Consider the following 57,450-nt stretch of genomic DNA (forward strand, 5'->3'; position numbering starts at 1 on the left):
GCCGCCGCTGACCGGCGGTACCGCGGGCATCCCGCCGTGGCGCGTGACCCCGCCCGACATCTCGGACACCGGCGAGATCGCCGTCGCCCCGACCACCGGCGGACCGTTCCTCACCCCGCGCCTGCTCGTGGAGGAGGTCCGGCTGCCGGTGTACCTCGACGGCGACCCGACCCGCGACGCGGTCGGTCTCGCGCAGTGGGTCCCGCGGGAGCCCTGGGGGACGGTGTCGCCGCAGGTCACCGACGAGACGGTGTCCGGGTGGGCCCGGCAGGGACGCGCGAGCGTCCCCGTCCTGGACACCCCCTAGACTCGCCCGGGATGTCCCGCTCCCAGAAGACGCTCGCCGGGTGGGCCCGCACGGCCCCCAGCCGGGCCACCGTGGTCTCCGGCGACGAGGTCGCCTCCACCGAGGCGCTGGCCGCGGCGATCGCCGGGGCCGGGGAGCGGGGTGTGGTCGCCCGGGGCCTCGGGCGGTCCTACGGCGACACGGCCCAGAACGCCGGCGGGCTCGTCGTCGACATGACCGCGCGGGACCGCATCCACGCCGTGGACGCGGAGACCGCGCTGGTCGACCTCGACGCCGGCGTCTCGCTCGACCGCCTCATGCGGGTCGCCCTGCCTTTCGGGCTGTGGGTGCCGGTGCTGCCGGGCACGCGCCAGGTGACCATCGGCGGGGCGATCGCCAACGACATCCACGGCAAGAACCACCACTCGGCGGGCAGCTTCGGCGACCACGTCGTGTCGATGGACCTGCTGCTCGCCACCGGCGAGGTCCGCCGCCTCGAGCCGGACGGGCCCGAGGCCGAGCTGTTCTGGGCGACGGTCGGCGGCGTCGGGCTGACCGGGATCATCCTGCGCGCGACGATCCGGATGACGAAGACCGAGACCGCGTACTTCGTCGCCGACACCGAGCGCACCGCGGACCTCGACGAGACCATCGAGCGCTTCTCCGACGGGTCCGACGAGGCCTACGACTACTCGTCGGCATGGTTCGACTCGATCTCCACCGGGTCGAAGCTCGGCCGGGCCGCGCTGGGCCGCGGTTCGCTGGCCCGCCTCGACGAGCTGCCCGCGAAGCTCCGCCAGGACCCGCTGAAGTTCGACGCACCGACCCTGGCGAACCTGCCCGACGTCTTCCCGAACGGTCTGGCCAACAAGCTGACGTTCACGGCGATCGGCGAGCTGTACTACCGCAAGACCAAGAACAAGCGGGGTCAGATCCAGAACCTGACCGCCTTCTACCACCCGCTCGACCTGTTCGGGGACTGGAACCGGGCCTACGGCTCGAAGGGCTTCCTGCAGTACCAGTTCATCGTCCCGCTCGACGCCGAGGCCGAGTTCCGGGCGATCATCCGGGACATCGCCGAGTCCGGGCACGTCTCGTTCCTCAACGTCTTCAAGAAGTTCGGCGAGGGCAACCGCGCGCCGCTGTCCTTCCCGATGCCGGGCTGGAACATCTGCGTCGACTTCCCGATCGTCGACGGGCTCGGGGCGTTCTGCCGCTCGCTCGACGAGCGCGTGCTGGCCATGGGCGGGCGTCTCTACACCGCCAAGGACTCGCGCACCGACCCCGAGACGTTCGCCGCCATGTACCCGCGGCTGGACGAGTGGCGCAAGGTCCGCGACGCCGCCGACCCCGACGGGGTGTTCGCGTCCGACATGTCGCGCCGCCTCCGGCTCACCCCCTGAGGAGTTCCATGATCGACGCCGTCGGCCACCCGTCGTCCCTGCTGCTGTTGGGCGGCACCTCGGAGATCGGTCTCGCGACCGCCGAGCGCTACCTCGAGGGCGGCCCGGTCCGGGTCGTCCTGGCCGGTCGGCAGTCGCCGCGTCTCGCCGACGCCGCGGCCCGGCTCACCCGGGCCGGCGCCACGGTCGAGACCGTCGAGTTCGACGCCCGCGACGCCGCCGTGCACACCGAGGCCGTCCGCAAGGCGTTCGCCGGCGGCGACATCGACATCGCGGTCGTCGCCTTCGGCCTGCTCGGCGACCAGGAGAAGGCCTGGCAGGACATCGACGTCGCCGTCGAGCTCGCCGAGGTCAACTACGTCGCCGCCGTCTCGGTCGGCGTCGCGCTGTCCGCCGAGTTCCGCCGGCAGGGCCACGGGCACCTCGTGGCGCTGTCGTCGGTGGCCGGCGAGCGCGCCCGTCGCTCCAACTTCGTGTACGGGTCGACCAAGGCCGGCCTCGACGCCTTCTACACCGGGCTCACCGAGGCGCTGCGTGGCGAGGGCATCCGAGTCACCGTCGTCCGCCCCGGGTTCGTGCACACGAAGATGACCGAGGGCATGTCCCCGGCGCCGTTGTCGACGACGCCCGAAGCGGTCGCCGACGTCATCGTGTCCGCGGTGTCGAGCGGCAAGGAGCAGGTCTGGGCGCCGGCGCCGCTGCGGGCCGTGATGTCGGTCCTGCGCCACATCCCGCGACCGATCTTCCGTCGCCTGCCGGTCTGACGAGGCGCGCCCGCGGTGCTGGGCGCGGGTCAGTGCGTCGTGTCGCCTGTCGGGGTGCGCGAAGCACGTTTCGTTCTCCGCGAGTCGGCGTGTCGCGCCGGCGAGCGTGTGGCGATCCTGACGCTGGATGTCCGCGGTGGCCCACCGCTGACACCCCTCAGGCGGCAGCCGCTGCCGGCCGGGCGGCGTGGCTGCCCCCACGCCGCCAGACCGCCCGGCGACCGGAGGGCGGGGTGACCTCCGGACGGCGGGTCTCCGCGGTGTCCCGGCGCGCACTGCCCCGGCGCCGCGACGGGTCCCGGTCCCGCATCCACGCCTGGCCGGGCACCTCGACATAGCGGTACGCGAGGTGCGCGAGCACCAGCGCGGCCACCGCGAGGTGCGGCACCAGCAGCGCGGCCGCCGCCGTGTCCGGGGCGAGCGCCGGGATGCGGGTCATGGCGACGAGCGCCATCTCGATCAGCGGGAAGTGCACGAGGTAGAGCGCGTAGGAGATGCGCCCGCCGTGACGCAGGCGCCGCGTCCCGAGGGCCCGCGCCACCGGCCCGTCGGTGAGCGCCAGGGCACCGACCAGCAGCGGGAGCAGCGGCACCGCGAGGTAGGTGCGGGCGTCCGGGGTGATCGTCGCGGTCGACGGCGCGGTGGCGGCCCAGTACACGACGACGCCGACCTCGGCGAGGACGACCAGCAGCACCCGGTGCGCCCAGCGCGAGACCGCGCGGGTGGCCGGCACGCGGCGCACGACCAGCCAGGTCAGCACGCCGGCGGTGAAGCCCGCGGCGAGGCGCACGGCCCAGAAGCCGCCCCAGTCACCGTCGAGCGCGTTGAGCACCGCGGCCGCCGCGGTGGGTGTCGCGGCGAGCACCGCGAGGGCGGCGAGCACCGGGCGCGGGCGGCCGCGCAGCAGCCAGGCCCCGCCGGCCAGGAGTGGGAAGGCGAGGTACGCCGCCCACTCGGCGCTGACCGACCACGCCGGCAGCACGAACGAGACGCCGTCGATGCCCGGCGAGTCCCACATCTGCGTCAGGGTGAGCTGCCGCAGCCAGCTCACGGGGTCCAGGCCGGGCTGGGCGCCCTGCCACGTGATCACGCCGTCGCTCCCCAGGACGGCGCGCACCGTGCACCACAGCCCGGCCAGGACCACTACGGCCGCGTAGAGCGGCCAGATGCGGGCGACACGCGCCCACACGAACCCGAACGCCTCCCGCGGCCGTGGCGTGCCCTGCCAGCGGTCGAGGTAGGAACGGGCGAGGAGGAAACCGGAGAGGACGAAGAAGAGGTCCACCCCGAGACCACCGGCGGCCAGCAGCGGCGCGACGGGCGCGAACCACTCGGCGTAGCCGGTGACGGGCAGGAAGCTCAGGTGGTGCGCGAGCACCCACACCGCCGCGACGGCCCGCAGGCCGGTCAGGGCGGGGATCTCGACGGTCGCCGACCGCGTCGCGGACGCGGGTCGCGCCTCGCCGCGACCGGTGCCGCCCCTGCCCGGGCCGACACCGGCGCGCGGCGCCGGGATGCGCCGGACACCCGGAACGCCGTCAGCGACGTTCCGCACGCCCGGGACGCCCTGCGTGCCGTGGTCCTGCCCCACCACCGTCCGCACTGCGCCTCCCCCGACGACCGGATCGGGTCGGAGTGTTCCAACCCTCGATCTGGGCAACGGCGCCGAGTGGCCGTGTCCTGATACTCCGATCGGTGGATTGGGGAGTGCGGCCATTCGACCAGGGAGTGACGAGCAGGGTCGCGATCGCTCTGCGTCACCGAACCACGAACGGCCTAGTCACGAGCGGGTAGCGGTGACACCGGGTCGAGGGTGTGTCGGCGAGAAGGTCGCCCCGGGCCTGCGTCACGCGGTCGTGGCGGCCACGCGCCGTGGTCCGGACCTCGCGGGGAGACGCGCGCGTGACGGCGTGTCGCGCGAGCGAGCATGTGGCGATCCGGGCGTCCGACGCCAGCAAAGCCGCATCGCTCGCACGGGGACGTGCCGATGCCGGGCGCGGGGGTTCAGGCACGCCACGGGGTGGGGCGCACGTCCGAGGAGCACGTCGGCGGGGCCGCCCACGAGGGCGCGGGTGGAGGGTTCGGGTCAGCGGTCCTGCTGGGGGATACGCCCGCCGGCGCCGCCCGCGGTGCCCCGACCGTCGTCGCCGCGGGTGCCGTCGGCGGTGGTGCGGGCGGCCTGCTCGCGCAGCAGGTCGCGGATCTCGGTCAGGAGCTCGACGTCGGTCGGGTCAGCGGGACCCTCCTCCTCGCCGCGCCGGCGCCGCTGCTCCACGTACTTCAGCGGCATGATGACGAGGAAATAGATGACCGCGGCCGTGATGATGAACGTGATGACCGCGTTGATGAAACTGGCGTAGTCGAAGACGACACCGTTCACGACGAACGATCCGGCGAACTCGCCGCCGCCGGAGAACAGCTGGATCAGCGGCTTGAGGAAAGCGCCGGTGAACGCCGTGACGACAGCGGTGAACGCCGCGCCGATGACGACCGCCACCGCGAGGTCGACGACGTTCCCGCGGAGCAGGAAGTCCTTGAAACCCTTGAGCACGCCGAATCCTCCGGCTCGAGCACCGATTTCCGGCGCAGAGGATAGGGCACGGGCCGGCGTGGGCCCGGTCACCCACACGCGGGCCCCGGCCCCCTCGGGGAGGGACCGGGGCCCGACGCGCCGACGCCGCTCAGGTGGCGGCGTCGGTCCCGGAGCCGCAGGACTGCGACTCGGGCTGCGCGGCGGTGCCGTCGCTGCCCTCGTCGTGGCCGAGCAGGCCCCCGACGTCGAGGACGCCCGACACGTCCTCGACCGGGACCTGGACCCCGCCGGCGTTCACCGGGACGTCGTTGTTGCAGGCGTTCAGCGGGGTGATGGTCTGCACGTCACCGACGTTGACCAGGCCCGACTGAGCGCCGTCGTCGGTGCTCTCGGGGGCTTCGGCGGCGAAGGCCGAGCCCGTGGTGGAGACCAGCGCGGTCCCGGCCAGGGCGCCGGCGAGCGCAGCGCGTCGCAGAAAGCTCATGTCATCTCCTCCTGGGAGGTTCGGGGAGCCGACCACCCACCGGCGTTTCGGGGTCCGGCGGACGGGCGGGAGGAGCGAGAGGTCAGTTGGCCTCGGCGTCGACCGGCGAGCCGCAGGACTGCGACTCCGGCTGAGCGGCGGCACCGGGCGACTCGCCGCCGAGGGCCGGGATGGCGCCCGAGACGTCCTCGACCGGGACCTGCACGCCGAGGGCGTTGGCCGGGACGTCGTTGTTGCACGCGTTCGCCGGGGTGATCGTCTGCACCGAGTCGACGTTCGCGTAACCGTCCTGGCCGTCGTTCTCGTGCGCGAACGCCGCACCGGTCGTGCTGGCGAGACCGGCACCGATCAGCGAGACCGCCAGGACGGACTTACGCAGAATCCCCACAGTGATGTCCTTTCGCATGGTCCTCCCCGGGCGGGTTCGCGACGGGGAGCCTTCACCGGCGGCAGGAATTGCCGCGGGGCGGACATTAGCGATGCCACACGGTCAGTTCGGACACGGAAGATCTCTGGATTTCGCAAAGTGGATCACCCGCCCGTGAGTCGTCCGGACCCCGACGAGGTGATCACCAGCCTGGCCCACGACCACCGGCACGAACCGGCTGTGAAGATCCGCGAGCACGGCCACCACGGAGTGGGACGAGCCCGCCACGGGCCGTCGCGCCTGCACGAAAAACGAAATGCATGGACGAACGTCGAACGGCCTTCGGGCAGCGCTGGGTGGTCGGTGCTCGCGGTGCGCACACCCACTCGGACCGGTCACCCGCCCATCTGGAGCAAGCGCGACCGCCGTCCGTGTCGCTACCGTGCGCGCGTGTCGTCCTCGACCACGCCGCCGGAGTCCACGGTCCGCATCGGACGCCCGCTCGCCGCCTGGGCCACGTGGGACTGGGGCTCGGCGGCCTTCAACCACATCGTCACGACGTTCGTCTTCACCGTGTACCTGACCGGCTCGGTCGCGGCGGACGAGGCATCCGGGTCGTCGGCGCTGGCCACCGCGATCAGCGTCTCCGGGGTCCTGGTCGCTCTCGTCGCGCCCGTGTACGGGCAGCGCAGCGACGCGGCCGGCGCCGAGACCGGCCGCCAGCGGCGGCTGGGCCTCCTCACCGCGGTGATCATCGCGTGCACGGCGCTCATGGCGTTCATCGCGCCGCAGCCGTCCTACCTGTGGTGGGGCCTGCTCCTGCTGGGCGTCGGCACGTTCGCCTACGAGCTCGCGCAGGTCGAGTACAACGCGATGATCTATCGCCTCGCACCGCCCGGGCGGACCGGCCGGGTCTCCGGCATCGGGTGGGCCGCCGGCTATGTCGGCGGCATCGTCCTGCTCCTCATCAGCTACGTCCTCTTCCTCGCCGACTCACCGGTGATCCGGTTCGAGGGCGAGGGCACAGCCGTGCGGGTCGTGGTGGTCGTCGCGGCGCTGTGGTTCGCCGTGTCGACGATCCCGGTGCTGCGGATGCGCTTCCCGTTCCCGCCGCCTCCCGGGGACACCGAGGCGGCCGTCGGGTGGGCCGCGTCCTACAAGCTCCTCGTCCGGCGGCTCGTCCGCCTGTACCACGACGACCGCCACCTGCTCGGCTTCCTGGTCTCGAGCGCGATCTACCGGGACGGGCTCACCGCGGTCTTCACCTTCGGCGGCGTGCTGGCCGCGGGGACCTTCGGGCTGAGCCCCGGGGACGTCATCATCTTCGCGATCGTCGCGAACGTCGTCTCCGCCCTCGGCGCCGTGGTCGGCGGCTGGCTCGACGACCGGATCGGCCCGAAGATCGTCATCCTCGTCTGCCTGGCAGCGCTGGTCGTGACCGCCGCGGTCATGCTGTTCTCGTCCGGTCCGACCGCCTTCTGGATCGGCGGGACGTTCCTGTCGCTGTTCGTCGGGCCGGCCCAGGCCTGCTCGCGCAGCTACCTCGCCCGCATCGTGCCGCCCGGCCGCGAGGGCGAGCTCTTCGGCCTCTACGCCACGACGGGCCGCGCGGTCAGCTTCCTGGCGCCGGCCATGTTCGCGCTGTTCATCGCCGTCTTCGGGGCCCAGCGCTGGGGCATCCTCGGTATCGGGCTCGTCCTGCTGCTCGGGCTGGCCACGCTGATCCCCGTCCGCGCCGTGCCGGGCGGGGCGGCGGCGGGCCAGGCGGCGGTGGCCGTGTGAGCGACCGCGTCAGGCCAGGCGGGCGCCGAGCCAGCGGATGAGCCGCGAGCCGAACTCGCCGACGAGCAGCCAGAACACCGCCGCGAGCCCGTAGTTCACCACGACGGCGAACGTCGGGTCGGCGAGCAGGAACAGGTCGCGGAACGCGAGGACGGCGGCGTCCGCGACCCCGCCGATCACCTGCGCGACGGCGTTCAGGGGGTTCACCCCGACGATCGTGAGCACGATGAACGCGATCAGCACGACCGCCAGGACGATGCAGACCACCCGCACGACCGACGCGAGGATCCGGGCGACCTTCCAGACCAGCTCGCCGACGTTCACCGGCGTGCGGTCCGACCGGCCCTGCGGCGCCGACTCCGACGACGGCCGCTGCTCGGGGCGCTCGATCGTCTGCGTCGCCTGGGTGCTCTGCGTCTGGGCGCTCTCGCTGCTGCTCTGAGAACTCTCGGCGTTCTGCGTCTGCTGGGTCTGCTGGGTCTGCTGGGTCTGCTGGGTCTGCTGGGTCTGCTCGGTCTGGCTCGAGTCGTCCGAGGCCGACGACTGCGCCGACGACGTGGTTGACCCGTCGGCGCCCGAGGACTCCGACGACCCCGACGACTCCGTCGCGGTCTCCTGGCCCGAGGTCTCACCGGCGTCCTGCCCCGTGGCCTCGTCCTTCTGGTCGCTGCCGCTCTCGGTGCGCTGCCCACCGGCCTGCTCCGTCACGCTCGGCATCTTGGCACTCACGTGCCGGAGCGGGTCCGGCGGGCGCACCTACATCGACGTGGCGCCGTCGATGTGCTCGCGCAGCATGTCGGCATGGCCGGCGTGCTGGGTGGTCTCGGCGATGATGTGGAGCATCACCCGGCGCACCGACCAGGACGTGCCGGGCTCGTGCCACGGGGCCTTCGGCAGCTCGTGACGGGCGTTGAGATCGGGGAGCGACGCGAGCGTCGCCTCGGTGCGGGCGGCGGTCTCGTGGTACGTCGCGATGACGCCGGCGAGCGTCTCGCCCGGCAGGAGCTTGAACTCGTTCTCGCGCTCGACCAGCCAGTCGGGCTTCTCGTCGAGGCTCGCGATGTACCCCTCGAAGTCGTCGAGGGTCATGCCCTCCGGCAGCTCGAAGCCCTCCTCGCCGTTGTCGCCCTCGACCGCGAAGCGCATCCACCCCTCCTCGACCTTGGTGACGTGCTTGATCAGCCCGCCGAGGGTCAGCTGTGACGCGGTGGGACGGGAGGCGGCCTGCTCGTCGGTGAGGTCGCGGGTCGGGAAGACCAGCCAGTGCCGGGCCTGGCCCAGCTCGGCGAGGAGGTCGGCGCGCTCGTCGGTGTCGATGCTGGTCATGGCGGTCTCCTGCGCGGCGGTCGTCGTCATCGGGGGCCCACTTTCCTCGTCGTCCCTGATGACACGAAAGCTACGGACGGAGGCGGACAGGTCCTGTCCGCCTTCCTGGGCCCACCCTGACGTCGAGCTGGTGGATTTCCTGACGCCCAACGTCAGCGTGGACGCCAGGCTGACAACACCCCGGGCCTCGCGCGCCCCGCCGGGCGAGCGCTCAGCGGAAGCGGTCGAAGACCTGCTCGCGCCAGGCCGTGCGGCTCACCAGCTCGCCCATCGACTCCTGGTACCGGTGGCGCAAGGACGGCCAGGCCTTGGCGATCTCGGTGTGCAGGCGCACCGACTCGCGCAGCATCGCCCAGAACATCTCGCGGTCGCGCTTGCGGAAGGTGACGCCCGAGCCGTCCGAGGTCGTGACCGCGGCGCCGTCGAGCCGCGAGAGCAGGAACCACTGCCCGTGCTCGGCGGGCACGTCGCGCTGCGGGCGCTCGTGGGCGTGCGGGTCCACGGGACGCAGCTGGTGCGCGAGACCGCGGGCGAGCGACGCGATCTGGGTGATCTTGTTCGTCGGCGGCTTCGGCCAGAGCTGGGCCTCGCGGGCGCCGATGTCCGGGTGGGGGAGGTCGGCCGCGTCGCGGTGCACGGTGCCGTCGGGGAACTCGGCGCGGGTGGCCCGCACGGCCCCGAGCGCGGTGGGCAGCGCCCCGAACAGCGCCTTCGGCCCGGACAGGAAGTCGCGCATGGCCATGTGGTGCAGCGCGATCGTCGAGTACTCGAGCAGGAACAGGTGGCGCAGCGTGCGCTTGAGGGAGTCGGCGAGCATCGCCCGCGGGTTGTCCGGGCCGTGCAGGGCGCCGACGACGAGCCGGTTGCGGACGTGGAAGTAGGCCTGCCAGTCCGAGCTGTCGTCCTTCTCGACGAACGACATGTGCCAGATCCCCACGCCGGGCACCGTGGCCGTCGGGACGCCGTGGCTGCCGGCGCGCAGGCCGTACTCGCAGTCGTCCCACTTGATGAACAGCGGCAGCGGCAGCCCGATCCGCTCGGCGACCGAGCGGGGGATCATGCACATCCACCAGGCGTTGTAGTCGACGTCGACGCGCCGGTGCATCCAGAGCGTCTCGCGCAGCGAGTCGACGCCGAAGTCGTGGTCGTCCGCGGTGTGCGGGGCGATCTGCCAGAAGAACGTGCCGCGGTCGACGACCTCGCCCATCGCGTGCAGGTGCGAGCGCGCCTGCAGCGAGAGCATTTGGCCGCCCACGAGCATCTCGTCGCGCGAGAACCGTGAGAAGGCGAGGGCGCGCAGCAGCGAGTCCGGCTCGAGGACGATGTCGTCGTCCATGAACAGGATCTGCTCGCAGTCGGTGGTCTCGAGCGCCTCGTACATGATTCGCGCGTAGCCGCCCGAGCCACCGAGGTTCGGCTGGTCGATGACCCGCAGGCGGTCGCCGAGCGCGGCGGCGGCCTCGTCGAAGCCCGGCTGCTCGCGCACCTTCGACGACCCCTGGTCGGGGATGATCACCGCGGTGAGGGCGTCACGGACCAGCGGGTCCTCGCCCAGCGCGCGCAGCGTGGCCACGCAGTCGGACGGGCGGTTGAACGTCGGCATGCCCACCGCGACCGCCGCCCGCCCGGGCGCCTCCTGGTCGGCGTACCAGCCGCCGGAGAGCAGCTCGAGCGGTGCGTTGTCGCTGGAGAGGTCGAACCACACCCAGCCACCGTCGCCGAACGGGGTCAGCGACACCGGCACGGTGACCTCGCGCTCGGCGCCGTCGTCGGGAGCCGAGGAGCCGGCGGTGTCGGCGGTGTCGCCGGTGCCCACGACCTCGCCCGCGAGGTGCACCGCGACGCCCTTGGCCGTCGAGCGGTAGACGTCGACGCGGCCGTGGCCGCGCACCCGCAGGCGCAGGGTGACCCCGTGGAGCACCGACCAGCGCCGCCAGTACGCGGCGGGGAAGGCGTTGAAGTAGGCGGCGAACGACACGTCGCTGCGCTCGGGCAGCCGCACCCCGGTGCGCGAGACGACCTCGGCCACGCGGTGGCCGCTGCGGCGCACGTGCATGACGTACTCGTCGGCGGTCTCGTCGTAGGTGCCGGGACGGTGGGCCGTCGGCGCCGTGGTCTTCACCGACGTCGCCGTGCCCTCATCCAGGTAGAGCGCGCGCACCGAGGTGGGGTCGGCCGGCCGCGGCAGGATGACGCGCTGCAACAGCGCGGCACCAGCCCCCGCGGGCCTCGCCGTCATCGCCACCGTCCCGCTCCTGCCGACCGTGCTCGTCACACGGACGACGGTAACGGCGAGGCGGCCGCGCACCCGGGACCCCCCGTCGGCGCCGTGCGCGGTTCCACCCGTCGGGGCCGCGCAGGCCTACCGTCCGGGGGTGCGCGCCTCCCACGTCGACGTCTACGTCGATCCGGTCTGCCCGTTCGCGTGGCTGGCGCTGCGGTGGCTGCGCGAGGTCGGGCGGCAGCGGCCGATCGACCTGCGGGTGCGCCCGCATGAGCCTCGCGGTGCTGAACGGCGAGGACCCGGTGACGCCCGACCGCGGGGAGGACAGCGCCTGGCGACCCGCGCGGGTCGGCGCCCGGCTCGTCGCGGCACGGGGCGCCGGCGCGTGGGCCGGGTTCGTCGAGGCGTTCGGCACCCGCTTCCACGACGCGGGGCTGCGGGGACGCGATCGCGTGCTGCGCGAGGTGTGCGAGGAGCTCGCGGGGCCCGATCTCGACGCGGGGAGGCTCTACGCCGCCGCGGACGTGACCGACCACGACGACGACGTCCGCGCCCGCCACGACGAGGGCATGGCGCCCGTCGGCCTCGACGTCGGCACGCCGACCCTGCACGTCCACACCGACGCCGGAACCGTGGCCTTCTTCGGCCCGATCCTCGAACGCGTCCCCCGCGGCCAGGACGCCCTCGACGCCTTCGACGGCGCCCTCCTGCTGGCCCGGACGCCGGGCTTCACGGAGCTCAAACGCACTCGGTCCGGAGAGATCGACTTCTCCTGATCGGGCTCCGGGTGTTCAGGGGGTCGACGGCGAGCAGACCAGGCCGGTCGGGCAGTTCGCCGGGTTGTACTCCGAGGGCCGCGACGTCGGTGCCGTGGTGCGGTGCTCGCTCGACGGGTGACCGCCCCCGTGCTCGGTCGGGTGCCCGCCACCGTGCTCGGCGGTCCCGCCACCGGAGCCCCCGCCCGTTCCCGACGACTCCGAGGACGTGTCACAGGCCGAGAGCGTGAGGACGGCCGCGCACGAGAGCAGCGCCAGGAGGCCGGCGACGGAGCGTCGCCACGAGACGGGGGGAGCGGACACGGCAGGACCTCCGGGGCGACGACGCGCGCGAACGCGGTGACGCTACGGAATCGTCGGTCCAGACGGAGCGTCCGAAAGGGTGATGAGTCAGACCTCGGCGAGGTCGGCGCCGTCGAACGACTCGCCGTCGGTGAACCACGGGGCGATGCGGTTGTCGAACAGCGTCAGCGCCGACCCGATCGCCATGTGCATGTCCAGGTACTTGTACGTGCCCAGGCGACCCCCGAAGAGCACCCGCCGGTTGGTCGCCTCCTTGCGGGCCAGCTCGCGGTAGCGCTCGAGCTTGGCACGGTCCTCGGCGGTGTTGATCGGGTAGTACGGCTCGTCGCCGTGCTGGGCGAAGCGCGAGTACTCGCGCACGATCACCGTCTTGTCCTTCGGGTACGACGTCCGCTCCGGGTGGAAGTGCCGGAACTCGTGGATGCGCGTGAACGGGACGTCCCGGTCGGCGTAGTTCATCACCGGCGTGCCCTGGTAGTCGCCCGTCGTGGTGAGGACCTCGGACTCGAAGTCGAGCGTGCGCCAGCCGAGCTCGCCCTCGCTGTAGTCGAAGTAGCGGTCCAGGGGGCCGGTGTAGACCGTCGGCACGTCCTGCGGCAGCTCGTCGCGCAGGTCGAACCAGTCGGTGTCGCAGCGCACCTCGATGTTCGGGTGGTCGGCCATCCGCTCGAGCCAGGCCGTGTAGCCGTCGACCGGCAGGCCCTCGTAGGTGTCCGAGAAGTACCGGTTGTCGAACGTGTAGCGCACGGGCAGGCGCGAGACGATCGAGGCCGGGAGCTCCTTCGGGTCGGTCTGCCACTGCTTGGCGGTGTAGCCGGCGAAGAACGCCTCGTACAGCGGGCGGCCGACCAGCGAGACGCCCTTCTCCTCGAAGTTCGCCGCGTCCGCGACGTCGATCTCGGCGGCGTGCTCGGCGACCCACGCGCGCGCCTCGTCGGGCGACATCGCCCGGCCCGCGTACTCGCAGATCGTCGCGAGGTTGACCGGCATCGGGTACACGCGGCCCTCGAAGATCGTGAAGACGCGGTGCTGGTAGCCCGTGAAGTCGGTGAAGCGGTTGACGTAGTCCCACACGCGCTTGTTCGAGGTGTGGAACAGGTGCGCGCCGTAGCGGTGCACCTCGATGCCGGTCTCCGGGTCGGGCTCGGAGTAGGCGTTGCCGCCCAGGTGGGAGCGGCGCTCCACCACCAGGACGCGCTTGTCGAGCTCCGTGGCGGCCCGCTCGGCCACGGTCAGCCCGAAGAAGCCCGAGCCGACGACGACGAGGTCCGGATCCGTGGTCACGGCCCCTGACGGTAGCCCGCGGGGTGGCCGTCGCCGGGGACGGGTACGCCCCCGGCATGCCGTCCGTCGAGCGCACCGCCCACTCCCCCGCCCCCGTGGGCACCGTCCAGGCCTACCTCCGCGACTTCGCGAACGCCGAGGAGTGGGACGCCGGGACGATCTCCTGCACGCCCGTCGACGACACACCGATCGGCGTGGGCAAGCAGTGGCGCAACGTCTCGGAGTTCCGTGGCCGCGAGACGACGCTGACCTACACGCTGGAGGCCGACGAGCCGGGCCACCTGCGCATCGTGGGCCGCAACAAGACGGTGACGAGCGAGGACGACATGACGCTCACGGCCGACGGCCCGGGGACCACGGTGACCTACCGCGCGACGTTCACGTTCCACGGCGCGGCGAAGCTCGCGACGCCGCTGCTCGTGCCGGCGCTCGGGAAGCTCGCCGACGACGCACAGGCGACCCTGCAGCGAGCCATCGAGGGGCTCCCCGTGACCTAGCCGGTCGGCGGGCGGTGGCCGGCCCACGGCATCGCCCGCTCCAGGTCGGCGGCGAGCGCCAGCAGCGTGGACTCGTCGCCGTAGGGCGCCATCACCTGGACGCCGACCGGCCAGCCCTCCTCGGTCCGCCCCAGCGGCAGCGAGATCGCCGGGTTGCCGGTGGAGTTCGACAGCGCGGTGAAGCCGGCCGTGGCGAAGATGTGGTCGTACCAGCCCCGCGCGTCGCGGGACGGGTCGTCCTGGTCGAGGTGGCCGAGCGCGGTGTTCGGGACGTTCATGGTCGGCGTGAGGACGACGTCGTACCGCTGGTGGAAGCCCGCGACGGCGCGGCGGGTCGCGTTGAAGACGCGGTCGGCGGCGAACAGGTCGCCCGCCGTGAGCGTCCGGCCGTACTCGGCGCACGCGAGTGTCGCCGCCTCGAGGACGTCCGGGCCGGGCTCGACGCCGAGCGCGCCCGCGAGGACGTCCACGCCATCGGCGAGGAAGCTCGTCCAGGCCACCAGGTTGGCGGCGTCGAACGCCGCCGCGTCCAGGTCCGGCGCCGCGACCTCGACCCCGTGCCCCATCCCCTCGAGCGTCCTCGCCACCGCTTCCGTCGCCGCGGTGCAGCGGGGATCGACCTCGCCGCCGCCGGTGAACGGCGTGGTGCAGAGCGCCACCCGCAACGGCCGGCTCCCGCGACCGACCTCCTCGGCGTAGGGCCGCGGCGGGTCCGGCAGCAGATAGCGGTCGCCCGGCTCGTAGCCGTGGACCGCGTCGAGCAGTCCCGCGGCGTCGCGGACGGTCCGGGTGACCACGAACTCCACGCCCATGCCGAGCAGGGGGTCGGCGTAGTCCGGTCCGGGGGACGTCCGGCCCTGGGACGGCTTGAGTCCGACCAGGCCGCAGGCGGCGGCCGGGATGCGGATCGAGCCGCCGCCGTCGTTGGCGTGCGCGACGGGCAGCGCCCGCGCGGCGACGAGGGCCGCCGAGCCGCCGGACGATCCGCCGGGGCTGCGGGTCGCGTCCCAGGGGTTTTGGACCGGACCGGTCGCGACGGGTTCGGTGGTGGCGTTGAACCCGAGCTCGGGAGTCGCGGTGCGGGCGAGCGTCGCGAGCCCGGCGCGGCGGAAACGGGCCATGAGGTGCGTGTCGGCCGGCATCGGCACGCCCTCGCCGAGCAGGCGGCTGCCCGCGGCCTGCGGGACCCCGGCGGCATGGACGATCAGGTCCTTGATCGCGAAGGGGACGCCGCCGAACGGCCCGTCCGGGTCGTGGTCGAGCGGCGATGCGAAGCGCTCACCGATGATCGCGTTCAGGCGGGGCCCGACGGCGTCCAGTGCGGTGGTCGCGGCGGCGCGCACCTCCTCGGCGCTGACCTCACCCTTGCTCATCAACGCGGCCAGGCCGGTCGCGTCGAGCTCGGCGTACTCGTCGGGTGTCATCGGGCCTCCAGGTTCGTCGGGCCGCCGATGCTGGCCCGATCGGCCCGCGCCGGCATCGGTCGATCGACCGATGCGCAGGTCAGGAGGGGTCCGGTTCCTGGTCTCGGCGCGTGCCGCCGCGTAGCGTCCCGGGCATGTCCGCGGTCGCGGCCGCCCGCGAGCTGCGGTCGTTCCTCCGGCGCCACGGGAGCCGCTCCCCCGGCGCGGCCCGGGCCGTGCTCGCGTCGCTGAGCGACGTCATCCCCGCCGACTGCCTCGCGCTCTCGGTCGCGGAGCCGGCGACGGGCGGGCACCGGACGCTCGCGTCCTCCTACCCCACCGCGATCACGGACCTCATCGACACCCGGATGCACACCGATCGCCTGTTCGCGGTGGTCCGGGACGGCCGGCACGCCGTGCGCGTGCGCGACCTCGAGCCACGCCGTCGCCGCGGTGAGATCTTCGAGCGGATCATCCACCCGCTCGGCTTCCGCGACGGCGTCACGCTGTGCCTGTTCGCGGCGGACGACCGCTACGTCGGCATGCTGAACGCCAGCACCCTCGACGCCCGGCACCCCGACGACGACACGATCGCGCTGCTCGAGCTCCTCGGCCCCGATCTCGCCACCGCGATCGACCCGGTGCCCGTGCCGGCGCCGCGGACGGGCGCCCTCGGCGGGGACGGCGGGGACGGCGGGGACGGTCTGCTCGTCGAGCGCTCCGGGCGCGTCGTCACCCTCTCGGCGGGGGCCCGGCCGGAGCTGGTGCGACCGCCCTCGCCGATCGCGGCCCTCGTTGCGCGCCCGCCGGGCGGTCCGCTCCTCGTCGTCACGGGGGCCGGCGAGGTCGTCGGGGTGGAGCTGCACCCGACGCCCCGCGGGGTGCTCGTCCTGCACCGCGAGATCGACCCGCCCGCCGGGCTGACGGTGCGGGAGCTGGAGGTGCTCGACGGCATCGCCCACGGCATGAGCAATCCCGAGATCGCGCGACGACTGGGGATCCGGCCACGCACGGTCGCCACGCACGTCGAGCACGTCCTCGCGAAGACCGGAGCGCGGAACCGCGCCGCCGCGGCGCGGTGCGCGACGCAGTGGGGTCTCGTGACGGGCTCCCCGGCCGGCTCAGGGCACTGACGACGGGCAGGTCCGCACGGGCGGCCCCGCCCCGATCCGCCCGGCCATCCACGGCAGCGAGTCGGCGAAGGCCTGCGAGAAGACCGCGAACGTATGGGCGCCGCCGGGGATCACGACCGAGCACGTCGCGATGCCCGCCTGACGCGTCATCGGGACCAGGGCACCCGCCGCCGCGGCGGGCTCGGGGTCGGCGTCCCCCACCTCGAACCAGCCCCCGAGCTGGGGGAACCGGTGGGCGGCGAGCAGCGATGCCGGCTCGTGGGCGGCGAAGGCGGCCGCGGACCCGCCGAACAGGGTCGCGACCGCGGAGTCGGTGTCGGCGTTGGTGTCGCCGGCGCGCGGGCCGGCGAGGCCGGCGTAGTCGCCGAACGTGGCGAAGAGATCGGGGTGGCGCAGGGCGAGCATCACCGAGCACGACCCGCCCTCGGAGAGCCCGGCCACCGCCCACGGACGCCCGGGGGCGGCGGTGTGGAAGACGTCGCGGACGAAGCCGGGGACGTCGACGGTCAGGTAGGTCTCCGCCCGGCCCGCGGGGCCGTCGACGCACTCGGTGTCGCCGTCGACGGTGCCGTTGACGTCCGGCATGACGAGGATCGGCGCGCTGCCCCCGTGCGCGGCCGCGTAGGCGTCGGCGGTCGCCGCCGCCTGGCCGCCGTCGAGCCAGTCCTGCGGCGTCCCGGGCGTGCCGTGCAGCAGCATCACCACCGGCAACGACGGGCGCGGGCGTGCGAACCACGCGGGCGGCACGTAGACGGTCGCCGGCCGCCCGGAGAACGCCGACTTCCGCCCCGGGATGGTGATCGTCGTGACGACGCCGCGGTCGGGGCGGTCCTTGCGGGCGAGCAGCGCCGCCAGCTCCACCTCGTCGGACGGCGGGAGCCCGAGCACGTCGCCGAGCGTGCGGAAGTAGTCGAAGTGCGCGTTCACCCCGGCGCCGGACCCGACCAGCAGCAGCAGCGTCGTCACCGAGACCAGCGCGACCTTCCCGGCCCGCGTGATCCGGCCGAGCCTGCTGCGCATCACCAGGGCCAGCACGACGACCACGAGCAGCGCGAGGATCGCGCCCAGACCGAGGAACGAGTCGGTCGTGATGTCGATCTCGCCGATGCTGTCGACGGTCACGGTCGGCTCACGCGGCGCGCGGCGGTGCGTCCGGGGCGGTGCTCGACGGCGACGGCGCGCCGCCGACGGCCGCGGGCACGAACATCGGTCCGAGGCCGGGGACGGCGAGGAAGCCCTCGGCGCCCGCGTAGAGCAGCCCGACCCGGGGCAGGTCGGCGGGGCTGCGGTAGGCCAGCACCCGCGGCAGCCACTGCGGGCCGAACTTCGCGTTGAAGTCGTGCAGCGAGCGGACCTGGAAGAACGGGTTGAGCACCCCGACGGCACGCCGCGCGAGCTTCTGCGTCGCGGTGAACGGCACGTCGTCGGCGAACAGGCGCCCCCACATCGCGAAGTTCATCGACAGCCGCGTGACACCGCGCTCGGCCAGCGCCGTCGCGCTCTGCGCGATGAGGAACTCGGTCATGCCGTTCGGCGCGCCCGGGTCGTGGCGCATGAGGTCGAGCGTGTAGCCGAAGGTCGTGCCGGTGGCCGGGCCGCCGTAGGCCGGGACCAGGCGGAGGAACCCGCCGGGCACGCCGTCGGCGTCCAGGGCGACGCAGAGCAGGAAGTCGCGGTTGGCCTCCGCGCCGGTGACGTCCTGCGACAGCGACATCGTGAAGCCGCGCTCGGGGTCCTTGCCCCGCCACTTCTCCGAGATCGCGTTCAGCGCCGCGACGAGCTTCGGCGAGGCCGCCGACTCGGCGACCATCTGGAAGCGGTGAGTGCGCTCGACGCGGCGCACGGCCGCGCGCACGCTCTTGCGATCACGGCCCTCGAGCGTGAACGAGGGGCAGTCGATGATCGCCTCGTCGCCGAGGTAGAACGACCGGAAGCCCCGCGACGCGAGCAGCCCGCCCTCGCGGGTGTCCTCCTCGCGGGCCGCGAGGAAGGCGGGCGTCCAGGCGCGCTGCGCGCACATGGCGAGGAACTCGTCGACCACGGCCGGCAGCGAGGCCTCGTCGCCGATCGGGTCGCCCGCCGCGAGGGCGTAGCCGCCGAGGTAGGTGTAGGCGATCATCGCGCGGCCGTCGGAGCCGAAGAAGAAACTCTTGTCGTCGCGCAGCGCGAAGGCGGCGAGGGTGTCCCAGCCGTAGGTGTGCACCAGCGTCTCCGCGCGCGTCCAGTCGTCGCGGGTGTGCGGGTCGCGGGCGGTGAGCGGCCGGAACAGCAGGACGAGGAAGACCACCAGTCCGACCACGCCCAGGGCGAGCAGCGCGGCGGGGAAGGTGTCGGCGAACAGCCGCCGGGAGAACGTGTAGGGCCCGTCGAGCCCGACCAGCCCCCCGAAGATCGTCCCGAGGCCGCCGGCGAAGGTCAGCGGCGGCGTCATCCGACCGCTCTGCAGGCCGAGCGAGACGAAGCCGAACGCCAGGACGGCGGCCAGGTAGATCGGGACGAACCGCACCAGCCGCAGCAGCGACGGCGGGTCGGCGGGTGCCCGGAAGTACCCGCGGGCGACCACGAGCAGCACGAGCAGCGCCACGCTGATGGCGAGCCCGACCTGGTGCGGGCCCTTGAGCACGTGGGCGAGCACCGCGAGCGCGGACAGCGCGACGGCCACGCGCCACGCGGCCCGTTTGCGTTTGGCGAGCTGGTCGGCCAGCAGCAGGAGGAGCAGCCCGATCGCGGCCGAGAGGACGTGCCCGGTGACCGCGAACCACGGCGGCACGAGGTCGAGCCCCACCCGGTCACCGAGGCGCTCGTGGACGATCGGGAGGTGCACCAGCAGGTGCAGCAGCCCGGCCAGCGCGGTCAGCCCCGCCACGACCGAGACCACCCAGGGCCGTCGCTCGGACTCCTCCGGCGGTGGTGGGGTCGGCGCGGTCGCGAGGGCCGAGCCGCCGACGCCCGCGCCCACCGGCACCGACGGGGTCGCCGCGGCCAGCGCGGCCGCCGGCATCGGCGTCGGCGGCAGCACCGGCCGGTGCGCCCCGCCCGGGCCGCCGCCCGGCGGCGGGGCGAACTCGGGGCGCAGGGTCGGGAAGAGGATGACCTCGCGGATCGAGTCGACGCTCGCGAGCAGCATGACGAGGCGGTCGATGCCGATGCCCAGCCCGCCGGTGGGCGGCAGGCCGTACTCGAGCGCGCGGACGTAGTCGAGGTCGATGTCGCCGGCCTCGGGATCGCCGTCGCGCTTGGCCTGCGCCTCCTCCTCGAAGGCCGCCATCTGCTCGCCCGGGTCGTTCTGTTCCGAGTACGCGTTGCACAGCTCGAACCCGGCGACGATCAGCTCGAAGCGCTCGCTGTAGGCCGGGTCGTCACGGTGGGCGCGGGCGAGCGGGGACACCTCGCGGGGGTAGTCGATGCAGAAGACGGGGCCGACGACGTCGTGCTGGACGCGCTCGTCGTAGACCTCCTTCATCAGCCGGCCCGCGCCCCAGCCCTGCTCCCAGGCGAGGCCGAGGCGGTCGAGGGCCGCCCGGGCGTCGGCGATCGGCATCTCCGGGTGCATCACGGCGCCGGTCTTCTCGGCGATCATGTCGGCGAAGCGGCGGCGCGGCCACGGCGGCCGCAGATCGATCTCCTGCCCCTGGTAGCGGACCGTCAGCTCGTCACCCAGCGCGGCGCGCGCCGCGGCGGTGACCATCCCCTCGGTCAGGTCCATCATGTCGTGGTAGTCGGCGAAGGCCTGGTAGGCCTCGAGCATCGTGAACTCGGGGTTGTGCCGGGTGTCGACTCCCTCGTTGCGGAACACCCGCCCGATCTCGAACACCCGCTCCATGCCGCCGACGATCAGCCGCTTGAGGTGCAGCTCGAGGGCGATCCGCAGGTACATGTCGAGGTCGAGCGCGTTGTGGTGCGTGACGAACGGCCGCGCCGACGCCCCGCCCTGGATGCTCTGCAGCACCGGGCCCTCGACCTCGGTGAAGCCCTGGTCGGCGAGGTGCGAGCGGATCGCGTGCACGGCCGCGTGGCGGATGCGGAAGATCTCGCGGGTGCGCTCGTTGACCTGCAGGTCGGCGTAGCGCTGCCGGTAGCGGGTCTCGACGTCGGTGAGCCCGTGGTGGCCGCCGGCGGGTGGGCGCAGCGCCTTGGCCAGCAGCGCGGCCTCCTCGACGCGGATCGAGAGCTCACCCCGCCGGGTGGTCATGACGACGCCGGCGACGCCGACCCAGTCGCCGCGGTCCAGGTCGTCGATCGCCGCGTGGACGTCGTGGCCGACCACCGCGGTGTCGACGAAGAGCTGGATCGTGCCGGTGCGGTCGCGCAGCGTCCCGAAGCTCAGCCCGCCCTGGCGGCGGAGACCGGTCAGGCGGCCCGCGATCTGGACGCGGACGTCGGTGACGGTGTCCGGCGGCAGGTCGGTGTGCTCGTCGCGGATCTCCGCGATCGCGTGGTCCACCGGCCAGCGGTAGGGCTCGGTCTCCCCGGCGGCCCGACGTGCCGCGAGCTTGGCCGCCCGGAGCTCCTGCTGTCCGAGGTGCGTGAGGTGGGCGTCCGTCGGGGCGTCCATGTCAGCGCGCTCCCTCCTGCTCCTTCGGCGCCTCCTCCGGCGGCGGGCCCGGGGTGGCTGGGCTCGTCGGGGCGGGGGTGGTCGGGGCGGGGGTGGCCGGGGCGGGGTCGTCGGGCGCGCCGGCGATCGCCTCCACGACGGCGTCCCAGCGCCGCCGGTCGCGCTCGGGGAACCGGCGCCGCGCCCGGGCCGCCTTCCGCGAGCCCTCGCGGTAGCGCCACCGCGCCCAGGGCGACGTCGGGCGGGCCAGGCGCAGGGCACCGACGAGCGAGAACACCGGCACGAGCAGGCCGAGCAGGCCGAGCAGCGGGCGGCCCTTGAACAGGGCGACGACCGAGAGCAGGCCGCCGACGACGATCGTCACGACCACCGCCACGACGCCGTCGTTCGTGTCGGAGTCGAACGGGTTGGCGCCGACCACGAGCAGGGCCATCAGCGCGCCGACGACGAGCACAGCGTCGACCGAGACCCGGCCCTCGCGCTCCCAGTAGACGTCGGAGAGGTGCAGCCAGAGGGCGAACTCGTCGAGGGTCAGCGCGGCGCCGGCGCCGAACGCGGCGGCCAGGACGTAGAGCCACGGCGGCTCGGGCTGGTAGGTGAACTCACCGACGCCGGCCAGGAGCATGAGGAAGATGCCCCAGACCAGGTGGTGCAGGTGCACGCCGCCGACCGACTGGTTGCGGAACGGCCCTTTGCCGGCCCGGATCATCCGCACGATCACGCGGGTGAGCACGAAGACGGCGACGAACGACCCGAGCATCCAGGCCGCGGCGGCGCGGTGCTCGATGTCGAGGGTGATGGTCACGGCACCTCCGCCGGGACGGGCGCCGGGGCCGCCGCCGCGGAGGACCGCGACAGCGCCGCGGTCGCGGCGATCATGAGGGCGACGAGCACGGCGACGAGCGCCCACTCCACGCCGTCGGCGCGTACCTGTTCGGACAGGACGACCACGCCGAGCACGGCCGCGACCACCGGCTCGCCCACGGTCACGGCGGGCAGCGACGCCGCCAGGGGGCCGGCGCCGAAGGCCGTCTGCTGCAGGAACGTGCCCCCGGCGATGGCGGCGACGACCGCCCAGGTCTCCCACGAGGTCAGCAGCTCGACCACGCCGTCGCCCAGCGCGTCGACCACCGACTTCGTCAGGGCCGCGACCAGCCCGTAGACGAGGCCCGTCGCCACGGCGAGCATCGCGGCGCGGCGCGGCCCGCGGCGGCGCCCGGCCAGCAGCACGCACGCGGCGACGAGCGCGAGCAGCACGACCAGTGACGGCGTCCAGGTGCGCAGCGGGGCCCGGTCGGCCCCGGCCGTGGGCTCGCCCACGACGACGAACAGCGCGAGGGCGGCGACGAGGACGCCCGCCCACACCACCTCGGTCCGCCCGATGCGCCGCCCGGTCAGGCGCGCCTCGAGCGGCAGCGCGAACAGCACGGTGGTGACGAGCAGCGGCTGCACGAGCAGCAGGGCGCCGAGCCCGAGGGCGGCGGCCTGCACCACGAAGCCGCCGGTGTCGCCGACCGTGCCCGCCCACCAGCGGGGGGAGCGCACGAGACGGGCGATCAGGCGCCCGCCGCGCGCCTCCTCGTCGGGCACGTCGGCCGCCGCGCCGCGCTGGGCGACCGACGCGATCGCGAAGAGCAGCGCGGCGAGCACCGCGAGCGCGCCCGCGAGCAGCGTCACCACGTCGTCCCGTCGCCGGCCGTCACCCGGACAGTGCAACACCGCGCAGGTACGCAGCGCGACATCCCGACGATCACGCCACCCGATCGGTGCACGGAGGTCCGATTCCGCTGTCGTGATCATGACAGTGCGTGCGATGCGTCCGCATCACCGGGGCGGGATGCGGCGTTTGGGAGGATGCGCCGGATGCGCGCGACCGCGGCCGTGACCGCCACCGCTCTCCCGGCCCTCGCGCTGGCGTTCCTCGGCAGCACCCACCCCGCGGTGCTGACCCCCGAGACGGCCCCGTGGTGGCGCGACCTGCACGTCATCGGCCTCGTCCTGTTCCCGCTGCTCGCGCTCGGGCCCTGGGCGGTCGTGCACGTGTCCCGGCCGGCGGGCCCGCTCGGGTGGGTGTTCTCGGGGCTCGCCGCCGTCCTCGGGCTCGTCTACGCGGGCTTCTACGGCGCGCTCGACGCCCTGGCCGGCGTGGGCGGCGGGCACGAGACCATGCGCATGGGTCCCGGGCCCTGGGTCGGGTGGCTGTTCGAGATCGCCGACGAGCTCGGTGTCGTCGGGTCCTACGCCTACCTCGCCGCGACGCTGCTCGCCGCGGTCCTGGCCCTCGTCCGCGCCCCGGGGCTCTGGCGCCTCCTGGGCGGCGTCGGGGCGCTGTTCGCCGTCGTCGGCGCCTGGTCGTTCCTGACCAGCCACATCTACTACCCGTTCGGCGTCGCGACGATGGTCATGCTGGCGATCGGCCTCACCCTGCTCGCGGTCGCCGCGACCCGGCGGACCACCCGACCGTCGACGACGACCGGTCCGCGACCCGCGGTGGACGCGACCTCGACGTGACCCGTCCGGCTCGGCTTCGATGACCCGATGTCCGGCCGCCTGTCCCGCCTGCGCCACACCCTCAACGTGCGGTTGGTGCGTGCCGTCGAACGCGGGGTCGGGAACGCCGTCGACGGGCGCGTGCTGCCGCGCCTCGACGCGCTCGACGCCGACGCGCGGTCGCGCCGGGCCGAGCTCGGCGAGCTCCGCTCGGCGGTCGACGGCCTGCGCAGCGACCTCGCCGCGCTGCGCCACGAGCTCCACGCCCGGGAGGTCCGTGACCGCCGGGACATGCTCGCCGCGGGCGAACGGGACGCCGTGACGTCGAGCGCGCGCTACGTGCGCGACGCCATGCCCGGGGCCCGCACGTTCCCGCACCCCGACGACACCCTGGCCCACGCCCTGGGCCTCGCCCCCGCCGGCGGACTCGCGCTCGAGTTCGGGGTCTACAGCGGGCGCACGCTGCGGACGATCGCCCGTGCGCGCGGCGACGGCCGGGTCTACGGCTTCGACTCGTTCCAGGGCCTGCCCGAGGACTGGCGGGCCGGGTTCACGGCCGGCACGTTCGACGACGTCGAGCCGCCCGAGGTGCCGGGCGCGGAGCTCGTGGTCGGCTGGTTCGCCGACACGCTGCCAGCGTTCCTCGCCGAGCACCCCGGGCCGGTGGACCTCCTGCACCTCGACGCCGACCTCTACTCCTCGACCGCCACCGTGCTCGCGCAGGTCGGCCCCCGCCTGCGTCCCGGATCCGTGGTGGTGTTCGACGAGTACCTCAACCACCCGGGCTGGGAGGAGGGCGAGCACCGCGCCTGGACGGAGTACGTCGAGAGCACCGGCCTGACCTTCACCTACGAGGCGTTCACCCACGACAACGAACAGGTCGTCGCGGTGGTCACAGGTGTGCCGTCCCAGGTTCCGGCCCAGGTCCCGCGGGGTAGTGAGGTGTCCACAGGCCCCGATCGCTGATCCGACCGGACGAACCGCCCGGTCCGCCCCAGGGCGGTACGACGTGCACCCGGCGTCACCGGATCGTTGCTCCCGGTGGACCCCGGTGTGAACGGTCGCGAGCGGGAAGGGCACAGTCCGAGGCGATGACTTCCACGGCCGACGAGCGCGTCCGGCCGGGGAGCCAGGTGGATGCGCCGGCCCCCGACCGCCCCACCGCGGAGATTCCCGCGGCGCCCGTGTCGGGGCGCCAGCCGAGCGACGGCTCACGGTTCCGACCCGAGATCGAGGGCCTCCGCGCGGTCGCGTCCCTGCTGGTCGTCATCTACCACGTGTGGATCGGCCGGGTGTCCGGCGGCGTCGACGTCTTCTTCGCGCTGACCGGCTTCCTCGCCGCCGGCCAGCTGGTGCGGGCCTCCGAGCGCGGCGGGGTGGACCTGCTCGCGCAGTGGGGCCGCACCCTGCGGCGACTGGTGCCGCCGGCCGCGGTCGTGCTCGCGGGGACCCTGCTCGCGAGCCTGGTGTTCCTGCCGGAGTCACGCTGGCCGCAGGCGGTCCGCGAGATGGTGGCCTCCGCGTTCTTCGTCGAGAACTGGCGCCTGGCCGCCGACGCGGTCGACTACTACGCCTCGCACAACACGCAGAGCGTGGTGCAGCACTTCTGGTCGCTGTCGATCCAGGGCCAGTTCGCCGTGGCCTTCCCCGTCCTCGTGGCCGTCGTCGCGCTGATCGCCCGTCGCCGCGGGTGGGGGGTGCGCCCGGCCGTGGTGGCCGTGCTGCTCGCGGTCACCGTCGCGTCGCTCGCCTGGTCGATCACCTCGACCGCGACCGACCAGACCTTCGCGTACTTCGACGCGTTCACGCGCCTCTGGGAGTTCACGCTCGGCGGGCTGCTCGCGCTCGGGGTGCACCGGCTGCGGCTGCCCGTCTGGGCCGGCGTCCTCGTGGGCTGGGCCGGGCTCGCCGGGCTCGCGGCGTGCGGCATGGTGCTCGATGTCGAGGGCGGGTTCCCCGGCTACCTCGCGCTCTGGCCGGTGCTGTGCGCCGCCGCCGTGATCGTCGCCGGCGACACCGACCACCGTCTGGGCAGCGTGCGGTTCCTGTCGTCGCGCCCGATGCAGTACCTCGGCAGCATCAGCTTCCCGCTCTACCTCTGGCACTGGCCGGTGCTGCTGCTCGCCCAGGCCGAGGACTCCAGCGAGCGACCGGGGCTCTACCTGGGCACGGCCGTCGTCGCGACGTCGCTGCTGCTCGCCGCCGCCACGCGGCACTTCGTGGAGGACCCGCTCCTGCGGCGCGGACGCCGGCAGGCGCGCACGCGGTTCGGCGACCACCGGGTGGCGTTCGCGGCGCTCGTCCCCGTGCTCGTGCTCACGCTCGCCTGGCACGGTCTGACGGTCGCCCGCGCCACCCCCTCGGGTGTCGTGGGGGACACCGACCACCCGGGGGCGATGGCCCTCGCGCCGGGCTTCGTCGACCGCGGCAACCGCGACGCCGAGGCGATCCCGCCCGCGGTGTCCGCCTACGAGGACTGGGTGCACTACAAGGACGCCGGGACGGGCTGCTCCGGCGTGCCCGACCAGCCCGCGCTCGAGGAGTGCACCTTCGTCCCGTCCCCCGACCCGACGGCCCGCACCATCGTCGTCGTCGGTGACTCGCACATGCAGCAGTTCCTCCCGGCCGTGGCGCCGATCGCCCGGGAACGCGGATGGCAGGTCAAGACGCTGATCCGGCCCGGGTGCCCGCTGTCGACCACGTCGGAGTCGAACGTCGGCGAGGCCGACTGCATCGCCTGGAACCAGCAGGCGCTCGCCGCCCTGGCCGCCCAGCGACCGGCCCTCGTCGTCAGCCAGGCGTCCCACAACGTGCGCCCCGGCCCGACCGAGGCCACACCGCCCGGGATGGTCGCGGCGTGGGAGGACCTGGCCACGGCCGGCGTCCCGGTGATGGCGGTGCGGGACAACCCTCGCTACGACTACGCCCCGCCGGGCTGCGTCGACACCCACGGCCGCGACGCGGCGGACTGCAACGTCCCGCGCAGCGCGATCTACCCCTCCGGCCCGCCGGTGCCGGCCGGCATCCCGTCGACGGTCTCGGTGCTCGACCTGGCCAACAGCATCTGCCTGCCCACGGTCTGCCCGCCGGAGATCGGGCGGGTCATGGTCTACCTCGACGACAACCACCTCACGGCCACCTTCACGACCTCGCTGGCCCCGGTGGTGGGGCAGCGCATCGCGTCCCTGATCGGGTCGTGAACCCCCGCCTCCTACCCTGGAGACGGTCCGCCCGTCCCCGGCATGCCGACCCGACGCCGGGCCCGACCCCTGGGAGCCTGTCCGTATGACCGACGTCGCCACCCTCTCCAGTCCCCGCGAGATCGAGGACGCCGGCGACGGGGCACGTCTGGTGGTGGGCCGCGGCCTGTTCTCCGGCCCCGTCGCCGAGGTCCCGGACGAGCTCTACATCGAGGTCCTGCGCGGACAGGCCGAACGGCGGCGCCACCACGTGCGCGTCGGCGCGTTCAGCCATGTCGGGACCAACACCTACTTCGGCCGCTTCCCCGCCAGCTACTGGCAGCGCTGGACGACCGCGACCGAGGTCCGGTTCGAGGGTCGCACCCGGGGCGCGGGACGGGTGATGCTGCGGGCGTCGGACACCAACGGCGTGCCGCGCACGCTCGCGGTGCACGACGCCCAGGCCGAGGACCTGCGCCTCTCCGCCCCGCTCGACCGTTTCCTCGACGGCGGCGGGCTCTGGATCGAGATCGTCACCGACGACGCCGAGCTGGTGCTGCACGACGCCCGCTGGACGGTGGCGGCGCCGGCCACGGACCGGGGCGCGTCCGTCGTGGTCTGCACCCACAACCGCGCCGACGACTGCATCGCCACCCTGCAGGCGCTCACCGCCGAGCACGACGTGCCGGCGCTCCTCGACGAGGTCGTCGTCGTGGACCAGGGCACCGACCGGATCGACACCCGCGACGGGTTCGCCGACGTCGCCGCCCGACTCGGCGACCGCTTCCGCTACCTGCCCCAGCCCAACCTCGGTGGCTCCGGGGGGTTCACCCGAGGGCTCTACGAGGTCGTGTCGGGAGCCGGGGGTGACGTCGACGTCCTGTTCATGGACGACGACATCCGCTGCGAGCCCGAGGTGGTGGTGCGGCTCGCGGCCTTCGGGAAATGCGTGGCCGACCCGACGATCGTCGGCGCGCAGATGCTCAACCTGCTGCACCCGACCCAGGTGCTCGCGGGCGCCGAGTACGCCGTGCTCACCGACCTCACCAACGGGCACGTCAGCCCGGGCGCGGTCGGCGAGTCCGACGTGACCGCGCACTTCCCGGACGGCACCAAGAACGTGCAGGACCGCCGCGTGGACGCGGGCTACACGGGCTGGTGGTCGTGCCTCATCCCGTCCGAGCTGGTGCACCGCGCCGGCTACCCGCTGCCGCTGTTCTTCCAGTGGGACGACGTCGAGTACTGCTACCGCGCCCGCGCCCACGGCGTCCCCACCGTCACCCTGCCGGGAGCGGGCGTGTGGCACGCCGACTTCCCCTGGAAGGACTGGGACGACTGGCACCGGTACTTCAACCTGCGCAACGCCATGATCACCGCGGCGCTGCACTCGCCCTTCCCGGTGCGGCACGTGACCGGCGTGCTGGCCGACCTCCTCGGGCGCTACCTGGTCGCGATGAACTACGGCCTGGCCGCGACGCTCGTCGCGGCCGTCGAGGACTTCCTCGCCGGCCCGCGGGTGCTCGACGACGGCGGTGTCGCGGCGGTCGCGCGCATCCGGGCGCTGCGGGCGGGCCACGGTGAGACGGTCGCGCACCGCGTCACGGAGGCCCCGGGCATGGCGCCGACCGACATGGAGATCGCGCGATCCGGTCCGGAGCCGACCCGCGACCGGCTCGTCATGGCCAAGCGCATCGCCCAGCAGCTCCTCGGCCGGACCCCCCGGCACGCGGGGCTCATCGGGGCCGGCGAAGCACACTGGTGGCACGTCGGCCTGTTCGATCGTGTCGCGGTGTCCGACGCCGGCCAGGGCGGGGTGCGGGTGCGTCGCCGCGACCCCGAGGCCCTGAAGACCCTGGGTCGCGAGGGTGCCCGCGTCCTGTGGCGGCTCACCCGTGAGGGTGCCGCCGCGCGCGAGTCCTGGCGCACTGCCGCGCCCCGCCTGACCGCGGCGGAGAACTGGCGTCGTCTGTTCGAGGGCCGGTGACCCGTCAGCGGAGCGGCCCACAGGCCGGTCCGTCGAGGGCGCGGCAGTCGGAGGTCGCGGGGTAGTAGCGCAGCACGTCATCCGTGGTCAGCGGCGGGGGGCGTCCGTTGTCGGCGTCGAGGAGATACAGCAGCGCGAGCGTCCGCGTGCCGCCGTAGCCCTCGCCGACCTGGGTGGGTGTGAGACGTCCGGCCCGCAGCGCCGCGGCGAGGTCGCCGAGCGTGGAGGCCTGGGTGGCACCGGGGGCCACGGGCAGCGGCCAGTCGGTGACCATGTGCCGCTCGCCGCTCGCGAGCTCCTGACGCCACCCCACCAGGCCGACGGCCATGGGGGCGGCGACGGCGAGCGCCGTCGCCGCCGCGAGCAGCGCCGTCCACCACGGCCGGCGATGAGCGAGCACGTCGAGGGCCACGCCGGTCAGCAGTGCCGCGACGAGGGCCAGGGCGACGACCCGCCGCGCGCCGGGGACACCGCTCGAGACGGCGTAGAGCGCGACACAGGACAGCGCGACGAGCACCCAGGGCCAGACCGCGCGGAACCGCGCCACCGCCGCCACGACCACCCCCACCACGAGGACCGCGGCCGGGACGGGCCCGCCGAGCGTCGGGAGGCCGGTGGCGTAGTAGTAGGACCCCCCGGAGCGCACGGCGTACGTGAGCACCTCGGCGAGGTGCTGACCGGCGGCCCCGGGGTCCGGCCCGGCCCGGCCCCCGCCGGTGACGATGAGCCCGCCGTTGTGCCACCACGCCAGGGGTGCGACGACCACGGCGACCCCGGCGGCGATCCCGAGCAGGGCGCCGAGGGCGTCGAGGGGCCGCCGGATCCGCGCGAGCAGCACGACCGCGACGGCGACCGCCCACGCGAGCCCCGCGGTGTAGAGCGACACCGAGACCCCGGCGAGGAGGCCGCCGACCGGCCACCACCGCCGTCCTGAGGTCGCGACGTAGAGCGCGGCCATGCCGGCCAGCGCGTCCAGCGGGGTCTCGATGGCGACCCAGGCCAAGGAGCTCACCCCCGGCACGAGCACGACGAGGACGGCGGCGGCGACCGCACCGACCCGCGCGCAGCTCAGCCGCCGGCGGGCCACGGCGAACGCGAGCGGTGCGAGCAGCGCGCTCGCGACCGCCTTCGCGGCGCGCGGGGAGAACAGGGTGTAGCCGTCCCACAGCCCCTGCAGGCGGCCGGTGAGCAGGTAGAACAGCTGCCCGCCGACGTTGGTGCTCCACTCCGAGGGCTGCCAGTGCAGCGCGAGCGCGAGCGCGTCGCGGTGCGCGATCGACGCCTCTTCGCCCGTCAGCACCCCCTGCGCCGTCGGGCCGGCCTCGACCCACAGGAACCACGCCCCGGCGGCGACCCCGAGGACGAGGGCCAGCAGGAGGTCCGCCGCGCAGGGACGCCCGGGCTGCGCCCCGCTGCTCACCGACCGATCATGACACGGTCGGGTGGCACCACTAGGTCGACGCGGCCCGCGTGACGTAGAGCCGCGAGCTCCAGCGCGGGCCGGCGCTGGCGTCGTCGTCGGCGGCCACCACCTCGGCGCCGCAGGAGGCCACGAGCGCCCGCACGTCGGCCTCGGAGGTCCCGTGCATCTCCATGCCGCGCCGCAGGCGGCGCGCGACCGGGGCGGGCAGGGCGCTCAGCGCGAGGCCGGCGGCGGTGCGGGCCGGGGCGGTCGGGATCTGGAAGACGACGACGCCGCCGGGACGGGCGATCCGGTAGAAGGCGCGGACGTAGTCGTGGGCGAGCGCACTCGGCATGTGCTGCAGGACCCGGCAGGTGTAGACGAGGTCAGCCGAGCCGGGCTCGACCACGGCGAGATCCGGGCCGGTCGCGAGGCGGAAGTCGCACGCCGGGGACCCGACGATCTCGCGGGCCTTCTCGAGCATCGTCGGGGAGATGTCGAGGCCGACCACCTCGGCGAAGCCTGCGCCGGCGAGGCCGTGGGACAGACGCCCGGCGCCGCAGCCGAAGTCGACGGCGCGGCCGCGCGCCGGGTCGACCCCCAGCTCGGCGAGACGGGCCATGAGCGTCGCGATCTCGGCGGCGCCGGTGGCCAGGAAGTCCGCGGGCGACCAGCCGCCGCCGGACTTCTCCCGGTCGGTGAGGACGGCCCACATCGGGTCCTCGCGCCCGAGGCGCGTCCAGGTGCGGGAGACCTCGTCGATCCCCGAGTCGGTCCCCGTGTTCGGGTCGGTGGACACCATTCCTCCGGCAGGTCTCGGCGGCGGGCTCAGCGCCCGCCGGCCTTGGCGAAGACGGCCTCGTAGGCGTCGAGGACCGCGTCGACGCTGTAGCGGGTGGCGGCAGCGGCGGCGCCCGCGGCCGCGTCCGGCGGGTCGTCGCGCAGGCGGGCGAGCGCGGCGGTCAGCCCCGGGACGTCGCGCGGGGTGACGACGGCGCCGAACCCGGTCTCCTCGACGACCGTGCGGACGCCGGGCAGGTCGCTGACCAGCGCGGGCACGCCGGCCATCATCGCGACGACCTGCACGATGCCGAACGCCTCGAACGCGTTCACCGAGGTCAGCGCGAACACGTCGAGCGACGCGTAGAAGTCGTCGAGGTCGGCCTCGGGGATGAAGCCGAGCATCTCGACCCGCGGGTCCTCACCGATGTGGGCCCGGACCCGCTCCACCACGCTGCCGCCCGCGACGTCGAGGTAGTCGCCGCCGACGAGCAGCCGGGCCTCGGGGTCGTCGAGGGCCAGGAAGGCGTCGACGAGGTACTCGACGCCCTTCTCCTCCACGATCCGGCCGAGGAACCCGACGTGCAGGCCCTCGCCGCGGCGGTAGGTCGGCCGCCCGGCGCCCCGCGGCGGGCACGGCGGCGGCACCGCAACCATCCGGCCGTCGATCGCCGGCCAGAGGCGGCTGTGCCGGGCGTAGTCCTCGCTCGACACCACCGCGGCCGCCGAGGCGCGCAGGGCCGTCGCGCTCGAGAAGTCGATCGCGCGGTGCTGCGCGGCGTTGACGGCGCGGCGCAGCAGCGGACCGTCGCCGGTGGGGAGTGAGACGTCGCAGTGGTAGGTCGAGACCACCGGTGCCGAGGAGAGCCGCGCGAGGAGGCCGGCCTCGACCAGCGGCAGGTGGAGGTTGACCACCGTCGACCGCGCCATCTCACGCAGCGCGAGCCGCGTGAGGTTGAGCCCGATGGTCCCCTTGCCGACCTTGGCCAGCACGGGGGCCCGGACGACGCGCACGCCGTTGACCACCTCGTGGGTGGGCAGCTCCGGGTCGTGCTTGGAGGCCACCACGCACACGCGCCAGCCGCGGGCAGCAAGGCCCTCGGCGAGGTCACGGGCCACGTTGGTGAGCCCGGAGACGTAGGGGGTGTAGTAGGTCAGGACGATGCACAGGTCGTGGCGCGAGCCGGGGTGCGGGTCGTGCTCCATCACCCTCCCTCCCCGACGCGGGCCGCGCGGTCCTGTCGCGTCCGTCCCGTTCGGCCACTGTAGAGGGGGCCGTCGCGGCGACGGCCCGTGGGCGCGCCCGGGCGGGTCGGTACCGGACGCGCCGCCGTTGCTACCGTGCGTCATCCACCATCCGACCCGGGAGCCCCGGTGACCGCCACCTCGCGTCCGTCGTCGCCCGCCGGCGGGGACACCGGTGACACCGCTCCGTCGGACACCCCGGACCTGCCCGGCGCCCCGGACCTCGCGGGCGGCTGGCGCGCGCGCCGCCCCTCCTGGCCCGCGGTCGCGACGGTGGCGGGGGTCGTCGCCCTCGTGTGCGCGGTGCTCCTGCCGTTGCTCCCGGTGAGCGTCTCGCAGCCGGAGGTCAGCTGGCCGCTGGACCCGGCCGACCCGCGGCCGACCTCCCTGCAGCTGACCACCCAGCGCCCGCTCGCCATCGACGTCCGCGCCGACTGCGACGCGATCCGCGGGGCCGGCGCCTTCGGCACGGACCGCAACGCGGGGGCGCCCGGTGACGGGCTCCTGCTCGCGACCCTGCCGCCGGTCTCGCCGTCCGCCGGGGTCGGCCTGGTGGCCACGGTCCGCGACGACCGGCTCACCGTGATGTCCCGCGGCATCCCCCTCCTGGTGGAGTCCCCGCTGCCGCCCGGGCCGTGTGCGCTCGGCATCGCCGGCGACCTCGGCGGCATGACCGTCACCCTGGACGGCCGCGTGGTCGGCCGCGCCGGACCGGACTCGGTCCCCGACGTGGACGCCCTGGTCACCTCGGTCCCGCCCCGGGCGGGCGGGGCAGGGCTCGGTGTCCGGATCACCGTCGACGACCAGTTCTCGACCTCGCCCACCGGCATGAAGACCGCGGTGACCGTGCTCCTGCTGGTGGCGGTGGCCGTGGTGCTCGCCGCGCTGCGGGAGCGGGACCGCACCGTGCGCGCGGCCCGCTGGGAGGACGGTGGCCTCGCGGCCCACTGGCGGTCACGGTGGCGGGACCGCGCGCGCCGCTGGCGGACGTGGCCGCGCCCGCGCGTGGTCGACGCCGTCGTGCCGGTGCTGCTGGTGCTGTGGACCTTCATCGGCCCGATGACCGACGACGACGGCTACTACGCGGCCATGGCCGCGAACGTGCCGTACACCGGCTACGTCGCGAACTACTACCAGCTGTACAACCAGGGGTTCACGCCCTTCACGTGGATCTACTACGTGCTGTCCTGGTGGCAGGGGGTCGCGGGCTTCAGCCCGGTGGTCCAGCGGATGCCCGCGCTGCTGCTGGGCCTGGCGAGCTGGTTCCTGCTGCGGGCCTACGTCGCCCGCGCGCTGCCCGCCGGCGCAGGCCGCGGGCGGGCGATCGCGCTGCACGCCGTCGTGGCGGTGGCGTTCGTGGCGTGGTGGCTGCCCTACGACGTCGGGGTGCGCGCCGAGGCGGTGGTGGCCACGAGCGTCATCGCGAGCCTGCTGTGCCTGCGGGTCGCCCTCGAGCGCGACCGCTGGATGCTCGCCGCGCTCGCCGTCGGCGTCGCCTCCTTCGGGGCCACCGCGGCGCCGACCGGCTTCGTCGCGCTCGCGCCCCTGCTCGCGATGACCCCGGCGGTGTGGCGGCGGCTCGCCGAGGTGGGTTCGCTCCTGCGGCGGGTGGCGACGTTCGTCGCGCTCGCCTCACCGGGGGCGCTCGTCGGGGTCCTCGCGTTCGCCGACGGGTCGCTGCGCGACTTCGTCCGCGCCCAGCAGATCTTCCTGGGGATGCAGGCGCAGGAGACCTGGTACTCCGAGATCGTCCGCTGGAGCTTCCTGCTCGACGACGGCGGCCCGATGGGCACGTACGCCAAGCGGTACCCCGTGCTGCTCGGCGTCCTCGCCCTGGCGTGCGTGATCGCGCTCGTCGTCCTGGCCCGCACGCGCGGGCTGCGCCTGCCGCCGCGCTTCCCCGCGGCCGGCTGGACGCTGCTGCTGGGCTTCGCCCTGCTGTGGCTCACGCCCAGCAAGTGGACCCACCACTTCGGCACCCTGGCCACGGTCGGGCCGGCGGTGATCGCGCTCGCGGTCGTGGGCGCGCCGGTGATCCTGCGCGACGCGCGCGACCGGACGGACCGGACCGTCGAGCTCGACGAGGCGGGCCGCGCACCGTCCCCGTGGCGCCCGCCGCTGCCGGTCGTGGCCGGCGTCGGGCTGCTGGTCGTGGTGCTCGCCGCCCTGGCCGGGCACGGCGACCACAACTGGCCGTACTCCTGGATGCTCGGGCTCCCCGACGCGTTCACGGTGCCCCGCGTCGCCTTCGTCTCCTTCGACCAGCCGGTGTGGTGGCTGCTCGGCGGCCTCGTGCTCACCGCGCTCGCGGTGCTCGTCGTCCGACGGTGGGCCCCCTCGTGGCGCCCGGTGGGACCCGCCATCGGCGTGTCCCTGACGGCCGCCGCGGTGCTGCTGGTGTCGACGACCTACCTCGTCGGCAGTTTCGTGCTCGCGACCGCCCGCACGGCCGACGGCTACTCCCCGTGGGAGGACGCGGTGCGCGACCCTCTCGCCCACGACTGCGCCGCGGCCCGCCAGATCGACGTCCTCGACCCGGCCACCGCGCGGCCGCTGGCGGCCGTCCCCGGGCTGCCCGCACCCCCGCCCGGGGGTACCTCGGTCTTCCGGCCGGGCGGCTGGTTCCCGTCGAGCCCGCCACCGGCCACCGGCACGGACGCCTGGGGCAGCTTCGTGACCCCGCCGCCCGGGCCCGGCGCCTCCGGCGGCGCGGACGGCACCGTCGGGGGCTTCTCGACGCCCTGGTACTCCATCCCGCCCGACCGGCCGGGCGCGGCGATGACCACCTCGGTGGCGGGACGGACCGGCGGGGGCAACCTGCTGCGCGTCGAGTACGGCCGGGCCGTCGGCGACCGCGTGATCCCCGTGGGCGGGCAGGACCTGGGCATCGACGACGACGGGAGCGCCGTCGACTCCACGGTCTGGCGCTCGCAGCTCCTCGAGGGCCCGGACGGCCCGCCGCCGTCGGCGAACGTGCTCCGGCTGACGGCCGAGGACACCTCGATCGCCCCCGGCGGCTGGCTGGCCGTGACCGCGCCGAACCTGCAGACGTGGCGCTCACTGGAGCAGTACAGCCCGCCCGGCGAGGCCTCGGCGGTGAGCTGGCAGTACGCCTTCCTGTTCCCCTGCCAGCGCAAGCCGGTGCAGGCCCTGGGCATCAACGAGCCGTCGACGCTCGGGGTCGTCTGGGGCGACCGCCCGCTCGCGTACCGCTTCGACGGCATCTGGCAGACCGGGCGTGGCGGGATGTTCGCGCAGAGTCTGCGGGACTCCGAGGTCACCGAGCTGGTGACGCGCCTGAACGTCGCCCCCGACGGAGCGTCCGGTCAGGTCTACCGGCTCGACCCGCTGGTGCCGCTGCAGCCGTCCTACCGGGTCGACCCGCAGCGGGTCGTCGTCTCCGGGTGGGCACCGGCGCCGAACACGACGATGTCCGTGCCGGTCGACCAGCAGGACGCGAGCGGGAAGCCGGCCCCGAACCCCGACGATCCGGCCGAGGTCTCCAACGGCCGGGCGAACTGAGCGCCCGGGGTCCCGTCAGGGGTTGCGCAGCACGAACACCGACGACTCGCCCGTGCCCGGCCGCAGGACCAACCGCCCGGAGAGGAACTGGACGAACGCCGGCACGGCGTGGAGTCCGGCGTCGAGCAGTTTCGGCAGGCGGCCGTAGGGCACGTCCCACAGGCCGTCGGTGCCCTCGCGCTCGACCGCGAAGCCGTGGTCGGTGAGGAACTCCCGCCACTGCGCGTGCGGCTTGAGGTTGATGTGCGTCGGGTCGGCGAAGCCCATCCAGGCCTCCCCCGCGAGCCGGCGGCCGCGGCCCGCCGGATCGGGCATGACCACGAGGGCGTGCCCGCCGGGTCGCAGGATCCGCCGCCAGGTCCGCAGCGTCTCGCTCGCCGTGGCGTCGTCGAGGTGCTCGAGCACGTGGATGGCCGTCAGCGCGCCGAAGGCGTCGTCGGCGAGCCCGGACGGCTGCGTGGTCACGGTCGCGGCCGGCGCGTTCGTGCGGGCGGTGCGGGCCGAGTACTCGGAGATCTCGAAGCCGGCCGCAGGACCGAGCGCGGAGAGCCGGCGCACCAGGTGACCGGTGCCGCAACCGAAGTCGAGGTACGGGCCGCCGGCGGTGTAGCGGCGGACCAGGCTCGTGTACCAGCGCAGCGCGGGACGGTCGTCGGCCTGACCGTTCGCCTGGTAGTACTGCTCGTCGTACTCGGGGTGCTCGCCCGGCTCCGTGCTCTCGCTGGTCACGCCTCGTTCCTCTCGTCCGTGCGGCGGCGTGAGGCCGCCAGGATCAGGCCGCTCGCCACCGCGCCCACCGCGCTGCCCACGAGGAACGCGACCTCACCGGAGAGGATCACGCCGGGGACGAGCCAGAACGTGAGGCCGGCCGCGACGAGGCCGATGGTCCAGCTCAGGGCCACGTCGCGATGCCGCCCGCGGGCCACGTGCACCTGGGTGACGACGACGAGCCCGATGTGGGCCAGCACGCCGCACAGGATGATCGAGAGGTCCAGCCCGCTGATGGTGTAGTCCGGCCCGAACACGAGCGAGACCACCCGGGGCCCGATGAACCAGGTCAGCGGCACCCCGACGGCAGCGATGGCACCGAGCGCCGCGACGCCCTTGACCAGCAGCACCAGCACCTCGCGGCGGCGGTCGGCCGCGATCAGGCGGGTCAGGGTCGGGACGACCGCCGACTGGAGCGGCACGACCATCGACAGCGGCGCCTTGGCCAGGGTGAACGCGGCGACGAACACGCCGGCGGCTGCCTCGCTGCCCTCCCCCGCCTCGGCCACGACGAGCACCGGCAGCCCGTTGAGCAGCAGCTGGGCGCAGACCGAGCCGACGAGCAGCGGCATCGCGTCGCGGGTCAGGCTCCGCACGGTGGCGGGGACCGCGGGCCCTCCGGAGCCGCGCTGCCAGGCGACGGCGCGTCGCCAGGCGCCGGGCAGCTGCGGCAGGTGCGCCAGGGCGATCGCCACGACGAGGGCCCAGCAGAACGCGGACGCCGTCGCTCCGCCCACGATGAAGATCCCGGCGGCGATCCCGAGCCGCACGACGGCGTCGAGCACCATGATCGCTGCGTGGCGCACGAGCCGGTCGGTGCCGATGAGCGTGCCGCGCACGAGGAACTGGCCGGCCGAGACCACGCACAGGGCGACGAGCGCGAGGAGCGCGGACACATCGCCGTCGAGCGAGCGCGACACCACCGGCAGCGTCACCAGCAGCACGGCGAGAGCGATCACTGTGAGCACCGCGGACGTGCCGGCCGCGGCCCGCAGGAGTACCCGGCGGTCGCCAGGCAGGGGCAGGCGGCGCGCGAGCTCCTGCTCGAGCGGGAGGAAGGCCCCGAAGCCCAGCACCAGGGCGAGGGCCCAGAACGACCCGAACGTCGCGTACTCGGCCGGCGGGAGCGCTCGCGCGACGACGGCCAGGTAGACCTGGACGATCAGTCCGGACACGAGGACGCCGAGGCCGGCGGCGCCGACCAGCCTTCTGGCGCCGACCCCGCCGTGTGCATGGTCGCTCACGGCGAGCGACTCCTCACTCGGTGCTGCGATGGCGCGCAGCGTAACCCGCCGAGGTGCCCCCACCCGCGCCGGGCGCGCGGGCGATCAGCCCTCCTGCTCGGCGAGCTGCCGGATCAGGCCACCGTCGAGGACCATCCGGACCTGCCGCTCCGAGAGCTGGTGGCGGAACGTCAGCTCGGTGCCGTCGACCGTCCCCGTGACCTCGCCACCCCCCTGGAGCTGGTCGTGGAGGCCCTCGAACGCCAGCGTCGAGCCCTGGCGCACCTTCTCGCGGTCGCCCTCGCCGGTGAACTCGAGCGCGAGGATCCCGAAGTTGGCCAGGTTCTGCCAGTGGATGCGGGCGAACGACTCGGCGACCACGACGCGCAGCCCGAGGTAGCGCGGGCAGATCGCCGCGTGCTCGCGCGACGACCCCTGCCCGTAGTTCGCACCGCCGACGATCGCGTGGCCGCTGCTGTCCTTGATCTCCTCCGCGTTCGCGGGGTAGTCCGGGTCGATCCGGACGAACGCGAAACGCGCGAGCGCCGGGATGTTGGACCGGTACGGCAGCGCCTCGGCCCCGGCGGGCGAGATGTCGTCGGTCGAGATGTCGTCGCCGACGGCGAGCAGCACCGGCACCTCGAGCGAGTCCGGGAACGGGTCGAACTCCGGCAGCCCCGAGATGTTCGGCCCTTTGACCAGCTCCTCCTGCTGCGCCTCCTCCGCCGGCGGCGGCTCCTCGAGCATGCCCGGGATCACGGTCGGCTCCGGCAGGTCGAGGCCGTCCCACGCGAGGCCGAGCTCGTCGGCGAGCGCCCGCGGGTCGGTGATCTCCCCGCGCAGCGCACTGGCCGCCGCCGTCTCGGGCGAGCACAGCCAGACCCGGTCGTCGACGCCGCCGCCCGAGCGGCCCGGGAAGTTGCGGGGGAACGTCCGCAGCGAGTTCGTGCCCGGCGCCGGTGCCTGGCCCATGCCGATGCAGCCCATGCAGCCGGACTGGTGGATGCGGGCGCCGGCGGCGACGAGCGAGGTCGTGCCGCCCCACCGCGTGAGGTCCACGAGGATCGGGCGCGAGGTCGGGTTGACGTCGAAGCTGACGCCGGTGTGCGTCTGGCGGCCGTCGACGATCCGGGCGGCGATGGCGAAGTCGCGCAGGCCCGGGTTCGCCGAGGAGCCGATGACGACCTGCCCCACGGGCGTGCCGACGACCTCGCGCACCGGCACGACGTCGCCGGGCGAGGACGGCTGCGCGATCAGGGGCTCGAGCTCGGAGAGCTCGATGTGCTCGGTGACGTCGTAGGAGGTCCCCTCCTCGGCGAGCAGCTCGGTGAAGTCGTCCTCGCGGCCCTCGCCCGCGAGGAAGCGGCGCACCGCGTCGTCGGCGGGGAAGACGCTCGTCGTCGCGCCGAGCTCGGCGCCCATGTTGGTGATGACGTGGCGGTCCATCGCGGTCAGCCCCGCGAGCCCGGGCCCGTGGTACTCGAGGATGCGGTTGGTGCCGCCCTTCGTGCCGTGGCGCCGCAGCATCTCGAGGATGACGTCCTTGGCCGAGCACCAGGGCGGGAGCTCACCGGTCAGCTCGATCCCCCAGATCTCCGGCATCCGGATCGAGAGCGGCTTCCCGGTGATCGCGAGCGCGACCTCGAGGCCACCCACCCCGATCGCGAGCATGCCCAGGGAACCGCACGCCGGCGTGTGGGAGTCGGACCCGATCATCGTCTTGCCCGGCGCACCGAACCGCTGCATGTGGGTGGGGTGCGAGACGCCGTTGCCCGGTCGGGAGTACCAGAGCCCGAACCGCCGGCTCGCCGAGCGCAGGTAGGCGTGGTCCTCGGCGTTCTTCTCGTCGGCCTGCAGCAGGTTGTGGTCGACGTACTGCACCGACACCTCGGTGCGCACCCGGTCGAGGCCGAGCGACTCCAGCTCCTGCATCACGAGCGTGCCGGTGGCGTCCTGCGTGAGCGTCTGGTCGATCCGCAGGGCGATCTCCTCGCCGGGGGTCATCTCGCCCTCGACCAGGTGGGACGCGATCAGCTGCTGGGCGACGCCGTGCGGCATCCGAGCCTCCCGGGAACGTGCGGCGGTGACGGGCCGAGTACCCGATCGGCTCGTGGGTCTCCCACCCGGTGGGTCCCCGCGTGACGGTCGCCGGTCGCCGGTTAGCGTGATGTCCGATTCGGGAGGGACGATCCGGACGGCGAGGAGGACGCGGGCGGGTGAGTTCGGACATCCGGTCCCTCGCCCCCGTCGCCGCGGACGACCCGCCACGTCCCGGCCGGCCGACCCTCCGGCGCACCGCCGGTGTCGTGGCGGTCCTCGCGGGCCTGGTCGCCGTGATCGGCGCCCTGCTCCTGCCGTTCGCGCCCGTCGCGATGAGCACCCCGGAGGTCCGCTGGCCGTCCGACCCCCGTGATCCCGCGCCGACGATGCTCATGCTCACCGGCTACGAGCCCGTGACGATCGAGGCGCACTTCAGCTGCCGGGCCGCCCGCGCCGCCGCCGCGAGCCCCGACGGCGTCGTGCTCTCGACGATGGGGCCCGCGTCCCGGGACGCCGAGGACGAGGCGTTGACCGTCCGGTCGCGCGACGGCGTGCTGAGCATCCGCAGCGGCGGTGCCGATCTCTTCACCGGGCCGCTGCCGACGGGTGACTGCGGGTTCGTCGTCGCCGGTGACGACGACGCGATGCGGGTGGAGCGCGACGGAGCGGTGGTCGCGACGGTCCTGACCCGGATGCCGCCGGCCGACCCTGACGAGCTGCCGGACTCGGAGCCCGAGCAGACGCCGATCACTCCCCTGCCCGACGTCGACGCGCTGCGGACCTCGGTGCCGGCCGGGGCGGGCACCACCGCCGACGACCTCTCGGTCCGCCTCGTGCTCGACGACGCGTTCGACCACAGCCCGGCGCCGCTGAAGTCGGCGCTCATCGTGGTGATGGTCGCCGCGCTCGTGACGGGGGCCCTGGCGATGGCGGTGCACGCCCTCGCCGGCCGTCGCGACCCGCGGGGGGCGCGCCACGTGCTGGCCCGGCTGCGGCACCGGATCATGCGACGGATGGGCGCCGCGCCGCGTGGCCTGCGCCCGCGCGCGGTGGACGTGCTGGTGCCGGCCGTCCTGGTCGCGTGGCTCTTCCTGGCGCCGCTGACCGACGACGACGGCTACTACAGCGCGATGGCCGCGAACGTGCCCTTCTCCGGGTACGTGCCGAACTACTACCAGCTGTTCAACCAGGGATACACGCCCTTCTCCTGGCCCTACTACGCGTTGTCGCGCTGGCAGGACGTCGTCGGGGTCGCCCCGGTAGCCCTGCGCCTGCCCGCCCTCCTGCTGGGCATCGGGACGTGGTTCCTCGCCCGGGCGTTCGTGACGTCCACGCCGCTGCTGGGACCGCGCATGCTCTCCGGCCGATGGGCGACCCGCCTGGCCCGTCTGGTGCTCGCCGCCGCCTTCCTCGCCTGGTGGCTGCCCTACGACATGGGCGCGCGGCCCGAACCGGTGATCGCCTTCTTCACGGTGGCCACGCTCGTGGCCGTCGCCGAGGGCGTCGAGCGGCGCAGGCTCGCGCTGCTCGGGCTCGCGGTCGGCCTCGCGATGGCCGGGCTCATGGCCGCACCCACCGGCTTCATCGCGCTCGCACCGCTCGTCGCGGCGACGCCCGCGATCTGGCGGCTCATCCGGGACCGGTCCGCGTCCTGGTGGGAGGTTGCCGGGCGATGGATCCTGGTCGGGGCCCCGGTGGCGGTCGGGAGCCTGCTCGGCTTCGCGGACGGGGCCTACCGCGACTTCGTCCGGTCCCAGGACATCTTCGCCCCGATCCAGCGGGCGCAGACCTGGTACGCGGAGGCGCTGCGCTACGGCGCGCTCCTCGACACCACGTCCCACCACGGCTCCTACGCCCGGCGCGCCGCCGTCGTCGTCTGCGTCCTGGCGCTGCTCTGGTTCCTCGTCCTCGTGGTCGCGGCCCGGGCCCGGGACATCCTCGTGCCCGCGCGTCTGCCGCTGGCCGGCTGGTCGATGGTGCTGGCGTTCGTCCTGCTGCTGCCCACGCCGAGCAAGCCGACCCACCACCTCGGCGCCCTCGCCGGCTTCGGGGCGGTGTTCCTGGCGCTGGTGCTGGTCGACGGCATCCGCCTGCTCGCCGCCCTCGACCGGGACCGCCGGGTGCCGCAGGCCGCGCTCGTCGCCGGCGCCGCCGCGACCGTGCTCGTCGCGGCGCTCGTCTGGCACGGCCGCGACATGTGGCCCTACGGGTGGGGGCTGGGGATGCCGTCCTACGGCGACTACCCGGCGGTGCGCGGGCTCGACCTCGACCAGCCGCTCTGGTGGGCGCTCGGGCTCGCCGTGGTCACCGGCGTCGTGGGGGTCGCCGCGCGCCGGCGCGCTCCGGAGCTGTGCCGGCTGGCCCTCGCCGGCGGTGTCCTGATCACGATCTGCGTCCTGCTCGCCGGAGTCACCGCCTGGACCCTGGGCGACGCGGCGCGGGCCGCGGCACGCACCACCGGCACCTGGTCGCCGCAGGGGGACGCGTGGGCCGACCCCGCGGGCTCCCGCTGCGGGCTCGCGCAGCAGATGGACGTGCTCGATCCCCGCGGCGGTCGGGTGCTCACGCCGTCGTCGGTGTCGACGGGTTCCCCGGCCGGCGGCTTCGTGCCCGGCGGCTCCTACCCCGGCAGCCCGCCACCGCCCGAGCTCCCGCCCGGTACGCCGGTGTGGGGCAGCTTCCTCGTGCCCGCGCCGGGCGCGAACGCCGACGCCCGCACCGGGTCCATCACCACCGACTGGTTCCGGCTCCCGCCCGCGTCACCGGGCAGCGACGTCGTCGTCGCCGTCTCCGGACGCACCGGCGACGACGTGTCGCTCCGGGCCGAGTACGCGCGCACGACCCCCGCAGGCCCCGTGCCGGTGGCGAGCCGCCCCGTGGCGACGCCGGAGGAGTCGGTCGGGTGGCGCACGGTGCCGCTGATCGACGACGACGCGCCGCCCGCCGGCGCCGACATCGTGCGCCTCGTCGCCGTCGACGGCAGCACCACCACCGGGGGCTGGCTGGCGTTCACGGCGCCCGTGGAGCGACCGTGGGTGCCGCTGCAGCACTTCCTTCCCGCGGACGGTGCCGTCGGCGTCGCCTGGCAGATCCGCCCCTTCTTCCCGTGCCTGCGCCAGCCACAGCAGCAAGGGGGGATCACCGAGCCGGCCGTGGCCGCCGTCGGCTGGGGTCCCACCCCGGACGAGGCCCTCGCCGACTGGACGTACGACCCCGACCGCGGGGGCCTGCTCGGACACGCCGAACGGGAGGCGGGAGGCGCGACCCTCCTCAGCACCCGGGTGCGCGGCGTGGGCGACCAGGTCGACGACGTGTGGCTGTTCGACCTCCGACAGCCCTTTCCCACCGGTGGCTACGACCTCACGCGCACCCGGGAGGTCGTCCCCGGGACGCCGTGATCAGCCCGGCTTCGCGGCCGCCTGCGTCACGTAGGTCTCGACGACCTGGCGGGCGTCGTAGACGGTGCGGGCACTGCCCCAGGCGTTGGGGTCGAGCCGGTTGTGGGTCCATCCCCCGGGCAATTGCCGCGTGCCCAGGACGAGGTATCCCACCTCGCGCTGCCAGAGAATCTCCGACTGGAATCCGCGCGGATCGTCCCAGTGCCACGAATAGCCGTAGTCCTCCGACTGCTCGAAGACCTCCACGCCGTCGATCTCCATGGCATCCGCCTCTCCGTCGAGACCCCGCGGTGCAGGTTCCGCGATCTAGGATCGGTGGCCGCCGTGGTTCGCATGCGTGGCAACCGGAGCAATTTCGCACCGGCGCCCGGCGCAACGTCCCGCCGCCGGACGGAACTCGGGTCCAACGAGGTGGAGGAGAACCGTGACGGTCTACGTGTCGCTGCCCCAGATTCCGCTGACACTGAAATTCGAGGAGGACCTCGACACGGTCGTCACCCGCTTCCAGGAACTGATCCGGGACGGAGAGGTCCAACGCTACGCGTTCGCCGACAGCCAGGCGGTGCTCGTCAATTACGGCGTCATCGCCTCGGCGACGTTCTCGGAGGGACCACGCACGCTCGAGGTGTCCGAATTGAACCGGGGACTGTCGGCCCGGATCGACGACGCCTGACCCGGAACCTGCGCCGCCCGGCGCATCCTGATCATCCTTTGTGGTCAACGAGAGCACCGCTCGCCGCACCGCGCGTGACGGACACGACGGTGGCGGTTACGGTACGGAGCATGCAACGGGTGGTAGGGCTGATCGTCCTGGCCCTTGTGCTGTTCTGGATCATCGACTCGCCGGCCACGGCCGCCGCAACGGTGACCAGCATCCTCGCGATCCTGGCGAGCTTCGCCGAGTCGATCATCGACTTCTTCCAGGCCCTCGTCTGAGCTGCACGTCCTCCTCCGCGCGGCCCCACGTGTGAACGTGCGGGGTCGTCGGGCACCCGCGCGCGTCACGGACCCGTGAACACGCGAGAGGAGAACGATGCAGCAGCAGGAGTTCGTCAGTGCGGTCAAGGAGAGCCTCGATCTCCCCGACAACCAGAGCGCCGAGCGCGCCGTCCGCGCCACGCTCACCGTCCTCGGGCAGCGGCTCGAGGGCGGCGAGGCCAAGGACCTGGCTTCCCAGCTCCCCGCCGGGCTGAAGGAGGCCCTGCCGGACGAGGGCGCGGGCGAGCGTTTCGACGTCGACACCTTCTACCAGCGCATCGCGGATCAGGAGGGTGACGGCGTCACCGTCGCCCAGGCCCGGCAGCACGCCCGCGCCATCGCGAAGGGCCTCGAGACCGCGCTGACCGACGGCGAGTGGCGGAACTTCACCAGCCAGCTCCCCAAGGACTTCCAGGACTTCCTCGGCACCGAGCCGGTCGAGAAGCACTAACTGCTCGCGCCAAGGAGCGTCACGGGCTCGCGAGTGCTCGGGACGCGATGTCGACGACGTAGGCGCCGTAGCCCGAGCTGGCCTGGCGTTCGCCGAGCGTCAGCGCCTGCTCGGGGGTGATCCAGCCCTTGACCAGGGCGATCTCCTCGAGGCAGGCGAACCGCACCCCTTGACGGTGTTCGAGGACCTGCACGTACTGGCTGGCCTCGATCAGCGACTCGTGGGTGCCGGTGTCGAGCCAGGCGAACCCGCGCCCGAGGTCGAGCAGCCGGGCGTTGCCGCGGGCCACGTAGGCCCGGTTGACGTCGGTGATCTCGAGCTCGCCGCGCGCCGACGGGGTGAGGCCGCGGGCGATGTCGATCACGTCGTTGTCGTAGAAGTACAGCCCGGTGATCGCCCGGTTGGACCGCGGCCGCGCGGGCTTCTCCTCGATCGAGAGCAGCCGGCCCGCCTCGTCGGCCTCCCCGACCCCGTAGCGCCCGGGATCGCGCACCGGGTAGCCGAACAGCACGCAGCCCTTCTCCGCCTCGAGCCGCGCGCGTTCCTGGGCGAGGATCGTGGAAAAGTTCTGGCCGTGGAAGATGTTGTCCCCGAGCACCAGCGCGGCGGTGTCGTCGCCGACGTGCTCGGCGCCGATGACGAACGCCTCGGCCAGCCCGTTCGGCGCCTGCTGTTCGGCGTAGGAGAACCGCACCCCCAGCTCGCCGCCGTCGCCGAGCAGCCGCTGGAACGCCGGCAGATCGACCGGGGTCGAGATGACCAGGATGTCGGTGATCCCGGCCAGCATCAGCACCGAGATCGGGTAGTAGATCATCGGCTTGTCGTAGACCGGCAGCAGCTGCTTCGAGACGGCGCGGGTCACCGGGTGCAGCCGCGTCCCCGACCCGCCGGCGAGCACGATCCCCTTCACCGGGTGCCGCCGGCGCTGTCCCAGTTGGTGTCGGCGCCCTCGACCACCGGGCTGCGCCCGATCAGCGGACGCCACCACGCCTCGTTCGCGCGGTACCAGTCGACGGTGGCCGCGATCCCCTCGTCCCAGCCGACCTGCGGGGCCCAGCCCAGCTCGGCGCGCAGCTTCGAGGAGTCGAGCAGGTAGCGCCGGTCGTGCGACGGCCGGTCCGGCACGATCGTTTTGTACTCCGGGCCCAGCCCGAGCGCGCCGAGGATCGTGTCGGCGATGCCCTCGATGTCGACCTCGTGCCCGGACCCGACGTTGTAGGTCTCCCCCACCCGCCCGTGGTGGACCACCGCATCGATGGCGCGGGCGTGGTCGTCGACGTGCAGCCACTCCCGGCGGTTCTTCGTCGACGCGTACAGCGGCAACGCCTCCCCGGCCAGCGCCCGGGTGGTGAACAGCGGGATCACCTTCTCCGGGAACTGGAAGGGCCCGTAGTTGTTGGCGCAGTTGGTGATCGTCACCGGCACGTCGTAGGTCAGCCCGTAGGCCCGCACCACGTGGTCGCCGCCGGCCTTGGCCGCGTTGTACGGGGTGCGCGGCAGGTACGGGGAGTCCTCGGTGAACGCTGTGCCCGGGCCATCCACGTCCAGGGGCAGGTCACCGTAGACCTCGCAGGTCGAGATGTGGTGGAACCGCGACACCCCGACCCGCCGCACCGCCTCCAGCAGCCCTTGGGTGCCCATCACGTTGGTCGCGAAGAAGTCCCCGGGTCGCAGGATCGCCAAGCTGTTGTGCGACTCCGCGGCGAAGTTCACCACCACGTCCACCGAGTACGCGCGCAGCAGGTACTCCACCAGCTCGGTGTTCGCGATCGAACCGTGGACGAACTCCACCCCGTCCAGGCCCTCGACATTGCCCCGCACCCCGGCGTAGGTCAGCGCATCCAGCGCCACCACCCGGTCACCCGGGTGCGCCGCCCGCCAGTACCGCACGAAGTTCGACCCGATGAACCCCGCCGCCCCGGTGACGAGCGTCGACACGGCGCCTCCTTCGGGTCGTCAGCGCCCGGCTCCCGGGCCGCGCCCCGATGCTGCCACGAGAGGCGCCGCGTCCGACCTCAGAGGGTCGCGCCCGGCCGAGGTGCCGGCGGGGGCGGAGGCGGGGTGGCGCCGGCGTCGGCGTCCTCGCCGCCGGGGAGCTGCACGTCGGTGATGACGACGTTCAGCTCGACGACCGTGACGCCCGCGATCTCCTCGACCGCGCGCGGGATGTGGCGGCGCAGGGCGCGTACCAGCTCGCGGGCGCCGACGCCGTACTCGATGGCGACGTCGACGCCGATGCGGGCGGTCTGCTCCTCGAGCTCGACGCGGACGCCTGCGGTGTTCTCGGTGTTGCCGGTCAGGGTCTGGCGCACGGCCCCGACGGCGCGCGAGGCGCTGCCCCCGAGCGCCGCGACCCCGGGGATCTCGCGCGCCGCGAAGGCGGTCACCTTCTGCACCACCGAGGGGAGCACCTCGGTGGTGCCCTCGACCGTGGTCGGGTCGCCCGCGGCGCCACCGACGGAGGTCGCGGTGGGGGTCGGGCTGTCGGGGGTGCTGCTCGGACGCTGAGCGCTGGTCATGCCCCAGGGGTACCCCGCGGCGCGCGACCGGAGTCCGCCCGATCGGCGGGGTCAGCGGTCCCGCGGCAGCAGCGGGCCGAGCGGACCCAGGTCGAGGTTGAGGTCGGCCGCGGTGAGCCCGAACTGCTCGGTGAGCTCGTCCATCGCCTCGGCGAGGAGCATCAGCGACGTGCCGAGGTCCTCCTCCTCCTGCTCGGTGAGGTCGCCCTGGTCCACCCGCCGGATCGCCTGCCGCTCCATGAGCTGGCGCAGCAGCTCCACGATCGTCAGCACGAGCTTCATGAGATCCCGGCGGACCTCGTCCTTGTCGATCTCGATCCGGTTCGGCCGGTCAACCATCGCCGGACTCCAGCTCCCGCTGGGTGCTGGCTCGCTGTTCCAGGGTCCCCTGACGCTCGACCGGCGCGATCGACGTGATCAGCGCCCGCAGGGAGACCCGCACGAGGTCGACCCCGGCGAGCGAGATCGTCAGATCGCCGGCCAGCACCACGCCGCCGGCGAGGAGCCGGTCGAGCAGGTCGACGAGGGCGACCTCCTGGTCACCGAACAACGACGTGGCCCGCGGCTCGAGCTCCCCGGAGTGCGGTGCCGTCACAGGGCCGTCCCCTCCGGCGCCTGCGCGAAGGAGTACGGCACCCAGGGCCCGGTGAGCTCGACCCGGATCCGCGGGTGGTGCTCGAGGGAGGCGACGATCTCCCGCAGGTCCCCGGCCCGCTCGACCGGCACGAGGTAGGCGCGGTTGAGCACCATCGGGTCGGACTCGCCGGACAGTGTCGCGTCCTGTAGCCGGTGGCTGCGTGACGCGGCGGCGAGAGCCGTGACCGCGGTGTCCACCTCGGCGGCGGCCTCGCGGGCGCCGTCGAGCGCGGTGTCGGTCTCCCGCAGTGCCTGGCGACGCCGGCGCAGGTACTCGGCGCCCGAGCGTGGCTTCTCCTGTTCCGCGGCCGCGGCGGCACCACCGGGACGACCGTAGATCTTGAGACCCCACTCGGCCCGGCCCGACAACTGGTCGAGCACGGCCGCGAACGTCGCGCGCCCGTCGGCGAGGACGGCGCGCACCCGGTCGTCGTCGAAGTACACGGTGGCCAGGGCGAGCGGCGCGACGAGGTGGTCGTGACCGAGGGAGTCGACGACGTGGTGGTGCGCCCGCGCGGTGGCGGCGAGCCACTCGAGGTCCTCGAGGCGCTCCTCCAGCGCCCGCTCCTCGAACTCGCCGCGGTCGACGTCGCTCACCACCGCCAGGACCCCTCCCGCGTCGAGCGTCCGGACGGCACCGCCACCGACGCCCCGGAGTGCCCCGACGGCGTCGGGATCGACGTCCCGGGCGATCGCGTAGACGTAGGTCAGCCTGTCGCTCACCGAGCCGTCCCCCGCTTGCGCTGCTGGCCGGACCGCCGCTTCGCGGGTGCCGGCTCCGGCTCCGGCTCCTCGTCGACGGGCTCGTCGTCGTCCTCGGGCTCTTCCTCGACGTCGTCGTCGATCTCGTCCTCGAGGGGCTCGTCCTCGGGGTCGGCGTCGTCACCGCGGTCGAGGGCCGCCGGCGCCCGACCGTTCTCGAGGGCCTCGAGACGGTCGCGCAGCCGCTGGTTCTCCTCCTCGAGCTCTCGGTGCCCCGACGACAGGGTGGGGTCGCGCTCCCACCAGTCGATGCCCATCTCCTTGGCCCGGTCCACCGAGGCGACGACGAGCCGCAGCTTGATCGTCAGCAGCTCGATGTCGAGCAGGTTGATCTGGACGTCGCCGGCGATCACGATCCCCTTGTCGAGGACCCGCTCGAGGATGTCGGCGAGGTTCGTGCCGTCCCCGCCGCCGTTCTGGCTCGCGGGCTGCCGCCCCTGCTGGGGTGCGGACGGCATCTGCCCGGTCCAGCGCACCGGGTCACTCATGGTCACTCCCTCTCGTGCCCCCCGGACGGTCAGTCGTCGTCGCCGCGGCCGCGGGTGTAGCGCTTGACCCGGTTGTAGCTGACCAGGTCGCCGTCCGCGTCCATCTCGGCCTCGTAGGTGGCGAGGAGGTCGCTGGTCTCCGGGATCTTGCGGCTCTCCACGACCTCGAGCCCCACGACCCAGCCGTCGTCGGTCTTGCGCACCGACGTGACGGCCTCGCTCTCCTTGCCGCTCATCTCCTCGACCTGCTCCGCCGCCCAGCGCGCGATCTTCCGCGCGGAGATCTTCTTCGGCTGCGGCTCGGGCTCGGGTTCCGGTTCGGGCTCGGGTTCCGGTTCGGGCTCGGGTTCGACCTCGTCCTCGTCCTCGACCTCGTCGTCCTCACCCTCGTCCTCGACCTCGTCCTCGTCCTCGAGGTCCTCCGGTTCGGGCTCGGGCTCGGGTTCGCGGACGCGGCGGCGCGGACGTTCCTGCTCGGCGGCGTCGCCGTCCCCGGCGGGTCGCCGACGCCGGCGGGGGCGCTCGTCCTCCGCGGCCTGACCGGTCCCGCTCGCGTCGGAGCCCGCACCGGACGACGACGCAGCGGCCGTGCGCCGACGTCGTCGTGGTCGCTCCTCCTCCGATGCCTCCTCGTCGGGCGCCCGGCGGCGCCGTGGGGGACGGGCGTCGTCGTCATCATCGGACGGGCGACGCCGGCGAGGCTCCTCGCCGCCCGACGCGTCGGGGCTGCGTCGCCGACGCGGGCGTTCCCCGTCTCCGGTGTCCTCGTCGGCGGCGCGGCGGCGCTTCCGCGGCCGGGCCTCGCCGTCGCCGCCCTCGGGGTCAGCGGCGTCGTCGGCGCGACGCCGCTTCCGCGGCCGGGCCTCGCCCTCGTCGCCCTGGCCAGCGGCCGGGCGGCGCTTCCGCGGCCGGGCCTCGCCGTCATCGCCCTCGGGGTCAGCGGCGTCGTCGGCGCGACGCCGCTTCCGCGGCCTGGCCTCGCCGTCGGCCCGGCGCCGCCGGGGACGATCCGCCTCGCCGTCGCCCTCGCCGTTGGCACTCCGCCGCCGTGGACGCTCCCCCTCTGCGCTCGGCTCGTCCGACGCCCGCCGGCGCCGTGGTCGCTCGTCGTCGGACGACGCGTCCTGGGAGCGCCGCCGGCGCGGGCGTTCCTCGGTGGCGGAGCCGTCGTCGGGCGACCGGCGACGACGTCGGGGACGCCCCTCGCCATCGGTGTCCGACGAGGCCGCGGCCCGCCGGCGTCGCCGAGGTGACTCCGTGCCCGCGTCGTCGCCGGCTGTCGCCGCCTCGGCGGCCCGCGCGCCGTCGCCGTTCGACCGTCGACGGCGAGGACGCTCCTGGTCGGTCAGGGGTGGCGGCTCGTCGTTTCGGGTGTCCTGGTCCTCGGGTGCGGCCTCGCGGTCGGCGGAGCGCGTCACGCCCCACCTCCGCCGACGAGACGCTGCAGCAGGACCTCCTGCTGCTCGTCACGGTCGGCCTCGGTGATCTCGCCCCGCTCGAACGCCGCGTCGAGCTCGTCGATCTGCGCCCGGATGACCGCTGGGTCGTTCATCTGGTGGTCGACCTGGTCGGCGATCTTCTCCCCCACCCACGCGACCCCGCGGACCGGGGCGAGCGGCAGGAGGAGGAGCTCGGTGAAGAAGCCCACGTCGCTGCCGCCCTCAGGCCTTGGCCTCGTCGGGTGCGTCGAACTCGGGGAGGAAGTCGAACGCCGCGGTCGGCCCGATGAGCCGGAGCTCGACCCGACCCGACCACGCGTCGCCGAGGTCGTCGACCGCACGCTCGAAGTCGCTGCGGTGGTCGGTGCGGACCAGGAACGCGAGGTGGACGGCGCCGTTCTCGCCGCCGGCCTCCTTGACCTCCGTCGCGACCGCGAACTTCGAGATCGCGTCGACGCACGCCTGGGCGTCGTCCGCGCGGATCTGGTCCATGGCCTGCGAGATCGCTTCGCCGAGGCGGATGCGGTCGTAGTAGCTCGCGTCCTCGTCGACCCCCTCGATCTTCTCGCGCATCTGCTGGATGCGCGGGTCGGCCTGGAGGATGCGGGTGAGCACGGCGTCCTGGTCGTAGTCGCCGCGCAGCCGGAACTCCAGGTGGCCCTCCAGCTGCTCGAGCGCCCGGACGAAGTAGTCCTGGTGCGGCGCCAGCAGCTCGTCCGCCACAGCGTCGTCGTCGGTGACGACGGCGCCGAACCGCATCGGGAGCACGGGGGTCTCCTGCGCGATCGCGTTGAGCACGGCCTCGTGCGCCATGAGGTCGCGGCGCGTGCCGAGCGCCCGGTCCGCGGCGACGTCGCTGACGACGGCCGCGAGGCGACCTTCGGTGACGAGGCCGAGCTCGCCGCCGTCGTCGCCGTGCGGGATCGGGTCGAGCCCGTCGGGGATGCGGACCCCGGCCGGGACGATGCCGTAGATGTACGAGCCGCGGGAGGTGTCCCGGGCCTGCGTGGCGTTCTCGGTGCTGGTCACGTCGGCCTCCTCACGCCTTGTCGCGACGGCTCTGGCTCTGGCGCTCGCCGCGGACCTCGTCCCACTTCTCCTTGCCGGCGTCGAGCACCCCCTTCGTCTTGCCCTTCGCGCCGCCCTGCGTGACGCCCTCGGTGGCGCCGCCCAGGAACTCGCCCAGGTCCTTGCCACCCTTCGCGTGCAGATCGAGGCGGTTGGTCGCCTCGGCGAACCGCAGATAGGTGTCGACGCTGGCCACCACGATGCGGGCGTCGATCGTGATCAGTTCGATCCCGACGAGCGACACCTTCACGAAGGCGTCGATGACCAGGCCCTTGTCCAGGATCAGGTCGAGGACCTCGGCGAGCCCGCCCTGCGGCTCCTTCTGCACCCCTCCGCCTTGGCGTTGGCTGACGGTCACGGTGCCCCCTCTCTGTGCGACGAGGAATGGCACCGGACCCCGACGGCGTCGGGGTCCGGTGATGCGACGGTCGACCCGGCTGTCATCTCAACCGGGGGTGGGCCGGTCAGGCCGGCGTGCGCTGACGGCGCGAGCGGCGACGCGGACGGTCCTCGCCACCGTCCTCGTCCTCCGCCGGCGCGTCCTCCTCGGCGTCGGAGACGTCGTCCTCGTACTCGTCGTCGAGGTCGTCCTCCTCGTCGAGATCCTCGTCGACGTCGTCGAGGTCGTCCTCGTACTCGTCGTCGAGATCCTCGTCCTCGGCGTCCTCGTCGAGATCCTCGTCCTCGGCGGCCAGGTCGTCGTCGACGTCCTCGTCCTCACCGAGCTCGTCGTCGGCGAGCTCACCCTCGTCGAGGTCGTCGACCTCGCCGTCCTCCTCGGCCGCCCGCTGCTCCTCCTCGAGGGCCTCCTCGTGGGTCTTGACGACCTCGCTGTCGCGGATCTCGCCGCGCCAGCCCTCGAGTTCCTCACGATTGATGAGCGTGTCCATCATGACGTGACGGCAGAAATGCTTGAATTCGAGGCGCGCACGTCGTCCGACCGCCCGCCAGAGATTGCCGGTCTTCTCGAACAATCCCTGCGGGTAGTACTCCATGATGAGCACGATCCGCGTGAGGTTCGGCGCCAGTTCACTGAACGTGACGATTCCGTCCGCCGAACCCTTCGCGCCCGACGAGACCCACAGGATGTGACTGTCGGGCACCTGCTCGCGGATCGTCGTCTGCCAGGAACGCCGCGACCAGAAGACCTTCGCGGTCCAGGTGACCTTCTCGTCGGACTCCTGGTTGACCGTCTCGACCTTCTTCATGAAGCTCGGGAAGTCGGCCATCTGGGTCCACTGGTCGTAGGCCACGCGCAGCGGGACCCCGACGTCCTGGACCTCGTAGATGTTCATGAACTTGAACTTGCCGCGGCCGGTGCTGTTGCCGCCCCCGCCGCCACCGCCCTCGCTGTCCGAGTCCTCGTCCGAGTCGCCGCCCATGCCGAGTGCTCCCATGGCCTTGTCCTTCACGGCCGAGAGGCCGCCCTTCAGTGCTCCCCCGACGCCGCTGCCGCCCTGCAGCATCGACGAGCCGCCCCCGAGGGCGGCCGACAGACCGACGCTCGGGTTCTCCGCGACGTCGGTGAGCTTGTTCGTGAGACCCTCGACCTGGTCGAGCGCGGCGTTCAGCGCCTTGTCGCCCGCCGCCTTGAGCAGTGCCGTCGCGGCCTGCTTGAGCCGGTCGGTCGGGAGCATGTCGGTGAGCGATCCGGCGTCGGCGTCCGGCCGGTGCCCGTTCGAGGAGACCTGCTCCGTCGCGGCATCAGTCATCGCGCTTCTCCGCACCGCGACGCGAGCCCGTCCCCGCGGTCGCCCGGCTGCGCGAGCCGCCGGACGAGGAGGACTTCGCGCGCCCGCCCGACCCGGAGGTCGACTTGCGGGTCGAACCGTTCGTGCTGCTCGAGCTGCGGCCCGAGCCGGAGGAGGACGACTCGCCGGACGACGTGCTCCGGCGCTTGCGCTCGCCCCCTGAGGCGCTGCCCGAGGAGCTGCCCGAGGAGCTGCTCGACGAGCCCGAGGACCGCCCCGACCCGCTCGACGACGACCCCGACGTGCGGCGACGACCGGAGGACCCGGACGCGGCGCGGGCCGGAGCGGGCTCCTGGGCAGACTCGTCGTCGGCCTCCTCCGCGTCGGCGGTGTCGGCGGTCTCGTCGGCGACGTCCACGCCCTCGTCCGCCGGCTCGTCGTCCGCCGCGCGACGCTTGCGTCCCGTGACACCACGGGCCGTGCTGCCGACCGCGCCGCCCACGGCACTGCCGGTGGTCGCGGCCGCGTCACCGACCGCGCCGCCGGCCTGACCGACGGCGTCGCCGGCGGCCCCGGCCGTCTCGCCGACCGCCTGCCCGGCCGCGCCGGCGGCGTCCGTCGCCGGCTTGCCGATGTTCTCGACGCGGTTGACGAGGTTGTCGGTCAGCGACTCCATCCGCGAGCTCGCGATGGCGAGCGCGGCGTCCTTGCCGGCCTCGAGCAGGCGACCGCGGACCGCCGAGTCGAGCCGCTGGAGCTCCGGCGACGCCTGGATGAGCTTCGACGCCTGGCCCAGCAGCTGCGCCGGGTCGGTGGTGATCTTCTTCCCGGCGAGCGCACCGCCCAGCATGATCGCGAGCTTCATCTTCTTCGTACGACCCAGCAGATAGCCGCCGATGACGGCCAGGGCCAATTTCAGGCCGGTTCCGGGCACCGTGCACCTCCGAACGGTTTGGTCTCACCTCTGCGGTGGACCACGCGCCCGCCGCCATGCGAGCCGGACATTACATCGCGCCCTTCCCGAAAGCGCTAGACCAGGAAGATCAAATCGGCGGTGCGCCGAACGACGCAATTTTCGATCACTCGAGGACGACGATGTTTGACAGTCTAGGTCGTGATTCCTCTGCGAATTGAATGACCGCCGTTTGCGCATTCTCCGATGGGCGTGCCGCCAGAGCGTGATGGGCCGTATGCGCTGTGTTCTCAACGCTCGTCTTCGTCACCGAGAGCACACGATCTCTACCTGTCGGTGACCGGTTGCAGTGAACTGGGTCACGAGGACCTGAGCGTACGCCCGGATCGTCGTCTCGGTAATGAGAAGAACGGCGCAACTCGCTACGGCCAGTTGCGCACAGCCGAACCCCGGCGCGGCGTCCTCAGACCTCGTCGGCGGTGTCCACGACCGCGTCGACCGCCCGGCGCAGGGACCGCCAGGCACGCACGCGCGCCCGGACGATCCGCGTCCCCAGCTCGGTGAGCCGGTAGCACCGCCGTTCGGTGTCGTCCGCAGGCTCGGCGAGACCGTGCCGGACGAGCTGGTGCAGGGTGCGCTGGACCGTCGTCGGCGGCGGTGCGAGATCACCGGCGCTGTCGGTCCGGAGCCGCTCCGCGAGCTCGCGACCGTCTGCCGATCCCCGGCTCAGGGCCACCAGCACCAGCAGCTCGACGTGCTCCGGCGACGCCAGACGGACGGAGCCCCACCGCCGGTTGCCGGTCGCCGCACGCGCCCCGCGGCCGGTCGTCCGCCCCGCCGGTCGCTCTGTCGTGGTGGGCCTTCTGCCGGGCCGGGGCGCCTGCTCGGGCGCCGCGCGCTCGGGTGCGTGGTCGCCGGGTGCGGCGGGAGCCGAGGTCCCGTCGTCGGGCGCCGGCGCGGCGGCTTCGGGTGTCGCGACGTCGTGTGTCGAGGACTCCGCCTCCGGGGTCTCGGGCTCCGGGGACTCGGGGTCCGGGGTCTCGGGCTCGGCGGTCTCCCGCGGCGAGGCATCCGACGTCGAGGTCTGCGCCACCGCGTCGTCCGGCGTCCCGTCGTCCGGCGTCACGTCGTCCGCCGTGGCGTCGTCCACCGCCGCGTCGCCCCGCGGCGAGGCATCCGGCGTCAGGCCGTCCGGCGCAGCGACCGGCGGCTCGGGGTGCGTCGCGGGGACGCTGCGCAGGGACACCGTGTCGGCGGTACGGATCGGCGTGCTCTCGGTGTGGGAACGGGGCCGCGGCGGCAGCAGGCCGCGCAGGGACGCCGTCGCCGGGCGGCCGAAGGCGTCGCTGAGGTCGGTCGTCGAGCGGTCCCCGGCGTCGCCGGAGTCCTGGGGGGCGGGCGCGGTCACGGGGCGGCCTCCTGTCCGCGGACGTCCGCGGTGCTGGTGGGGTCCTCGGCGGTGCGGAGCAGCGTGAGGAGCTCGACACCGAGATCGCGGTAGTCGCCGGCGACGCTCGCGGCCGTCGTCGAGAGCCGTCGCGGCGGCGGGGCTCCGGCCGCGGTCTCGCGCAGGGCCGCCCACCAGGCCGGCTGGGCCGCGGCCTCCTGCTCGAGCTCGTGGGCGAGGCGGCCGAGGCGCCGGGCGTCCTGTGCCGTCCGCTCCGCGTGCCGGATCGAGGTCGTGAACAGCGGCGAGTGCCCGCCGAACGCCTGGGCGACGGCGTCACGGACCTCGGCGTGCACGACGCGCGACCGCGAGCCGGTGGCGAAGAGGACCGCGCCGAGGAGCCCGAGGTCCGGGTTGAGCTCGCGGGCGAGGGCGAACCGCTCCCCGACCAGGCGCATGCCGACCAGCCCGCCGCCGTCGGACTTGGTCGGCATCAGCACCCAGCGGGCCGCGGTCAGCGCGAGGTCGGTGAGGATCGTCGTCTCGGGCGGGCAGTCGACGAAGACGAGGTCGTAGTCGCCGGCCACGGGCGCGAGGACCTCGGCGAGGACCCCGAACGCGTCCCGGCCGCGCTCCTGCACCCGCGACACCATCACCGGCACGAGATCGGCCAGCCGCGCCCCGCCCGGCACGACGTCGAGACCGGGGCGGATGTCCGCGGCCGGGCACAGCGGCGTGCCGGTGACGACGGACAGGAGGAGCCCGGCGCCCTGGTCGTCGGCGGGCCCGTCGCGGAAGCCCAGGTCGTCGGCCAGGTTGGCCTGGCGGTTGAGGTCGACCAGCAGACACCGGTACCCGGCGGCGGCGAACTGCCCGGCGAGGTTCGCGACCAGCGAGGTCTTCCCGACCCCGCCCTTGTCGTTGACCATCGCGATCGTGCGGGCCAGCGCTTCCCGATCCGGGGCGACGGGTGCCGGCGCGGGCTCGGAGGCGCTCCGCACCGGCCGGACGCGGGCGGTGCCGCGCTCCCGGCGTCCGGCGGAGCTGCGGGCGCGGCCCGCCGGTCCGGTCATGCGGGGGAGGGTGCGTCGCGACCCCCACCCGGGCAAGGCGACACCCGCACCGCTCGAGCGCTTGGGTACGGGTGGCGGTACGGCTCCTCGCGCGTGGTCCACGTGGTGCGCGCCGACGGGGCAGTCGACTCCGTCCGTCGCCGACAGACGTCACGAGGCGTCGTCGCGGCCCTCCTGTTCGTACACGTCGGGCACGCCGTCGGCGTCGCGGTCGACCCGTTCACGTTCCTGGATCCCACGGTGCACGCGGTTGCGGTAGCGCAGCACCATGGTCGCGAGCAGGGCGGCGACCAGGGACGCGGTGAGCACGCCGATCTTGACGTGGTCGTCGGCGGCGCTGCCGGTGCCGAACGCGAGCTCGCCGATGAGCAGGGACACCGTGAAGCCGATCCCGGACAGCAGCGCCAGGCCGAGGACGTCGCTCCACGCCAGGTCCTCGGACAGCTGGGCCCGCGTCACCCGCTGGACGAGCCACGTGGCGCCGAGGATGCCGACGGTCTTGCCCGCCACGAGGCCGGCGACGACGCCCCAGGTGACCGCGTCGCCGAAGGCGGCGCCCAGACCACCGCCGACCACCGTCACGCCGGAGGCGAAGAACGCGAAGACCGGCACGGCGAACCCGGCGGACAGGGGGCGCCAGCGGTGCTCGAAGTGCTCGGCGAGGCCGGGCCCCGGGCCCTCCCGTCGGCGGATCACCGGCACCGCGAAGCCCAGGAGGACGCCGGCGACGGTCGCGTGCACGCCGGACGCGTGCACGAGCGCCCACGTGAGCGCGGCCAGCGGCAGCAGCAGCCACCACGAGCGCACCCGCCGCTGCACGAGCACCGTGAACGCCCCGAGCGGCAGCAGGGCGAGCAGCAGCGGGACGAAGGCGAGCTCCTCGGTGTAGAAGAC

Annotated in this window: 53 protein-coding genes (2 of these 53 running past the window's edge); 16 read left to right on the forward strand and 37 right to left on the reverse strand. The window is 73.9% G+C overall.

What is annotated here, in order from left to right; translation table 11 throughout:
• The 3 genes in view from ACR9E3_RS22950 to ACR9E3_RS22960 are tightly spaced (at most 11 nt apart) and all read left to right on the forward strand, a layout consistent with a single transcriptional unit that may run on beyond the window.
• A protein-coding gene (locus ACR9E3_RS22950; RefSeq protein ID WP_460382891.1) for an arabinosyltransferase domain-containing protein crosses the window boundary here: on the forward strand, positions 1-307 show its 3' end. It extends 2,807 nt beyond the left edge of the window; the window shows 307 of its 3,114 coding nt (coding positions 2,808-3,114); its start codon lies off the left edge, out of view; it ends in the stop codon at positions 305-307.
• A gap of 11 nt (positions 308-318) precedes the next feature.
• Positions 319-1,689, forward strand: a complete 1,371-nt coding sequence (locus tag ACR9E3_RS22955; RefSeq protein WP_460382893.1) for an FAD-binding protein — start codon at positions 319-321, stop codon at positions 1,687-1,689.
• Between the two features lie 8 nt (positions 1,690-1,697).
• Positions 1,698-2,453, forward strand: coding sequence for a decaprenylphospho-beta-D-erythro-pentofuranosid-2-ulose 2-reductase (locus tag ACR9E3_RS22960; protein ID WP_460382894.1), 756 nt, complete (start codon positions 1,698-1,700; stop codon positions 2,451-2,453).
• Positions 2,454-2,610: 157 nt separating this feature from the next.
• Here ACR9E3_RS22960 and ACR9E3_RS22965 read toward each other — a convergent pair whose 3' ends face one another.
• From ACR9E3_RS22965 to ACR9E3_RS22980, 4 genes are all read right to left on the reverse strand, one after another.
• Positions 2,611-4,056, reverse strand: coding sequence for an acyltransferase family protein (locus ACR9E3_RS22965; protein WP_460382896.1), 1,446 nt, complete (start codon positions 4,054-4,056; stop codon positions 2,611-2,613).
• A gap of 483 nt (positions 4,057-4,539) precedes the next feature.
• A complete protein-coding gene (gene mscL, locus ACR9E3_RS22970) occupies positions 4,540-5,004 on the reverse strand; it encodes a large conductance mechanosensitive channel protein MscL (protein ID WP_460382898.1) in 465 nt (154 codons plus the stop codon).
• 130 nt (positions 5,005-5,134) lie between these two features.
• Positions 5,135-5,470 carry a hypothetical protein gene (locus ACR9E3_RS22975; protein WP_460382899.1) on the reverse strand — a complete coding sequence of 112 codons (336 nt, stop codon included), beginning with the start codon at positions 5,468-5,470 and terminating at the stop codon, positions 5,135-5,137.
• A gap of 82 nt (positions 5,471-5,552) precedes the next feature.
• Positions 5,553-5,858: a hypothetical protein gene (locus ACR9E3_RS22980; RefSeq protein ID WP_460382900.1), complete on the reverse strand. Its 306-nt coding sequence runs from the start codon at positions 5,856-5,858 to the stop codon at positions 5,553-5,555.
• 429 nt (positions 5,859-6,287) lie between these two features.
• On the opposite strand from ACR9E3_RS22980, the gene ACR9E3_RS22985 reads away from it, so the two are divergent.
• Complete coding sequence (locus ACR9E3_RS22985) at positions 6,288-7,619, forward strand: MFS transporter (protein WP_460382902.1); 1,332 nt, start codon at positions 6,288-6,290, stop codon at positions 7,617-7,619.
• A gap of 9 nt (positions 7,620-7,628) precedes the next feature.
• Here ACR9E3_RS22985 and ACR9E3_RS22990 read toward each other — a convergent pair whose 3' ends face one another.
• The 3 genes from ACR9E3_RS22990 to ACR9E3_RS23000 all read right to left on the reverse strand — a co-directional run bounded on the left by ACR9E3_RS22990 (position 7,629) and on the right by ACR9E3_RS23000 (position 11,220).
• Entirely contained in the window at positions 7,629-8,327 is a 699-nt protein-coding gene (locus ACR9E3_RS22990) for a hypothetical protein (RefSeq protein ID WP_460382903.1), read from the reverse strand.
• Between the two features lie 48 nt (positions 8,328-8,375).
• Positions 8,376-8,975: a DinB family protein gene (locus ACR9E3_RS22995; RefSeq protein WP_460382904.1), complete on the reverse strand. Its 600-nt coding sequence runs from the start codon at positions 8,973-8,975 to the stop codon at positions 8,376-8,378.
• Between the two features lie 181 nt (positions 8,976-9,156).
• The gene (locus tag ACR9E3_RS23000) at positions 9,157-11,220 is read right to left on the reverse strand and encodes a glycosyltransferase (RefSeq protein WP_460382905.1); all 2,064 of its coding nucleotides are present in this window, start codon (positions 11,218-11,220) and stop codon (positions 9,157-9,159) included.
• Between the two features lie 218 nt (positions 11,221-11,438).
• Here ACR9E3_RS23000 and ACR9E3_RS23005 point away from each other — a divergent pair, with 218 nt between their 5' ends.
• The gene (locus ACR9E3_RS23005; protein WP_460382906.1) at positions 11,439-11,945 is read left to right on the forward strand and encodes a mycothiol-dependent nitroreductase Rv2466c family protein; all 507 of its coding nucleotides are present in this window, start codon (positions 11,439-11,441) and stop codon (positions 11,943-11,945) included.
• Between the two features lie 15 nt (positions 11,946-11,960).
• Here the strand turns inward: ACR9E3_RS23005 and ACR9E3_RS23010 are convergent, their stop codons facing one another.
• A complete protein-coding gene (locus ACR9E3_RS23010; protein WP_460382907.1) occupies positions 11,961-12,248 on the reverse strand; it encodes a hypothetical protein in 288 nt (95 codons plus the stop codon).
• 87 nt (positions 12,249-12,335) lie between these two features.
• Complete coding sequence (gene glf / locus ACR9E3_RS23015; RefSeq protein ID WP_460382909.1) at positions 12,336-13,532, reverse strand: UDP-galactopyranose mutase; 1,197 nt, start codon at positions 13,530-13,532, stop codon at positions 12,336-12,338.
• 23 nt (positions 13,533-13,555) lie between these two features.
• Between glf and ACR9E3_RS23020 the strand changes: the two genes are divergently transcribed.
• A complete protein-coding gene (locus ACR9E3_RS23020; protein ID WP_460382911.1) occupies positions 13,556-14,029 on the forward strand; it encodes an SRPBCC family protein in 474 nt (157 codons plus the stop codon).
• Here the strand turns inward: ACR9E3_RS23020 and ACR9E3_RS23025 are convergent.
• Entirely contained in the window at positions 14,026-15,453 is a 1,428-nt protein-coding gene (locus ACR9E3_RS23025; RefSeq protein WP_460382912.1) for an amidase, read from the reverse strand. The two genes, ACR9E3_RS23020 and ACR9E3_RS23025, sit on opposite strands and share 4 nt — an antisense overlap.
• Before the next feature lie 134 nt (positions 15,454-15,587).
• On the opposite strand from ACR9E3_RS23025, the gene ACR9E3_RS23030 reads away from it, so the two are divergent.
• Entirely contained in the window at positions 15,588-16,565 is a 978-nt protein-coding gene (locus tag ACR9E3_RS23030) for a helix-turn-helix transcriptional regulator (protein WP_460382913.1), read from the forward strand.
• Here the strand turns inward: ACR9E3_RS23030 and ACR9E3_RS23035 are convergent.
• The 4 genes from ACR9E3_RS23035 to ACR9E3_RS23050 are packed head-to-tail and all read right to left on the reverse strand — an operon-like array spanning position 16,554 to position 22,797.
• Entirely contained in the window at positions 16,554-17,687 is a 1,134-nt protein-coding gene (locus ACR9E3_RS23035; RefSeq protein ID WP_460382914.1) for an alpha/beta hydrolase, read from the reverse strand. The genes ACR9E3_RS23030 and ACR9E3_RS23035 overlap by 12 nt on opposite strands.
• Before the next feature lie 7 nt (positions 17,688-17,694).
• The gene (gene lysS / locus ACR9E3_RS23040) at positions 17,695-21,120 is read right to left on the reverse strand and encodes a lysine--tRNA ligase (RefSeq protein ID WP_460382916.1); all 3,426 of its coding nucleotides are present in this window, start codon (positions 21,118-21,120) and stop codon (positions 17,695-17,697) included.
• 1 nt (position 21,121) lies between these two features.
• Complete coding sequence (locus tag ACR9E3_RS23045) at positions 21,122-21,925, reverse strand: hypothetical protein (RefSeq protein WP_460382917.1); 804 nt, start codon at positions 21,923-21,925, stop codon at positions 21,122-21,124.
• Positions 21,922-22,797 carry a DMT family transporter gene (locus tag ACR9E3_RS23050; protein WP_460382918.1) on the reverse strand — a complete coding sequence of 292 codons (876 nt, stop codon included), beginning with the start codon at positions 22,795-22,797 and terminating at the stop codon, positions 21,922-21,924. The genes ACR9E3_RS23045 and ACR9E3_RS23050 overlap by 4 nt, the downstream gene beginning before the upstream one ends.
• 186 nt (positions 22,798-22,983) lie before the next feature.
• Between ACR9E3_RS23050 and ACR9E3_RS23055 the strand changes: the two genes are divergently transcribed.
• The 4 genes from ACR9E3_RS23055 to ACR9E3_RS23070 all read left to right on the forward strand — a co-directional run bounded on the left by ACR9E3_RS23055 (position 22,984) and on the right by ACR9E3_RS23070 (position 28,773).
• The gene (locus ACR9E3_RS23055) at positions 22,984-23,631 is read left to right on the forward strand and encodes a hypothetical protein (RefSeq protein WP_460382919.1); all 648 of its coding nucleotides are present in this window, start codon (positions 22,984-22,986) and stop codon (positions 23,629-23,631) included.
• Positions 23,632-23,658: 27 nt separating this feature from the next.
• Complete coding sequence (locus tag ACR9E3_RS23060) at positions 23,659-24,576, forward strand: class I SAM-dependent methyltransferase (protein WP_460382921.1); 918 nt, start codon at positions 23,659-23,661, stop codon at positions 24,574-24,576.
• Between the two features lie 125 nt (positions 24,577-24,701).
• Entirely contained in the window at positions 24,702-26,810 is a 2,109-nt protein-coding gene (locus ACR9E3_RS23065; protein ID WP_460382922.1) for an acyltransferase family protein, read from the forward strand.
• An 85-nt stretch (positions 26,811-26,895) separates the two neighbouring features.
• Positions 26,896-28,773, forward strand: a complete 1,878-nt coding sequence (locus tag ACR9E3_RS23070) for a glycosyltransferase (RefSeq protein WP_460382923.1) — start codon at positions 26,896-26,898, stop codon at positions 28,771-28,773.
• Positions 28,774-28,777: 4 nt separating this feature from the next.
• Here ACR9E3_RS23070 and ACR9E3_RS23075 read toward each other — a convergent pair whose 3' ends face one another.
• The 3 genes from ACR9E3_RS23075 to ACR9E3_RS23085 are packed head-to-tail and all read right to left on the reverse strand — an operon-like array spanning position 28,778 to position 32,161.
• Positions 28,778-30,193, reverse strand: a complete 1,416-nt coding sequence (locus tag ACR9E3_RS23075; protein ID WP_460382924.1) for a hypothetical protein — start codon at positions 30,191-30,193, stop codon at positions 28,778-28,780.
• A gap of 31 nt (positions 30,194-30,224) precedes the next feature.
• The gene (locus ACR9E3_RS23080) at positions 30,225-30,974 is read right to left on the reverse strand and encodes a class I SAM-dependent methyltransferase (RefSeq protein ID WP_460382925.1); all 750 of its coding nucleotides are present in this window, start codon (positions 30,972-30,974) and stop codon (positions 30,225-30,227) included.
• 29 nt (positions 30,975-31,003) lie between these two features.
• Positions 31,004-32,161 carry a glycosyltransferase family 4 protein gene (locus ACR9E3_RS23085; RefSeq protein WP_460382926.1) on the reverse strand — a complete coding sequence of 386 codons (1,158 nt, stop codon included), beginning with the start codon at positions 32,159-32,161 and terminating at the stop codon, positions 31,004-31,006.
• Between the two features lie 168 nt (positions 32,162-32,329).
• On the opposite strand from ACR9E3_RS23085, the gene ACR9E3_RS23090 reads away from it, so the two are divergent.
• Positions 32,330-35,722, forward strand: coding sequence for an arabinosyltransferase domain-containing protein (locus ACR9E3_RS23090; protein WP_460382927.1), 3,393 nt, complete (start codon positions 32,330-32,332; stop codon positions 35,720-35,722).
• Between the two features lie 15 nt (positions 35,723-35,737).
• Here the strand turns inward: ACR9E3_RS23090 and ACR9E3_RS23095 are convergent, their stop codons facing one another.
• The 3 genes from ACR9E3_RS23095 to ACR9E3_RS23105 form a co-directional block, all read right to left on the reverse strand.
• The gene (locus ACR9E3_RS23095; protein ID WP_460382928.1) at positions 35,738-36,451 is read right to left on the reverse strand and encodes a class I SAM-dependent methyltransferase; all 714 of its coding nucleotides are present in this window, start codon (positions 36,449-36,451) and stop codon (positions 35,738-35,740) included.
• Positions 36,448-37,734: a lipopolysaccharide biosynthesis protein gene (locus tag ACR9E3_RS23100; protein WP_460382929.1), complete on the reverse strand. Its 1,287-nt coding sequence runs from the start codon at positions 37,732-37,734 to the stop codon at positions 36,448-36,450. The genes ACR9E3_RS23095 and ACR9E3_RS23100 overlap by 4 nt, the downstream gene beginning before the upstream one ends.
• A gap of 84 nt (positions 37,735-37,818) precedes the next feature.
• The gene (locus ACR9E3_RS23105; RefSeq protein WP_460382930.1) at positions 37,819-39,771 is read right to left on the reverse strand and encodes an aconitate hydratase; all 1,953 of its coding nucleotides are present in this window, start codon (positions 39,769-39,771) and stop codon (positions 37,819-37,821) included.
• A gap of 158 nt (positions 39,772-39,929) precedes the next feature.
• Between ACR9E3_RS23105 and ACR9E3_RS23110 the strand changes: the two genes are divergently transcribed.
• Entirely contained in the window at positions 39,930-43,151 is a 3,222-nt protein-coding gene (locus tag ACR9E3_RS23110) for an arabinosyltransferase domain-containing protein (RefSeq protein ID WP_460382931.1), read from the forward strand.
• Here the strand turns inward: ACR9E3_RS23110 and ACR9E3_RS23115 are convergent, their stop codons facing one another.
• Positions 43,152-43,412, reverse strand: coding sequence for a hypothetical protein (locus ACR9E3_RS23115; RefSeq protein ID WP_285652818.1), 261 nt, complete (start codon positions 43,410-43,412; stop codon positions 43,152-43,154). It abuts the gene before it with no gap.
• Between the two features lie 163 nt (positions 43,413-43,575).
• On the opposite strand from ACR9E3_RS23115, the gene ACR9E3_RS23120 reads away from it, so the two are divergent.
• The 3 genes from ACR9E3_RS23120 (at position 43,576) to ACR9E3_RS23130 (ending at position 44,580) form a co-directional block, all read left to right on the forward strand.
• A complete protein-coding gene (locus ACR9E3_RS23120; RefSeq protein ID WP_460382932.1) occupies positions 43,576-43,824 on the forward strand; it encodes a hypothetical protein in 249 nt (82 codons plus the stop codon).
• Between the two features lie 110 nt (positions 43,825-43,934).
• Positions 43,935-44,087 carry a hypothetical protein gene (locus tag ACR9E3_RS23125; protein WP_285652814.1) on the forward strand — a complete coding sequence of 51 codons (153 nt, stop codon included), beginning with the start codon at positions 43,935-43,937 and terminating at the stop codon, positions 44,085-44,087.
• Positions 44,088-44,184: 97 nt separating this feature from the next.
• Positions 44,185-44,580 carry a DUF2267 domain-containing protein gene (locus ACR9E3_RS23130; RefSeq protein WP_460382933.1) on the forward strand — a complete coding sequence of 132 codons (396 nt, stop codon included), beginning with the start codon at positions 44,185-44,187 and terminating at the stop codon, positions 44,578-44,580.
• 19 nt (positions 44,581-44,599) lie between these two features.
• On the opposite strand, the gene rfbA is transcribed toward ACR9E3_RS23130, so the two are convergent.
• From rfbA to nhaA, 16 genes are all read right to left on the reverse strand, one after another.
• Positions 44,600-45,490 carry a glucose-1-phosphate thymidylyltransferase RfbA gene (gene rfbA, locus ACR9E3_RS23135; protein WP_460382934.1) on the reverse strand — a complete coding sequence of 297 codons (891 nt, stop codon included), beginning with the start codon at positions 45,488-45,490 and terminating at the stop codon, positions 44,600-44,602.
• Positions 45,487-46,518: a dTDP-glucose 4,6-dehydratase gene (gene rfbB, locus ACR9E3_RS23140; RefSeq protein ID WP_460382935.1), complete on the reverse strand. Its 1,032-nt coding sequence runs from the start codon at positions 46,516-46,518 to the stop codon at positions 45,487-45,489. Before rfbB ends, rfbA begins: the two co-directional genes overlap by 4 nt.
• Positions 46,519-46,595: 77 nt before the next feature.
• Positions 46,596-47,099, reverse strand: a complete 504-nt coding sequence (locus ACR9E3_RS23145) for an Asp23/Gls24 family envelope stress response protein (RefSeq protein WP_460382936.1) — start codon at positions 47,097-47,099, stop codon at positions 46,596-46,598.
• Positions 47,100-47,150: 51 nt separating this feature from the next.
• Positions 47,151-47,438: a gas vesicle protein K gene (locus ACR9E3_RS23150; protein WP_460382937.1), complete on the reverse strand. Its 288-nt coding sequence runs from the start codon at positions 47,436-47,438 to the stop codon at positions 47,151-47,153.
• On the reverse strand, positions 47,431-47,694 hold the full coding sequence (locus ACR9E3_RS23155; protein ID WP_460382938.1) for a gas vesicle protein: 264 nt from the start codon (positions 47,692-47,694) through the stop codon (positions 47,431-47,433). Before ACR9E3_RS23155 ends, ACR9E3_RS23150 begins: the two co-directional genes overlap by 8 nt.
• Positions 47,691-48,458, reverse strand: coding sequence for a GvpL/GvpF family gas vesicle protein (locus tag ACR9E3_RS23160; RefSeq protein ID WP_460382939.1), 768 nt, complete (start codon positions 48,456-48,458; stop codon positions 47,691-47,693). Before ACR9E3_RS23160 ends, ACR9E3_RS23155 begins: the two co-directional genes overlap by 4 nt.
• On the reverse strand, positions 48,455-48,985 hold the full coding sequence (locus ACR9E3_RS23165; RefSeq protein ID WP_460382941.1) for a gas vesicle protein: 531 nt from the start codon (positions 48,983-48,985) through the stop codon (positions 48,455-48,457). Before ACR9E3_RS23165 ends, ACR9E3_RS23160 begins: the two co-directional genes overlap by 4 nt.
• Before the next feature lie 29 nt (positions 48,986-49,014).
• Positions 49,015-50,403 carry a gas vesicle protein GvpO gene (gene gvpO / locus ACR9E3_RS23170; RefSeq protein WP_460382942.1) on the reverse strand — a complete coding sequence of 463 codons (1,389 nt, stop codon included), beginning with the start codon at positions 50,401-50,403 and terminating at the stop codon, positions 49,015-49,017.
• Positions 50,400-50,633 carry a gas vesicle protein GvpG gene (locus ACR9E3_RS23175; RefSeq protein ID WP_274283050.1) on the reverse strand — a complete coding sequence of 78 codons (234 nt, stop codon included), beginning with the start codon at positions 50,631-50,633 and terminating at the stop codon, positions 50,400-50,402. The genes gvpO and ACR9E3_RS23175 overlap by 4 nt, the downstream gene beginning before the upstream one ends.
• Positions 50,634-50,646: 13 nt before the next feature.
• Positions 50,647-51,453 carry a GvpL/GvpF family gas vesicle protein gene (locus ACR9E3_RS23180; RefSeq protein ID WP_460382944.1) on the reverse strand — a complete coding sequence of 269 codons (807 nt, stop codon included), beginning with the start codon at positions 51,451-51,453 and terminating at the stop codon, positions 50,647-50,649.
• Between the two features lie 10 nt (positions 51,454-51,463).
• Positions 51,464-51,850, reverse strand: a complete 387-nt coding sequence (gene gvpJ, locus ACR9E3_RS23185; RefSeq protein ID WP_460383037.1) for a gas vesicle protein GvpJ — start codon at positions 51,848-51,850, stop codon at positions 51,464-51,466.
• 106 nt (positions 51,851-51,956) lie between these two features.
• Entirely contained in the window at positions 51,957-53,204 is a 1,248-nt protein-coding gene (locus tag ACR9E3_RS23190; RefSeq protein ID WP_460382945.1) for an SRPBCC family protein, read from the reverse strand.
• Complete coding sequence (locus ACR9E3_RS23195) at positions 53,197-54,117, reverse strand: hypothetical protein (RefSeq protein ID WP_460382947.1); 921 nt, start codon at positions 54,115-54,117, stop codon at positions 53,197-53,199. Before ACR9E3_RS23195 ends, ACR9E3_RS23190 begins: the two co-directional genes overlap by 8 nt.
• A gap of 442 nt (positions 54,118-54,559) precedes the next feature.
• Positions 54,560-55,504, reverse strand: coding sequence for a PadR family transcriptional regulator (locus ACR9E3_RS23200; RefSeq protein WP_460382949.1), 945 nt, complete (start codon positions 55,502-55,504; stop codon positions 54,560-54,562).
• A complete protein-coding gene (locus ACR9E3_RS23205; RefSeq protein ID WP_460382951.1) occupies positions 55,501-56,556 on the reverse strand; it encodes a ParA family protein in 1,056 nt (351 codons plus the stop codon). The genes ACR9E3_RS23200 and ACR9E3_RS23205 overlap by 4 nt, the downstream gene beginning before the upstream one ends.
• A gap of 150 nt (positions 56,557-56,706) precedes the next feature.
• Positions 56,707-57,450 carry the 3' portion of a Na+/H+ antiporter NhaA gene (gene nhaA, locus ACR9E3_RS23210; RefSeq protein ID WP_460382952.1) on the reverse strand. The gene runs 552 nt beyond the window's last position, so 744 of the gene's 1,296 nt are visible here — the last part of the coding sequence; the start codon falls outside the window, past its right edge; its stop codon occupies positions 56,707-56,709.

The organism is Actinomycetospora sp. C-140, from assembly GCF_054796175.1.

Coding starts and splice junctions, on each gene's coding strand:
- ACR9E3_RS22955 (WP_460382893.1), top strand. CDS start 319: ATGTCCCGCTCCCAGAAGACGCTCGCCGGGTGGGCCCGCACGGCCCCC.
- ACR9E3_RS22960 (WP_460382894.1), top strand. CDS start 1,698: ATGATCGACGCCGTCGGCCACCCGTCGTCCCTGCTGCTGTTGGGCGGC.
- ACR9E3_RS22975 (WP_460382899.1), bottom strand. CDS start 5,470: ATGAGCTTTCTGCGACGCGCTGCGCTCGCCGGCGCCCTGGCCGGGACC.
- ACR9E3_RS22995 (WP_460382904.1), bottom strand. CDS start 8,975: ATGACGACGACCGCCGCGCAGGAGACCGCCATGACCAGCATCGACACC.
- ACR9E3_RS23005 (WP_460382906.1), top strand. CDS start 11,439: ATGAGCCTCGCGGTGCTGAACGGCGAGGACCCGGTGACGCCCGACCGC.
- ACR9E3_RS23025 (WP_460382912.1), bottom strand. CDS start 15,453: ATGACACCCGACGAGTACGCCGAGCTCGACGCGACCGGCCTGGCCGCG.
- ACR9E3_RS23030 (WP_460382913.1), top strand. CDS start 15,588: ATGTCCGCGGTCGCGGCCGCCCGCGAGCTGCGGTCGTTCCTCCGGCGC.
- lysS (WP_460382916.1), bottom strand. CDS start 21,120: ATGGACGCCCCGACGGACGCCCACCTCACGCACCTCGGACAGCAGGAG.
- ACR9E3_RS23055 (WP_460382919.1), top strand. CDS start 22,984: ATGCGCGCGACCGCGGCCGTGACCGCCACCGCTCTCCCGGCCCTCGCG.
- ACR9E3_RS23060 (WP_460382921.1), top strand. CDS start 23,659: ATGTCCGGCCGCCTGTCCCGCCTGCGCCACACCCTCAACGTGCGGTTG.
- ACR9E3_RS23065 (WP_460382922.1), top strand. CDS start 24,702: ATGACTTCCACGGCCGACGAGCGCGTCCGGCCGGGGAGCCAGGTGGAT.
- ACR9E3_RS23070 (WP_460382923.1), top strand. CDS start 26,896: ATGACCGACGTCGCCACCCTCTCCAGTCCCCGCGAGATCGAGGACGCC.
- ACR9E3_RS23085 (WP_460382926.1), bottom strand. CDS start 32,161: ATGGAGCACGACCCGCACCCCGGCTCGCGCCACGACCTGTGCATCGTC.
- ACR9E3_RS23105 (WP_460382930.1), bottom strand. CDS start 39,771: ATGCCGCACGGCGTCGCCCAGCAGCTGATCGCGTCCCACCTGGTCGAG.
- ACR9E3_RS23115 (WP_285652818.1), bottom strand. CDS start 43,412: ATGGAGATCGACGGCGTGGAGGTCTTCGAGCAGTCGGAGGACTACGGC.
- ACR9E3_RS23125 (WP_285652814.1), top strand. CDS start 43,935: ATGCAACGGGTGGTAGGGCTGATCGTCCTGGCCCTTGTGCTGTTCTGG.
- ACR9E3_RS23130 (WP_460382933.1), top strand. CDS start 44,185: ATGCAGCAGCAGGAGTTCGTCAGTGCGGTCAAGGAGAGCCTCGATCTC.
- ACR9E3_RS23145 (WP_460382936.1), bottom strand. CDS start 47,099: ATGACCAGCGCTCAGCGTCCGAGCAGCACCCCCGACAGCCCGACCCCC.
- ACR9E3_RS23150 (WP_460382937.1), bottom strand. CDS start 47,438: ATGGTTGACCGGCCGAACCGGATCGAGATCGACAAGGACGAGGTCCGC.
- ACR9E3_RS23165 (WP_460382941.1), bottom strand. CDS start 48,985: ATGAGTGACCCGGTGCGCTGGACCGGGCAGATGCCGTCCGCACCCCAG.
- ACR9E3_RS23190 (WP_460382945.1), bottom strand. CDS start 53,204: ATGACTGATGCCGCGACGGAGCAGGTCTCCTCGAACGGGCACCGGCCG.
- ACR9E3_RS23205 (WP_460382951.1), bottom strand. CDS start 56,556: ATGACCGGACCGGCGGGCCGCGCCCGCAGCTCCGCCGGACGCCGGGAG.